The organism is Streptomyces sp. NPDC055749, assembly GCF_053617235.1.
Genome location: NZ_JBSHFH010000008.1, coordinates 112724 through 169284, shown reverse-complemented (window position 1 = coordinate 169284; position 56561 = coordinate 112724). Strand labels below are relative to the sequence as shown.

Here is a 56561-nt window from a genome sequence, read left to right as displayed (position 1 = left end):
CAGGCGTTCGCCGTGTGGGGCTCGACCATCGGCGCGGCCGCCGCACTCGGCCCGCTGCTGGGTGGCTGGCTCGCCGAGCACGTCTCCTGGCGCTGGGCCTTCGGTATCAACGTGCCGCTGTCCGTGCTCGTCGGGGCCGGTGTGCTTCTGTACACGGCCCCGTCGCCCCGGACCCGGGGCCGTATCGACGTACCGGGCGCGCTGCTCTCGGTGGCCGGTCTCGGGCTGCTCGCGTTCGGCCTTGTCGAGGGACGTACGTACGGCTGGATCGCCACCGTGCACCCGCTGGAGGTCCTCGGGCTCACCTGGTCCGGTGGCCCCTCGCCCGTCCTGGTGGCCCTGGTCCTGTCGGCCGCCGCCCTGTTCGCTTTCGTGCGGCGGCAGATCGCCCTGAGCCACACGGGTGACGCGGACCGGGTCCTGATGGACGTGAGCCTGTTCTCCATCGCGTCGTTCCGGAGCGGCAACATCGCCACGCTGATCATCGGTATCGGCGAGTTCGGCGTCGTCGCGATCCTGCCGCTGTGGCTGCAGTTCACTCTCGGCTACAGCGCCTTGCAGGCCGGTCTGGCCCTCGTGCCCGTCGCCATCGGCTCCTTCGTCGCCAGCGGCGCGAGCTTCGGCATGGCCGCCAAGGTCGCCCCGCTCGGCCAGCTGCGCGTCGGTCTCGCGCTGGAGGTCGTCGGGCTCGCCGGGATCGGGCTGATCGCCGCCCCGGACAGCTCCTGGTGGTCCGTCTCCCTGGTGCTCTTCCTGTACGGAATCGGCGTCGGCTTCGCGACCGCCCAGGTCACCAACGTCGTCCTCAACGACATCCCCGAAGCCAGCTCCGGGCAGGCGTCCGGGATCCAGAGCGCCTTCCGCCAGCTCGGCTCTGCGCTCGGCATCGCCGCCCTGACCACGGTGTTCTTCACCACGCTCAGCACCCGTCTGAACGACCGGCTCACGGGCGGCGGCCTGCCCGCGGGCGAGGCGGGCCAGCTCACCGGGGCCGTCACCGACAGCGCGGGAGCGGCGATCGGCCCCCTGGCCGCGAACCCGCAGACGGCCTCCGTCGCGGACGCGGCCCGCGCCGCGATGACGGACGGCGTGGTTCTCGGCGGTTACGTCGCCGCCGGGTTCGTCCTCCTCGGGCTCATCGCGTCCTTCCTCATTCCCGCCTCTCCTGCGGGCGGTGCGATGGAAACCGACACGTCGGCGGTCCCGGAAGCCGTGCCCAGCTGACGGTCCGGGCGACGGCACGATGCCGGCCTCCCGCGGCAGAGGCGGACAGATCCGATCCTTGCCACTCGAAAGAATGCGTCCGCTGAACCGCGAAGCTCGGCACGGCACGACATCGACGCGGCTGGGTCCGGGACATCGACATCGAGTAACCCGCACGGCCTCGTCGCGACCTTCGCCCGTTCATTGGCCTCACCCGATCCGGTGCTGCGCCACCTCTGCCCGTCGACAGTGAGGGCCAGCTCTCTCCCTCCGCCCCACCGTCCCAACTTCCGGCGGCCGGCCCCCTCCGGGGCCGGCCGCTTCACTTGCAGCCGGCGTAGTTTGCACATGCACGGGCAGACCTGACGGCACCGGCTCAGGTCGGGGCGGGCAGATGGACCGAGGCGAGTTTGGCCGGGTCGACGACGATGCGGATGCCGGTGATCCGGCCTTCGGCGACTGTGAAGGCGACGATGGAGAGAGGGGTTCCGTCTGGGCGCCAGGACATGTGGCCGGGGATGCCGTTGAGCAGCACGGGTCGGTGGCTGGCGACCTCACCGGAGAACATGCGGGCACCGGCGGCGACCTTGGTGGCGCCGAGGGTGACGACCACCCCGTCGGGGGTGTCGACGGTCAGCTTCACGTTCGGGTCGAGCACACGCAGGAGCGCCTCGAAGTCGCCGCTGACGGCCGCGGCTTGGAAGGCCTGGACGACCTCCCGGTGCTCGCGGCCGGGGCCCGCCGGCCGGTCCCTGGCTTGGACCTTGCGGCGGGCGCGGCTGGCGACCATCTTGGAGGCGTCGGCGGACTTGCCCAGAATCTGGCCGACTTCTTGGAACGGGACCGCGAACATGTCATGCAGGACGAACGCCAGGCGTTCGCTCGGGGTGAGCGCGTCGAGCACGACGAGCAGGGCGAGGCCGACCGAATCGGCCAGCAGTACCTGCTCGTCGGGCGCGGGGCCGTCTGCGGGCGTCACCACGAGGTCCGCAGACTCCTGCCCGTAAGCGGTTTCGGGGTGGGCTCGACGGGATCTCAGGAGGTCGAAGCTGATTCGGCCGACCACAGTGGTCAACCAACCGGCCAGGTTGTCGATGGCCGCCGCGTCTTGGCGGGCGAGGCGCATCCAGGCTTCCTGGACCACGTCCTCGGCGTCGACGTGCGAACCCAGCACTCGGTACGCAACGGCGCGCAGCCGATCGCGCTGGGCTTCGAACGCCTCGGTCACGAGGCCGGACGGGTGGGCGCTCACGACTTTCGCGGCTGACGGAGCGAGATCCGGTTGCCGTCCGGGTCCACCGCCTCGATGCGGACGCCGAACGGATAGTCCACGGGTTCGGACTCTTCGAAGATGACGCCGCGCCTGCGCATGATCTCGAAATCCTTTCGCAAGTCCTCAGATTCGAGGATCAGCGGACCGGGCGCGCCCGCACTGCCGGCCTGTCCCGCGGCCGCCGCATGCGACCACAGGATGATCTGCACCGGGCTGTCGGGAACACCGACGGTGAGGAAACGCCCGTCGGGCCCAGGGAAGTCGAGCCGCTTCTCCAGGCCGAGCCCCTCGGTGTAGAACTCCAGCGCGCGGTCCTGATCGGTGACGTAGAGCGTCACGTACATGATGTTGGTCAGCAAGCCGTTCTCGATTCACTCGTTGGTGCGATGACCGTTCGAATTCGGTCGTCGCACCTATGACGAGTGCCGACGGGAGAAGGTAACAGGACCGGTCCGCCGTAGCGGTGACCAGGCGCATGCGGTGTGGATCGGCAGCACGAGTCCAGGGCCCACGCATGGTTCAGCTGATCAAAACGGTGGCAGGGAGGCCCTATTGGAGGCCCTACTGCCGCGCCGGACGAATTCCATGACGGTCCTTCTCGTCGGGTGGGGCGAAGGGTTACTGGGCGGTGCAGCCGCCGTCGACTGGCTGGGCGACGCCAGTGACACGCAGCTCGCGCCGGGGCTGCACAGCCACGGGACGGCCTGGGCGATCTCCTCGGCGGTGCAAAGGTGGCGCACGGCTCGGCTGCGCCACGATCTCTGGACCGTAGCGCGCGATCACCCGAGCGCGCGTCCGCTCGATCACCAACGTCCGCCCCGGGCCCCTGCCTCATTCACGTCAGCCTCTTCAGCGTGTGGGACGGGCCGAGGGGAGCAGCGAGATCTGTAACCAGCCGGTGGGTCCACAAGAAGTGGAACATGCCCGCCCTGACCTGCGGCTCGGGAAACTGAGGGATAGGTCGCGCCGTTTGTCCAAGCGTTACGCCCTCAAGGTCCGCTCCCCGGATGATGTCGATCAAGTCCGGGTTGAACAGCTGGCTACGTCGGTAGCCCGCCAAGAACCGGAGGTTCGACAGTTCGGCCGGCGGTGGCTGGCTCCAGAGCGCGTAGCGCCAGCCGCGGGCCTCAGCAAGTTCCCGTGTCCAGCCACTCGCCGCCGCACGCGACAGCAGGGATCTCACGTGGCTGTGCGGCTTCACGTCGACAATCACCGGACCGCGGGTAGTCACCAGGAGGAAGTCCGGTACGTGCCTGCGCATCTCGCCGCCGACCACTGCCTTCAGGAGGAAAGGCTGGGCAGCGATGTGCAGCACGAGGTGATCAAAATCGGCGTACAAGAGCCGGGCGAGTTCGAGGCGTGATTCGTAGACCACGTGGCCGCGCATCGTGGAAGACCAGTAAGTACCTGAGTAGTGCTTCTGCCCCTGATACCAGCGGAAGGACCGCCACGGGGCAGCTGCCTGCATGCCTCGAGACGGCCACGGCAGCCCCAGGCTCATCCTGGAAGAGGCTGCCACCCGGAAATCGGATGCTCACAGCCGCATCGGACAAGTCCGTACGGCCCCTACAGCAAGACGCGCGTCTGCAGGCCCAGCCTTCTACGGTGAACGGGTGCGTGTAAGCGCTCAGACCTGGCGGCATTTGCGCAGTTCAGGAACCTTCCCTATGTGCTGTCGGTGGCTCATGAGACAGTCGCCCCCATGTCGGGCACTGTTGGAGGGGATGCATGAAGGCGCTGCTTGAGATTCCAGGGCGTGACGAGTTTGATGCCCTGATCATCCGCACTGACTATAGGGACGAGGTTGCATGGCAGGCAGTGGTCGCGGACCTGGCTCAGCCGTGGGGAGGCGACAGTAAGTTTGAGCCCTCTGTTCACCTCGTCGACGATCCTGCCTGGGCCGATCTCACGCCCGATGAGGTCCTCAAGGAGGCGAGGCAGGACGAAAATCTGAGCGTTGTGTTCCTCGCCGACCGGGTCACGATGCACTCTGCAGATCACGCGCTACTCGCCCTCGACATTGCCGAGGAGGAGGACCTCGACCCGATGTACTACCAGGAGCTCATCGACTCCCGGCTGCCCCGAGAGTTCCGGACCGTCCCGGCCGGCGTCCACGACGTGCACGCAAATTTGTCGATCGCCAACATGGACTTCGCGGAATTCGCCGAGGCGGCCTTCGCTGATCCCGACCGCATCTACCGGCCTTTCTGAAGCAGCTGCTGTCGGTTCTCGTCCCGGATCATCTGACGCAGGCCGGGCGGGCCGCAGCCAGGTCCCGTTCCAGTTCTTTGACGCAGTCGGCGATCGGTGAGGGGTGTGGTTCTCGGAAGCTCGACGTCAAAGTCCCGGACCTGACGGAAATAGGGCAGCTTCCAGAGGTGCACCTGCTGGAGAAGTAGGCAACTGCACCACCCACTGTGCCCCTGCCAGAAACCTCCAAGCGATGGCGTCGATCACCTCTCGGTGGTCCAGCCACCTACCCCCCTGCCTCGGCTCCCGGTCCGGAGGCAACGGCTCGATCCGCGCCCGCTGCGCGTCAGTCGACCTCACACCCGCACAAACGATCAGACGATCCGGAAGGGGCGACTACACGCAGCCGGTGCCATCGCCCTTGCCCGCAGCTGCCCACCAGTAGATCACTCGGGCAGCCATCGCTTCCGGCTCTGATGGCAGAGGGGTAAGACCGAAGTGATCCTCCAGCTCGTGCCGCAGGAACTCACCGATCTGCGCCTGACCGGCGCCACCCCGGAGCTGCTGAAGCAAAGGGGCAAGCATGCAGTCGTACTCGTCCTGTACATCGTCAGCGACACCGATCGGATCCCACGCATTGAGCAGATGCCGCAGGCCGTTCTCGGTGACGTCGGATCCAGGTCGCATCGCTCCGGGGTGCCACCCGTGAACACCCGGCATCACTCGCCCCCTCCGTGGCACAGACGAAACCGCCTAGTTGCGGGTTGAGTTCAGGAGCTGGGCGAACGACTCCGCCTCGAAGAGCCAGCCGTACAGGTCACCCGTGATCTGTGTGCCGTTGATGGCGACCGTGGGGGTGCCAGGGCCGCGTGGGTCGTCACCACCGGCTGCCTCGTACGTCTTTTCAGAGGCGGTGACGAAGTCTTTGTACGCCATCGTTGCCACGGCGGAGTCGAAGGTTTCGCTCCGCAGCCCCTCGACCTGGCCGGCCAGTTCCAGCAGAGAGGCCGTGGTGTAGCCGCCTGCGCGTTCGTTCTCGGCCATGTTCTCGAACAGCACCGCGTGGTACTCGGTGAACTTGCCCACCTCCAGCGCCGCGCGAAGTGCGTTGACCGCCCTCTTCGATCCGTCGCCGCCCACGCGGTCGTCCCTGAAGGACGCCAGAGTGTACTCAGTCCTGGCCTCGCGGCGCAGCGTCATCTCGCGCAGCGCCGGGGCGCCTGTCGCCTCGAACTCCTCGACGACCGGGCAGCGTGGGTCCTCGTACAGCCGGACCGTGGTTGCCGCGGCCGGGTCGCCCACCACGACCGTCGTGCCGTCGGCGGCCAGTTTCTCCGGGAGCTCCTCGACCCCCGCGTAGGGCGCCGACCGAGATGTGTCAGCGCCCTTGTCTTCCGTGGACTGCTCCTTCGGCCCGCAGCTCGCCATCATGAGCACAGCGATTCCGGCCGCGGTTGTGACGGCCAGCCCTCTTACGTTCCTCATCTGCGGATTCCCTCCCCTTGACCGCGCAGACTCTAGGCGCTGCAGGTCACGAATCGCACAGCGATTTCACCGACGCGCTTTCCAGGGCCTGGGAGCAGCAAGAGGCTCCTTCAGCCGGCCGACGACGGCCGCGCAAGGACGCGGGTCGGTGACGTACAGCCTCGCGGGCTTGCGGTGTCCTGCGAGCAGAAGGTCCTGCTCGTCGCCGCCTGTCTCCGCAACAACTCGTCGCGATCAGCCTGGAAGTGGACAGCCGCCACCTGGCGCCATTGTCCGCGACCAACTGCTTGTAGTCGTCCCTGGCCGCGCGGGTGCCCAGGCCGTGATCCAGCACTGCCGAACGGCCTTCCCGCAGGGGCGAGACGAGTTGGCGCCGAACGGCCTCGATCACGGGAGCCTGAACCGCGAGGTGTTCGTACTCGGCGTGTTCCTTGCCGATCCGTCCGTGCAGGGCTGTCATTTGGTCATCCACCGAGAGACGGACGAGACCGCCTCGTGCCAACGCCTTCGCGCAGGTGGTCTTGCCCGAGTCGGGCATGCCGTAAGTAGCCATACGACTGGCTGAAGATCACTCACCCGCCTGACGGTAGCGGTCCCGGCGTCCTGCAACGGACCGGATTCCGGGGCAGCCTGCCAATGGCTTCGAGGAGCCGGCGCTAGGCTGCGCCCGCGATCAACCGACCGGAGCGAGGAGCCGCCGTCGATGCGAGAGAGCGTGGAACAGCGGCATGGCCGGATCCTGCGGCTCGTCCGTGAGCGCGAGAGCGTGCGCGTCAGTGAGCTCGCGGCGGATCTGGGCGTCTCCGTGGAGACCGCCCGGCGCGACGTGGCCGCGCTGGCCGCGGTGGGGCGCCTGCGACGGCTGCACGGCAGCATCACCTGGCCGACCGCGCCGCTCAACGCCCGCGATGCCCGGCTCGCCCGCCGGGCCGCGCCTCAGGCGCCGAGCGGACTGGTGCTGGGCATGGTCGTGCCCGTGTCCGACTACTACTTCCGGGCGGTCATCCAGGGCGCCCGCCAGGCCGCGGCCGACGCGGGGGCCCGCCTGCTCGTGGGCATCACCGACTACGCGGCGGAGCGCGACCTCCAGCACGTCACCACGCTGCTCGGTGCCGGTGTCGACGGTCTGCTCCTCGCTCCGAGCTGGACCGTTGACGGTCCCGACGAGGCGGAGGCGGCGCCTTTCGCGGAGCCCGCGGTCCCCACCGTGCTCGTCGAGCGACGGATACCCCTCGGCGTGCCCGGCTCCCACCTGGACCGTGTGGTGTCGGACCACGCGGGCGGAGCGGCCCTCGCGGTACGGCACCTGGCGCGGCTCGGACACCGGCGCGTCGCGCTGCTGGCCCGGCGCACCCACACGCGACCCGCTGTGCGCGCCGGCTATCTGTCGGCGGTCCGTGCTCTCGGGCTTCCCGACGACGACCTCTCGCCCGGGGCAGACGAACCGAGGGGGCACCTCGACGACGTCGGAGGGGATCGTCTGCTCGAACTCATCGGCGCCGGGGAGGTCCGCGCCGGGCTCGTGCACACCGACATCGACGCGGTGAACCTGCTGCACCGGCTGCTGGCACACGGCGTGCGCGTACCGGAGGACTTCGCGCTCGTGTGCCACAACGACGAGATGGCCGCGCTCGCGGACGTGGCGTTGACGTCCGTCAGCCCGGCGACCTTCGCCGTCGGCGAGGCGGCGGTCCGGTTGCTCGTACGCCGGCTGGAGGAACCCGATGCCCCGCACTCCGCCGTCGAATGGCTGCCGAGGCTGGTGATCCGGGACTCCTGCGGAGCCGGACGGGCAGCTGATGGCCAGGAGGCCGGTGAAGGGCGTCGGCGGTAGGCACCTGCCCGTCGGACACGGCCCGGCCCGCCCGGGCGCTTCCGTGCCCCATGGCTGACCGATTACTGACCGAGTCGCCCTCGTCCCTTGACGTACAGAAAGCGCTTGCGGAAGCTGCCGTTCAAGCAACTCCCCACCGACTCCCCCGCAAAGGCTGGTCCGCCATGTCCCCTTCCTTGCGCCGCCGCACCTTTCTCCAGGTGACCGGAGGCACCGCACTGGCTCTCGGCGTCGTCGGGGCCGCAGCCGCTCCGGTCGCCGCCGTGGCCGTGGGCACGCAGGAGTTCGCCGCCTTGCGCGGCACCTGGCGCGACCTCGTCCTCGGCAGCGGCTTCAGCCCTACCGCCGAGCCGTTCAAGACCCTGCTCGCCGACCTCGGCAGGAACGCTCGGGCCCATCTGTCCACCATGGCCCCCGCCGACGGCTCGCTGTGGCCGGACGCCGTGTGGCGGGACCCCGAGCCGGACACGGACGCCGAGTCGTACGCCTTCTCCGCGAAGATGAACGAGAGCTACAACCGGATCGGCGTTCTCGCGCAGGCCTGGGCCCAGCCCGGCACCGGGCTGACCGACGACCCCGCCGTCCTGCAGGCCGTCCTCACCGGTCTGGACCACCTGCACACCCGGGTCTACAACGAGACCACCTCCCGCTACGGCAACTGGTGGAACTGGCAGATCGGGGCCCCGCAGGCGCTGATGGACACCTGCGTGCTGGTCCACGACCACCTGACGGCCGACCAGATCGCCGCCTACTGCCGTGCCGTCGACCACTTCGTCCCCGACTCCGTCTTCGACTCGTACACCGGTACGTCCACCGGCGCCAACCGCGTCGACCTGTGCCGCAGCGTGATCCTGCGCTCCGTCGTCGGCGAGAACGCCGACCGCCTCGCGCGCGCCGTCGCCGCACTCAACCCCGTCTTCCCCTACGTGACCAGCGGCGACGGCTTCTACGCCGACGGGTCCTTCATCCAGCACCGCAACATCCCGTACATCGGCGGATACGGCTCCGTCCTCCACGACGGCGTCGGACGCCTCATGGCGCTGCTGCGCGAGTCCCCGTGGCCGGTGAACTCCCCGGACGCGCAGCTCTTCCTGGACACCGTCGACAACGCCATCGCGCCGTTCGTCCACAACGGCCTGATCATGGACAACGTCTCCTCGCGAGGCATCAGCCGGGCCGGAACCTCCGAACACAGCCGGGCACACTCACTGCTGGCCACCATCGTGCTCATCGGCCAGGGTGCGAGCGAGACGGAGAACGCCCGCTGGCGCGCCATGGTCAAGGGGTGGATGCAGCGCAACTACTTCTCGCCGCCGCTGAAGAACCCGCAGCTGAGCCTGGTCCGTGCCGCTCTGCTGCAGTCCCTGCTGGACGACACCTCGGTCAAGCCGGCGCCCGAACCGGTCCAGCACCGACTGTTCCACCACATGGACCGGGCCACCCATCGCCGCCGCGGCTGGTGCGCCTCGGTCTCCATGGCATCGAAGCGGATCGCCCACTACGAGTACGGCAACGGCGAACACGCCCGCGGCTACCACACCGGCGCCGGCTGGCTCTCCTGGTGGGGCGACGACTTCGGCCTGGAGCAGCACTCGGACGCGTACTGGCCGACCGTCGATCCGTACCGCCTGCCCGGCATCACCGCCTCCCGCAAGCCGCTCGCCGACGGCGAGGGCGGCAACTGGGGCCAGCCCATGCCGAACGCGGCCTGGGTGGGCGGCACCACGGACGGCGAGTTCGGCGCCACCGGACAGCACCTTGTCGGCCTGTCCTCCACGATGAACGCCAGGAAGTCCTGGTTCTGGCTGGACGACTCCGTCGTCTGCCTGGGCGCCGGCATCGCCTCCGCCGACGGCTACGCCGTTGAGACCACCGTGGACAACCGTGCCCTCGGTACGTCGGGCGCGCCGGCGCTCACCGTCGACGGCCGGGTGCAGCCGGGTGGGCAGGGCCTGCGGCAGACCTTCGAGGACGCGGGCTGGGCGCACATAGCGGGCCACGCCGGCTACGTCTTCCCCCAGGGGCTGGGGCTCAGCACCGTACGCGAGGAACGGACCGGTGCCTGGCGGGACATCAACACCGGCGGGCCCACCACCCCGCTGACCCGCCGCTACCTCACCCTCTTCACCGACCACGGCACCGACCCGACGGACGGCGGCTACGCGTACGTCCTGCTGCCCGGCGCGAGCGCCAGGACAACCGCACTGCGGGCCGCCGACAAGGGCTGGCTGCACATCCTCGCCAACACCGGCTCCCAGCAGGGCATCCGCGTGCCCCGACTCGGCCTGACCGCGGTCAACTTCTGGACCGCGGGCACCGCGGGACACCTCTCCGCCGACGCGCCCGCGTCCGTCCTCGTCCGCGAACACCGCGACGGGACGGCGACCGTCGTGGTCTCCGACCCGGCCCGCCAGGCGACCTCCTTGCAGATCACCTGGGAGAAGCGGGTCTCGTCCGTGATCTCCAAGCCCGCCACCGTCACGGCCGTGAGCACGGGTGCCACACTGAAGCTCACCTTCGGCGACCTCACCCAAGCCTCCGGAGCCCCGCAGCGGGTCCGGGTCCGGCTTACCTGAGAGGGGGGCACCATGCAGGGAAACACCTGGCGGACCGCCGCCCGTCGGCTGTCCGTACCGGTCATCGCGACCGCCACGGCCATGACGCTCCTCACCGCCTCGCCCGCGACCGCCGCCGCCGAATGGGACGGCGACGCCTCGCACGGAACGGGCGTCTTCCAGCACGTCCTGTGCGACGCGCCGTCGTACGTCCACGTCACCGACTGGAACGACGGACACGGCGACATCTTCGGGTTCCACAAGTCTCCCGGCTCCAGCCGCTGCGAAGGCATGGGCATCAACGGCCACACCTTCACCGCAGGCCGCTCGTACTGGTTCGGCTGGTGGTCGATGACCAAGACCGGCAACACCCAGACCGTCTTCCAGTGGAAGTCGTGGGGCACCGACGCCGAGCAGAACCAGAACTACCCGGTGATCATGAAGGTCGAGGACAGCCGGCTCAAGATCTGGTACGTGGCTCCGGGCGAGCAGTGGATCCTGGCCGGCAGCGTGCCGTGGGCCCCGGGCACCTGGAACAAGATCGAACTCGGCATCGACGTCCGGTCGGACACGTCCGGTTCGCTCCAGCTGTACGTGAACGGCCAGTCGGTCGCCGGGATGGCGGGCATACGCACCTGGGATCTCAGGGGCAACGTGCCCCGGTGGGGGTCGTACGGCGTGACGATCACGGACATCGAGTCCATCCACTGGGTCGACGCCCTAGGGATGGGCACGGCCCGCGCAGACGTCGTCTGACACGCAGCGCGACACCCAGGTGGGACCGTGGGCGACGTGGCCGGGCTCCCAGCCATCCAGCAGAGGGCATGCTCGCTCCGGTCGACGGACGGTCGGCGGACTCCGGTTCGTCGACCGAAGCGAGCATGCTCGCGCCCCCTCCCCCGAGGGGCGACACCCCGGTTCCCCGTAGGCCCGCTGGGGTCGGCGGGGGTCGTGCACGAGGGCACCGGCGCACGCCCCACCTCGTGGATCCAACGGCTGGCACAACACCGCCGATACCTACAGTCTTCAGACCGCGATGGGCGTCATCGCCCTGATCTTGCGGAAGTTCGGCGTGTACCAGTCCGAGCGAACCTCGCCGGTGCGCTTGTCGATGAAGATGGCGAGGTTGTCCCACCGGCCGAACGCCTCCCGGCCTTCGATGTGGAACTCCCGCGCGCCCCAGACAGGCAGGTAGTCCACGGCGTCCTCGTACCACTCGGGCGCGATGTACAACTCGCCCGAAATCGCCGGCGGATGCTCGGCGAAATACGCCACGAGCAGTTTCCGGGCTTCGGAGGGAGAAATCATGATGGCGAGTTTCACATATGCATGCCATCGCCCGGTAGCCGTTCAGAGCGCGTCGATGCCTACCGCCTGCGTTCCCGGCTCGCGGGTGGAGTGCTGCGGGAGCTCCACGCCGCGGCCGACAAACGGCTCTACGAGCACGTCGAACTGCCCCGCAGTCAGATTCCCCCGCTTCAGGATCGCTCGGGCCGCCGTGGAGATCGCGGCCCGTGCGTCGGAGTGCAGCCCGGCCAAGTGCGCGTCGAGTTCGGCGGCGCGAGGGAGGAGGGCGGTGCGGATCCGGTGGTCGAGCTCGGAGTTCTCGGCGGCGGACGGCACCGCTGCACGGCTCGCCTCCTTGCCGCCTTCGGTGCGGAGGTCGACCAGCCGGTCGAACGCCGAGGCGAGCGCTTCCGGCGACAGCGCGGTGGCCGTACTGACGAATTGGTTGGTCGCGGTATCCAGCATGGGGCCTCATCACATCGGCGATTCCGCGACGAGCGTACTGCCCACGAGTGACACGCGCGGCGGAGCGGGTCGCTGCGCCGCCGGGCTCGCAGGACGGCCCCGGGGACGGGCACGTCGAGGGGACCGTCCTGCCGAGACCGGAGCGCGAAGGTGTTCTAGCGTAGGAAGGGACAAGCACCGTCAGCGGCGAAGGCTGGGCCTTCAAATCGCTCGGCCGGCCGTCCTCGGGCGATGCGTCCGACCGGCAGGTGAGATCAATGAGCGGCAGGGCCGGCTCAGCCGACGGCCAGAACCACCACTACGACGTGATCGTCGTGGGCGCGCGCTGCGCGGGCGCGCCCACCGCGATGCTGCTGGCCCGCCTCGGTCACCGGGTTCTCCTGGTCGACCGGGCGACATTTCCGAGCGACACGATCTCCACCCATCTGATCCATCCCCCGGGACTGGCCGCACTGGACCGGTGGGGACTACTGGAGCGGGTCGTGGCGACCGGGTGTCCGCCCATCGACACGTATGCGTTCGACCTGGGACCGTTCGCCATCGCCGGGTCCCCGGCCGGAGAGGGCTTCGAGGCCTCCTACGCGCCGCGCCGCACGGTCCTGGACAAGATCCTCGTGGACGCCGCCGCGGAATCCGGCGCCCAGGTGCGCGAGGGGTTCACGGTCGGGGAAGTCCTGTTCGACGGGACGACGGTGACCGGGATCAAGGGGCATGGCAAGGACGGCAGTTCCGCAACCGAGCACGCGCGTTTCGTCGTGGGCGCGGACGGGCTCCATTCGTCCGTCGCGAGGGCGACGGGCGCCGTCGGATACGCGGAGAAGCCGAAGATCAACGCCTACTACTACACGTACTGGGCCGGGCTGCCCATGAGCGGAATCTTCGAGGCGTACGACCGAGAAGACTGCGCTTTCGCCGCGTGGCCCACCAACGACGACCTGACGATGGTCATATGCGGCTGGTCCATGCGGGACTTCGAGGCCCGCCGCGGGGACGTCGAAGACAACTACCACGCCACGCTGGCCCGGGCGCCCGCCTTCGCCGAACGGGTCGCGAAGGCGACCCGGGCCGAGCGGTTCGTCGGCATGGCCGTTCCCAACTACTTCCGCAAGCCATACGGTCCCGGCTGGGCTCTGGTCGGCGACGCCGGATACCTGAAGGACCCCATCACCGCGCAGGGCATCCAGGACGCGTTCCGGGACGCGGAGCGGTGCGCCGGCGCGCTCGACGACGTGCTCACCGGCCGTCGGTCCTTCGACGAGGCGATGCGGGCCGCCCAGGAAGCCAGGGACGCCCAGGTCACGAGCATGTACGAGTTCACGGCCGAGTTCGCGGCCATGGAGCCGCCGCCTCCTGAGATGCGGCAACTGCTCCTCGCCGTGTCGCAGAGCCCCTCGGCACGCGATGAGTTCGTGAGAGTCACGGCGGGGATGACACCGCCCGAGGAGTTCTTCGGGCACATGCAGGAACGGATGAGCCGCCATCAGTCACCCGACGCAGCCTGATCCCCTTGGAGGGGTGGTCGTCATCAATGAAGGGCGGGGGGATCCAGTGCGCTCACCGCCGATCACCGCCGTTCGCCCGGTGCGGGGGGAGAATGAGCGGCATGGCCATGGTGAAAGACATCGATGTCCGCGGTATGCAGCACTGCGAGACGACGGCGCTGGGCGTGCTGCTGCGGCATGAGGGACTCGACCTGTCCGAACCCATGCTGTTCGGGCTCGGCTCCGGGCTGTCCTTCATCTACTGGGACAGCAAAGCCATGGGTTTCCCTTTCCTGGGAGGCCGGGTCAAGCCGTTCGAGCTCACCAGGAACCTGGCCGCCGCACTCGGGCTTGAACTGCTGGTCGAGGAGACCACCTCTCCACGCAAGGCGTGGCAGAACGTGGCGGCACCCATCGACGCCGGCCGGCCGGTCGGGCTTCAGCTCGACAGCTACCACCTGGACTACTTCAGCACCAAGGTGCACTTCGGCGGACACGTCGTGGCCATGTACGGGTACGACGAACACGACGCCTACCTGGTGGACACCGCCCCGCAGGGCGGAGCCGTCACGACCGGCCTAGCCGCCCTGGCCAGGGCCAGGGCCGAGCGCGGCCCGATGACCGCCAAGCACCGCTCCTTCACCGTCACAGTGCCCAGCGGCCCGACGTCACCGCAGGACCGGATCATCCCCGCGATCAAGACCTGCGCCGACGCCTTCCTGAACCCGCCCATCGCGAACCTGGGCCACCGGGGCATCGAGAAGTCCGCGGAGCAAGTGCCGAAGTGGCTGCAGCGCAGCGACAATCCGAGCGAGGACCTGACACGAACCGCCGGCCTCATGGAGAGGGCCGGTACCGGCGGCGCCCTGTTCCGCAATCTCTACCGGGACTTCCTCGCCGAGTGTTCCCAGCTGATCGACAGCAGCCATCTGCGTACCGGCCACAGCCTGTACGCCGAGGCGGCCATCCTCTGGACACAGGTGGCCGCACTCCTCGCGGCGGCAGGTGAATCCGGCGACGCGAAGAACCTCATCCAGGCCGGCGCCGTCCTCCACGAGCTCTCGCGCATCGAGCGCGACGCGATGCGGGCACTCACCAAGCTCTAGAGGGCTGGTCCGGCGGGTGGCGAGATCGTGCGGGTGAAGTGCATGCACACCACAGGCGTGGTCTCGTCGACACTGCGGCCCTCGACGTCCCGCCAGAAGTCGAAATGGGCTCGGCGCCAATGGGAGAGGTCGGTGTAGCCCTCGCCTTCGGCCTCGGCGAAACCCCAGGGCACCTCGCCGAAGGGCACCGTCATCACGTCGGTGACCTGGAGTTCCGCGAGGACAGCGCCGTCGTTGTCCAGGAGAGCGAGGCGTTCTCCGGGAAACTCACGCTCCTCACCCTCCTCCGCGTACTCGGCCAGCAGGGTGGCGGTGGCGGTTTTGGCTCCCTCCAGCACGAGGGCGTTGAGCTCGTCTCGAAGGCGGCCGGGGCTGCCCAGTTCAAGCGTTCGCATTCCGTTCACCCGAGGCCACATGCCGCCGAGCCTACCCAGACCATCGATGCGCCCGGCTCGCCGACCGCGCTCCGCCGGGCGACCATGGGAGTACGGGACCGGTTCGGGACCAGGTACTGGGAGGCACCCGTGGGGCACACCCGGACAACCGACGTACTGATCGTGGGTGCCGGCCCGGTCGGACTGAGCGCAGCCGCCGAACTCCGCCGCCACTCGGTGCGCTGCCGTCTCGTCGACCGGCTGCCGGCCCGTCTCCCGTACGCCAAGGCGGTGGGCATCCAACCTCGCACCCTGGAGATCTGGGACCGGATGGGCCTGGCCCGCACCGTCCTGGAAGCCGCCGTTCCGATGCGCGGCCAACTGATCTATGTCAACGGCCGGGAGCAGGCCCGGATCAACCTCGCGCTACCGCCAGAAGTGCCCTACGGGTTCGCCGCGCTGCCCCAGTACGAGACCGAGCGCCTTCTGGAGGAGTACGTGGCGGCCCTGGGCACGCCCATCGAACGCGGCACCGAGCTGCTGTCGTTCACCCAGGACGCGGACGGGGTCACCGCCCGGCTGGGCACCGCATCCGGCGCCGCCGAGGAGGTCCGTGCCCGCTACCTGATCGGCTGCGACGGCGCGCACAGCAACGTCCGCAAGGGGCTGGGACTCGCCTTCGAGGGCGGAGCCTTCCCCGAGGAGTACATGCTGGCCGACGTCGAGGCCGACTGGGACCTGCCGCACGGATACGGCGTACGCTCCAGCCACCGCAGCGACGACGGCTCCACCGACGACCTGCTGGTCTGCATCCCGCTGCCCGGCGCCGGCCGCTACCGCATGTCGATGCTGGTCCCGCCCGAACTCTCCACCGGGGCAACGGACCAGGCGCCCGGGAGGGCAGGCGAGGTCGCGCACGGCCTGGAGGGCGGCCGTGCCCCGGAGCTGTCACACATCCAGGCCGTCGTCGACCGCCTGGCACCCCGGCAGGCAGCCCTCTCGCGAATGCGCTGGTCCTCCGTCTTCCGCATCAGCCACCGGATCGTCGACCGCTACGCCGACGGCCGCGTCTTCGTCGCGGGCGACGCCGCCCACATCCACCCGCCCACCGGGGCCCAAGGCATGAACACCGGCATCCAGGACGCCTGCAACCTGGCCTGGAAGGTCGCCCTCGTCATCCGCGGGGAGGCCGGGCCCGCCCTGCTCGCCAGTTACGACGCCGAACGCCGCCCGGTCGGCGAGGAGGTCGTCGGCCGGACCGTCCGGCACGCCACCCACGGCATCGAGACCGATCCCGACAACCCGCGGACCCTGATGCTCCGCGAGGCCCAACTGCTCGTCGACTACCGGAGCGGACCCCTCGCAGGCAGCCCGTACGGGCCGGCCGACGCACCCCAGCCCGGCGACCGGGCCCCGGATTGCGGCGGTCTGACCGTCCCCGTCGCCACGTACCCGCTGCGCCTGCTCGACATCCTGCGTGGCCGCACGAGGCATGTGCTGATTCTGTACGCGGCCGGGGCCGCCGACCTGGCTGTAGCAGGCGAAGCGGCCGGCGCCGCCGGGGGGCGACGGATGTCCGACGGCGGCCCGGACCACGAAACCGGCGTGCAGACCGTCGCCGTCATCGCCCGCGAAGCGGCGCCGACTCCCGACGCCCCGGCCGTCCCTCAATACCGTGACGCCTCTGGAGAGTTCGCCCGGCTCTACCGCCCCGACGGCGCGACCGGCTTCATCGTCCGCCCGGACGGGCAGCTCGGCGCCCGCTTCCCACTCGCCGGTACTGCGGCGGCCCTGTCCGGCTATCTCGCGGCCTTGTCCGCACCCGGGTGAACAGGGAACGCGCATTCGACTGACAGTAAGTCACCGGAGTCCGCCTCACCGGCCGTCTACTGTACGGACGTGTCGTGCTGCTCATCGCAGTTACCTGAGGAGGAACTCTGTGTCATCACCTTGCGACCCCAAGTACGCTCCCGCCGGCGATGTGGGCGCAGCGCTCCTGATGATCGATTCCAGGCTCAAAGGTATCTACGACGGCAAAACCGAAACCGACCCCGAACAACAGGTGCTGATCGACCAGTTCACCGCGTCGCTGGGTCCCGAGGGAGCCAATGACTTACTGGACGGCGCGTGCACGCTCATCTTCATGTTCATGACCTGGCTGCGGAAGGCCCACGAAGAACACGACAAGGACGTCATCGAGTACGTGGTGCCCACTCTCGTGGCCTCGCTGCGCATGATGCCCAAGAGCATCCGCCCCGAGGCCATCCCCACCATGGCCGGTCTGGTCATCGCCGCGGGCACCCATCTGAGCCCCAGCCTGTGGCGCAAACAGTACGGAGACTGGACCGACGAGGAGATGAATCCCCTCGAAGCCACCGCCTTCCTGCTCGCGGAGCACATCAACCGCATCACCGACGACCGCGACTTCGCCACCCGCCTGATCACCGACGCCCTGTCGAGCGCGGACGAACGCTGACGTACCGCATCCTCGGTCGCGGGGCCGCTCAGTCCCCTTCCGGTCCGCCCCGCGCCCCCGGCTTGCCGCCGTCCGTGGGAGCGGCGCGGCGCAGGTTGCGGATCGCCGGGGTCGCGAACAGTGCCACGCAGCCTGCCAGGCAGGCGCCCGCCGACACCAGCAGCAGCCGCTCCGGGGAGGCCAGCGCGAGGGCAGGGCCGGCCAGTATCTGGCCGAGCGCGATCCCGGACACCGAGCCGGCCAGCTCGTACGCGGAGACCCGGTTGAGCACCGCGGGCGGGGTGTGGGTCTGCACGCTGGTCGCCCACATCACCGACCAGAACGCCAAGGCGCCGCCGCCGAGGACGTGGCCCGTCAGGAGTACCGGCAGGCCCGCGTCCAGCGCCACGCAGAGCGGCAGCACGGTGTACAGCGTCATCGCCACCGTCCCGGCGGCCAGCGGCCGGGACGGGCGAAGTCGCAGGGCCAGCAGGCCGCCGAGCACCGTTCCGGCTCCGAGGAAGGAGACGGCGAGGCCGAAGGCGTTCGGGCCGAGCCGGTCGCCGATCAGCTCCGAGCTGAGCGGGACCAGCGGGCCGAAGAGCAGCACGCCGTAGACCATCCAGATCAGGATCACCGCCCACATCCAGGTGCGTGCGCGGAACTCCTGCCAGCCCTGGCGCAGGTCACGGCGGAGTGAACTGCCGGTCCGGGCGGAGGAGTCGGCGCCGGCCGGGGTCTCCTTGGGCGGACCGGCCGGGGCGAGCCGGATGAGTGCCAGGCACAGGGCACTGAGCAGGAAGGTGCCGGCGTCGATCGCGTACACGGTCCCGGCGCCGGTCAGCACGATGAGCAGCCCCGCCAGGGCCGGGCCGACCAGGTGGGCGAGCGCGTCGGCCACCTTGAGTGTGGCGTTGGCCCGCTGCGGCTCGCGGGCGACCAGCGGGACCATCCCGTTGCTCCCCGGCAGGAACATCGCAACGGCCGCACCGGCCAGTGCCGCCATTGTCACCAGCAGCCAGAAGGGCGGTGGCCCGGCGAAGAACGCGGCTGCCAGCACCCCCTGGGTGAGCACCCTGACGAGGTCCGCGCCGACCATCATCCGGCGCGCGCCGAACCGGTCGGCGAACACTCCGCCGAACAGGACCAGGAGGACGAACGTCCCGGTCCAGATGCCGAGGACGGCGCCGACCCCGGAGACCCCGTACAGGGGGCCGACCGCGAGCGCGGTGGCCACCGGCATCATCGCGTCGCCGAGCAGCGAGACGGCACGGGCGGTGAAGTAGAGCGTGAAGCCCCGGTCCCACAACGGGGGCCTGGCGGGCGGCCGGCCCTTCGGCGGATCGGCCTCGGCGGTCTGGGTCTGCGTCTGCGTGGTGGTCACAGGACAGAATATTGGACTGGACCAATTGATTACCCCAGTGTCCTGAACGACATGATGAGGTACTTTCGCGCCATGACGCTTCGTTCGCTGCCGAAGTCTCCGGCGCCGCACCGGGTCGTGGCCCTGTTGCAGCCCCCGCAGTCGACGTTCCTGCTGGCCTGCGCGACCGAGGTGTTCGGCGACCACGGCCCGGCGATCCCCGCTCGCTACGCGTTGGAGGTCTGCACCGAGCACCCCGGCCCGGTGCGCACGCAGGTCGGCTACGAGCTGCTGGTCACGACGGGCCTGGACGCGTTGGAGCGCGCGGACACCGTGCTGGTCCCCGGCTGGCAGCAGCCGGACGGCACCGAGGTGCCGCCGGCTGTGGTCGCGGCGGTCCGGCGCGCGCACCGGCGCGGCGCGCGGATCGTCGGCATCTGCTCGGGCGCCTTCGTGCTCGCCGCGGCCGGACTGCTGGACGGCCGGCGGGCCGCCACCCACTGGGCCCGGGCCGACGAACTGGCCGCCCGCTTCCCGCAGGTCCATATCGACCCCGCCGTGCTGTACGTGGACCACGACGACGTCGCCACCAGCGCCGGATCGGCGGCCGGCGTGGATCTCTGCCTGCATCTGGTGAGCGCCGACCACGGCGCCGCGTACGCGATGCGGATCGCCCGGCAGATGGTGATGCCGCCGCACCGCGAGGGCTGCCAGCTGCAGTACGCCGAACTGCCCACCTCAGGACCGGTCGCCGACACGCTGGCGCCGCTGCTGGAGTGGGTGTCCGGGCGGCTGGACCAGCCGGTCAGCGTCGCCGAGATGGCGGTCCGCTCGCAGGTCTCGGCCCGCACGCTGACCCGGCGTTTCACCGAGCAGTTGGGCATCAGTCCCGGACGCTGGCTGCTGGACCGCCGGATCGCCGCAACCCGGGCGCTGCTGGAAGAGACCGACCTGCCCGTGGAGACCATCGCGCGCAGGGTCGGCCTCTCCTCGGCCGTCAACCTGCGCCGGCGCTTCCACGAGGCCCTGCGCACCACGCCCGCCGCCTACCGGCGCGCCTTCCGTGCGGACGAGGCCGGGTAGGCGGAGCCGGTCGTCACCGGGCTGCACTCCAGCCGGTACCCCAGCCCACGGACCGCGTCGATGGTGCAGGAGCTGCCGGACTCGCTGCGCAGCCGGTTCCGCACCCGTCTGACGTGGACCGTCAGCGTGTTGCTGTCCAGCACCTCGGCGCCCCACAGCGCCTGCGTCAGCTCGCCGCGGCTGATGACGCGGTCGTGGTGCTGCATCAGATAGTGCAGCAGCATGAACTCTCGTACCGGCAACTGCACTGGGCGACCGCGCACATGAACGTGGAATCCGGCCGGATCGAGTTCGATGTCTCCGACGACCAGCGTGCCGGCCGAGCCGTCGCCCGCGTGCCGCCTGCCGGCCGTCAGGAAGGGCAGTATCTCCTCGATGCGGTAGGGGCGGGCCACGAGGGCCACCGCACCGGCGGACAGCGCGGCTGTGGCCTCATCCACCCCGTCGGGGCCCGCACCCACGAGGACGGGGACCGGGTGCAGGCGTGCGATCAGCTCGGTGACCTGGGCGGCGCCCACGATCGGGAGCGGGGCGCCCAGCAGGACGACCGCCGGATGGTGAGCACCGACCTGGAGAAGGGCTTCCGCACCGTCGTGGCAAACGGTCACCGGGACGCCCGCCCGTTCGAGGCGGGCCATGACCTGGGCGGCGAGCTCGGTGTCGGGCTCGGCCAGGAGCAGACCCGGCCGTGTGCCGGCGTCCTGGGCACCTGCGCGGCGCTGCTGGACGTCTACTGGTTGTGGTGCTTGGGGTGTCACCCGTGGTTCTCCTTCACGGTGGCGGGCCGCAAAGGCCGGCCTGGCTGGGGCGGACCGCCGGACGGTGGACTCAGCCGAAGCGACCGGAGATGTAGTCCTCGGTGCGCTGGTCGGAGGGGTTGGAGAAGAGCCGGGCGGTCTCGTCGTACTCGACGAGTCGGCCGTGGCGTACGTCCTTGTCGTCGACGTCCGCCGTGAAGAAGGCCGTTCGGTGCGAAACGCGCGCCGCCTGCTGCATGTTGTGTGTGACGACGATGATCGTGAACTCCTCGGCGAGATGCTCCATGAGGTCCTCGATCTTGGCCGTGGCGATCGGGTCCAGGGCCGAGCACGGTTCGTCCATGAGGATCACCTCCGGCTTCACGGCGATCGTGCGCGCGATGCACAGCCGCTGCTGCTGACCGCCGGAGAGGGCGAGCGCGGAGGTCTTGAGCTTGCCCTTGACCTCGTCCCACAGGGCCGCGTGGGTGAGCGTCTCCTCGACGAGGTCGTCCAGGTTTCCCTTGAAGCCGCCGACCCGGGGCCCGTACGCGATGTTGTCGTAGATCGACTTGGGGAACGGGTTCGGCTTCTGGAAGACCATGCCGATACGACGGCGGACCTCGATCGGATCCACCTCACGGCCGTACAGATCCTCGTTGTGGTACCGGACCTTGCCTGCCACGCGTGCGCCGGGGACCAGGTCGTTCATGCGGTTGAAGCAGCGCAGGACGGTGGACTTGCCACAGCCGGACGGTCCGATCATGGCCGTGATCTGACGGTGGCCGACATCCATGTTCACGTCGCGTACGGCTTCGTGGTCGCCGTAGAAGACCGACAGGCCGCCCACCTCGAAGACCGGACTGGCCAGAGAAGGGGCCTCGCGGAAGGCGACCTGGGGGGTCCGGGTGCCACCGGTGGCATCGGAGGGAGGGGTCATGGCGGTCTCCTGCGGAGAGTCTGCGGAAGGTTCGAGCCGGCCGGTCCCGGAAGTCGTGGAGCTCACAGCGGTCACCAGGTACGGGAGAAGCGGTTGCGGAGCCAGATGGCGAGGGAGTTCATCGCCAGCAGGATCACCAGGAGGACGACGATCGCGGCGGATGCGAGCGAGACGAACTCGGCCCTGGACTGGCTGATCCAGTTGAAGATCTGGATCGGCAGAACCGTGAACTGGCTCTGCACACCTGTGGGGTTGAACGAGATGTACGTCAGGCCGCCGAGCAGCAGGAGCGGTGCGGCCTCACCGATCGCGCGCGACAGGGCCAGGATCGAACCGGTCGCCATGCCGGGCACGGCCGCGGGCAGGACCTGTCGCCGAATGGTCTGCCACTGCGTCGCGCCCAGGGCCAGGGAAGCCTGACGGATGGACTGCGGTACGGCGCGGATCGCCTCGCGGGAGGAGATGATCACGACGGGCAGGACCAGCAGCGACAGTGTCAGCGACGCTGTCAGGACGGTCTGGCCGAAGCCCAGGCCGCGGGAGATGACTCCCAGGCCGAGGATGCCGTAGACGATCGATGGCACGGCGGCCAGGTTCTGGATGTTGATCTCGATGGCCTTGTTCCACCACCGGTTCGAATCGGCGTACTCCTCCAGGTAGATCGCGGTGAGAATGCCCGTCGGCAGGCAGTACACGGCGGTGAAGGCGATGACCCAGAGCGTGCCCATGATCGCCGACTGGGCTCCGCCGTTCTCCGGCGTGATGACGTCCGGGAAGTTCGACCAGAGCCGCGGGTCCAGACGGGGCCAGCCCTCTGCGAGCACGTACCCGAGGAGCGAGACGAGGAAGACGACGGCGATGGCGAGCGAGGCCCACAGGCTCAGCTGGAAGAAGCGTTCGCGCAGCGGTGTGCCACGGCCCTTCAGCCGGGGCGCGCGATGCGCCTCCGGGACCGCCGTGTCGCGGTCGATGACGTCGGTCATTCGTACACCTCGCGGTACTTGCGCACCAGACGGATGCTGAGCAGGTTCATCAGCAGGGTCAGCACGAACAGCAGGGAGCCCACCGCGAAGATCGTCTGGTAGCCGGTCGAGCCCGTGGGCAGGTCGCCGATGCCCGCCGCGGCGATGAACGCGGTCATCGTCTGCATGCCCTCAAGGGGGTTGAAGGACAGGTTCGGCCGCCCGCCTGCGGCGATGGCGACGATCATCGTCTCGCCCAGCGCACGGGAGATGCCGAGCACGACGGCGGCGACGATGCCGGACAGCGCGGCGGGGAACACCACACGGGTCGAGACCTGCATGCGGGAGGAGCCCAGGGCGAACGCGCCGTCGCGCAGGGCGCGGGGCACGGCGTTCATGGAGTCCTCAGCCAACGAGGCGATCGTGGGGATGATCATGATGCCCATGACGAAGCCGGCGGCGAGTGCGTTGAAGATCTGCGGTCCGTCGCCTGCCGGCCAGATCTGCTGGAGCAGCGGCGTGATGGCCTTCAGCGCGAAGAAGCCGTAGACGACGGTGGGGATGCCCGCGAGCACTTCCAGCAGCGGTTTGAAGACGGTCCGTACGCGACGGTTCGCGTACTCGCTCAGATACACCGCCGCACCGAGGCCGAGGGGTACCGCCACGAGCAGCGCGATGAGAGTGACCATCAGGGTGCCGCCGATGAGCGGCAGTACGCCGAAGTGCGGCGGCTCGAAGAGGGGCGCCCAGTTGGTGCCGGTGAGGAACTCGCCGATGCTCACCTCGCCGAAGAACTCGGCGGCGGGTGGGATCAGGGCGACGACGATGCCGATCGTGGTCAGCACCGAGACCAGCGAGGCGGCCACCAGGAGGACCTTGATGGCCTTCTCGCCGTAACGCGGCTTGGACCGCTTCAGGAAGCCGGGGCTTCCTGAAGCGGCCTGCCGTCCGGTGAAGGAGGAACTCATGCGGTGTGCGCGGCCTTCAGCTGCTCGAGTGCCTTCTTCAGTTCCGCTTCCTGCGTCGGGTTCAGCGGCACGAACTGAGCCTTCTCGGCTATGTCGGCGCTGTTCTCGACGTAGTACTCGACGAACGCCTCGACTTCCTTCTTCTCCAGCGAGGAAGCCTTCGGGTAGATGAACAGCGGCCGGGACAGCGGCTTGTAGCTGGCGTCCTGCACGGTGGTCTGCGTGGGCTCGACACAGCCGCTGCCACCGTCGATCTTCAGGACCTTCAGCTTGTCCTTGTTCTCCTCGTAGTACGAGAGTCCGAAGTAGCCCATTCCGCCCTTGGAGCCCGACACACCCTGGACGGTGACGTTGTCGTCCTCGCTCGGGTTGTAGTCGGTGCGCGAGGCGCCTTCCTCACCATTGATCGCATCGGTGAAGTAGTCGAAAGTACCCGAGTCGGTTCCCGCCCCGAACAGTTCGAGCTTGACGTCCGGGAACTTCGGGTCGATCTGCTTCCAGTTGTTCACCTTGGAGCCGGGCTCCCAGACCTTCTTCAGCTGCTCGACGGTCAGGCAGTCCGCGAAGTCGTTGTCCTTGCTCACCACGACGGACAGACCGTCGTTGGCGACCGTGAACTCCTCGTACTTGATGCCCTTCTTCTCGCAGGCCGCCTTCTCCTCGTCCTTGATCGGACGTGAAGCGTTGGAGATGTCGGTCTCGCCCGCACAGAACTTCTCGAAGCCGCCGCCCGTGCCGGACGTACCGACCGTGACCTTGACGCCCGAGTTCTTGTCCTGGAACAGCTGCGCCGCAGCGGTGGAGAGCGGAGCCACCGTGCTGGATCCGTCGACCTTCACCGTCCCGGCCAACTTGTCGCCGTCCCCACCGCCGGAGCCCGCCTCGGCACCGCCGCACGCGCTCACGGCCAGCAGGACAACTGCCGTCAAGGCCAACGGAGTCTTGGTCCGGCGCAACGAAGTGGCAATGTTCACGACTGTCGACCCTCGTGTCTGCCGGTTTACCCGGCGGTCTGGATCCGGTGCGCTGTGCGCCCAGTTCGGAGACTTCGATCGAAGGCCGTCCATGCGAGATCCCGGTGTACGGACACCCCTTCCGGGATGAACGGCAGCCGCCCATCTCCATACTTGGATCACGAAGAGACCACACGAACCACACCAACTCGTGATCAGACAACCCGTGCCGCCGGCTGCGTGGCGACGATCGCCTGCGCGGCCCTCGCCGCTTGCGCCGCTATGCCCGCGATGCTCGACGTAATGAACGAACCGCCCCCGGCGAGGTCTCCCACCACGTGGAGACGCGGATCGGCCGGTACGAGCCCACCGGCCGGGTGCAGTTCGGCCGAGCCGTCGGCCAGCAGGGCCGCTACCAGCTGACCGGCCGCCCGAGGGATCGCCCGCGGCGGTGGATTCACCGCGTTGACGACGACGTCGAAGGTGCGCTCGCCGTCGTCGGCGTGCACCCGGAACACGCCGTCCGCGACCTCGATCCTGCGGACGCCCGCGGAAAGAGTGACTTGCCCGGAGTCCAACTCCCGCATCATGGTGGCGGCGTTCACCGGAACCATCGGTGAGGCCACGCTCGTAGCCGTACGGAAGTGACGCACCAGGCGCAGCCGGTCGGGCTCGGGCAGCCACCGCCAGGCGTACGGGCCGACGCTGTGCGCTGTCTCCTGAAGGACCCGGCGGCCGATCCGGAAGTCCTCGACAGCGGCCAGTTGCGCCCGCAGGCGCCGTACCGGATCCTCGGCCCCGGACGCCGCCAGATCGGCCATCAAGGCTTCGAAGTCCTCGCCCTTCTCCGCCAGTTCGGCGCGCATGAGCCCGCTGAGGTCCTGAAGGGTGACGACCCCGTGCCGCCGGTGCAGCGCCGCCACCCGCTCGGCGGTCACGTGCTGCGGCCGGTGGCCGACCGGGCGCTGCCCGACGTGCGGGAGCACACCGCTGCGGGACAGCAGCGTGATCGGGCCGGTGTGCCCGCGCGCGGCGAGCGATACGACGATGTCGACGGCGGTCAGGCCGCTCCCGATGACCGCGATGCTGCTGCCGGGCGGGACCCGGTCGAGGGTGCGAGCCAGCGGGTACGGATCGTCCACGAAACCGGGGGCGCCGGCGAGACCGTAGTGGTCTTGCGGCGTCCCCCCGCCCACACACAGGGCAACGTGGCCGGCCTCGTGTCCGTGTCCGTTCTCGGTACGGAGCGACCAGGTGGCTCCGGACCGGGCCACCTCGGTGACGCGGGCGGGGACGATGCGTACCTTCCAGCCGTCTTCGCGCAGGGCGGCCGACGCCGTCTCGGCGGTGTGCGCCAGGTACTCGCCGTACAGGGCGCGCGGAACCAGCGGCTGTCCCAGCCGTTCGTCGATGTGGGCGGTGCCTCGCGTGCCGAGCCAGGCCGCGTAGTGCCCGAAGTCCAGGTGGCGGATCGACATGATGGCGGGTGGCGCGTTGACCAGCACCGTGTCCAGGTCGGGGCCGTAAGGGCGGCCTCGCCAAAGATGCGGGGACGGTTCGAACACGGTGATGGTCCCTGGGCTGTCGGCGGTGGCCGCCAGCGTGTCCAGCAGGCCGACGGCTGCAGCGCCCGCTCCGACGATTGCGATGTCCATGTACGTCCCTTCACGTCCGGGCCGCCGCCGAAGGAGCCGCGGCCTCGTCGAGCCTCGCCTCCGGCGGTGCCGAGCCCCATCCCCCGCGAGCGGTGACCTGCCGGGAATGCCCCCCTCGAACGGGGGGTTGGCGAAGGGCAGCAGGGCGGGCAGGCTGGCCTGCATCCAGTCCACGGGAGGGATATCTCCATGTCCGATGCGCGCCGCCACGCCGAGGTGCTGTCAGGTCACACCAAGGTGCTGTCGGGCGCGGAGCGGGCCGCCGACGCACGCGAGCTCTTCAGCCGGACGTCCGCCGAGCTGCGACGGTTCATGCCGTTCGACTCGGCCGTGTGGGCGGCCACCGACCCGGAGACCGGCATCGTCACGGCGCCCATGCTGGTGGAGAACCTCGGCTCCGGCGAAGGCTGCGCCGCGTACTGGGAAAGCGAACTCCTGGAGGAGAACGTCCTCCCGTTTCGGGACCTTGCCCGCGCCACCGTCCCGGCGGCCGGTCTGCGCGCGGCCACCGGCGGCCTGCCCGCACGCAGCGCACGCTTCCGCCGGCTGCTCGGGAGCCAGGGCGTGGACGACGAGCTACGGGCCGTACTGCGGGTCGGCGACCGGCCTTGGGCCGTGGTGAGCCTGTTCCGTATGCGCGGTGGCGCCGCGTTCGGCGCGGCCGAGACCACACTGCTCGCCGGTCTGTCCGGTCCGCTGGCCTCGCGGTTACGCAGGTTCGCCCGCCCGTCCGCGTCCGTCGGCGGAACCGACGCACCCGCGCCCGGACTGGTGCTCTTCGATCCCTCCGGCGAGCCGACGTCGATCAACGAGGAGGCGCGGCACCATCTCTCGCAGCTCCCTCAAGGCCCCTCCATCCCGTCGCAGTTGGGGCTTCGGCTACCGATCTGGGTGGTTGCCACCGCGCTGCAGGCCCGGGCGATCGCCCGGGGCCGCGACCGGGCGGGCCGCGCGAGGGTGCGTATCCGAACCGTTGACGGCCGCTGGTTGACCTGCCACGCGTCCTGCCTCAGCGGACCCGCAGGTCGACCCGGTCCGGTGGCGCTCGTCATCGAGCCGTCGGCCGCGGCCGACCGGGCGGTCCTCATCGCCGAGGCGTACGGCCTCACCCCGCGCGAGCTGGAGATCACTCAGCTCATCACGCGCGGGCTGCCCACGACCGAGATCGCCGCGGCGCTGTTCATCTCCCCACACACCGTGCGCGACCATGTCAAGGCCGTCTTCGGCAAGGCGGAGGTCTCCAGCCGAGGCGAACTCGTCGCGCGGCTGTTCGCCGAGCACTACCGGCCTGCGGCCCCAAGGACGGCCCGGTTCACCGGGCAAGTGGTCCGGTGAGGCCGGCCGACCTCATTCGCTTCAGTCGGTTCAGCCGATGCAGAGAATGAGGACGCACACTTCCTTCGGTGCCGAATCGGCCGGTGATGTCGCGGGGGGCGGCGGCGGGTTCACAGCCGAAGTGTCCTCGGCGGGACGTTCGGTGGAGGCGGGTGCGGCCGTCTCGGGTGCCGGGGCCGGAGCCTTGGAGTCGTCGGCGTACGTCTCCTCGGCCGGCTCGGGGGCGGAGTGCGTCGCCGCGCGCGAGGGCGAGGAGGGCTGGGTCGTGGCGGCGGACTGCGGCTGCCGGTTCGCCGTCCGGGCGGGAGGCGTGGCGTCGGCGGGGTTCTGCGGCCGGTTTTCCGCTGCGGACGTACGCGTGTCGGACTGCCGCGGAACCACGGTGTCCGGCTGCTCCGACGACGTGTCGGCCGTGGCCGCCCGCGGCGTGACCTCGGTCAGCCTCTCCGGTGGTGCGCCCGCGTGTGTCTGGCTGGTGGAGGGCCTGGTGGTCGGCATCGCGGCAATGGTCAGACCGCCACCGACCAGGGCAACAGCCGTTGCGGCCAAGGCCCGGCGCCGGTTCTTCTTCCAGCGCGCCAGCTGCCGCCGCCGAGCCGCCCGGCCCTGCATGGCGGGGTCGGCGCTTTCGGGAACGCCCCTGGACGTACTGCTGCTCGGCGCGGGTTCGAAGCGAAGGATGTCGACGTCGGATCCCGGCACGGGGACCTCCTCCGCGCGCCATGTCTCCTGCGTCGTTGCCGTCGTGGCGACCTCACTGTGGAGGTGCTGGGCAGGCGGGGCTATGTCCGGAGCGTATGCGCCGCACCCCGGACACACGAAAACCCCATTGAGATTCCGGCGGCAAAAGGAGCAGTAGTCCATCTGCGATCTTTCTGTGCTGGCTGCGCCGCCAGGGACGCCGGCGTCGTATTTTCACGTTCGAACGCGGGATCGAGCGGAACGTAACGCTAACGGCACGCGTCGAAGGCCATGCGCAGCCCTTGTGAAGCTGCTGCACAGATCCGCGGGCGGCGGCGCCTGGGCACAGAACCTGCTCAATGCACGCACTTACCGCATTCGGCAGGGAACAGCGTCGCACCTTGCGGCAGTTCGTACGCACGCCGGCCGATGACCCGCAGACACGCTTCAGAGCTGCCCGCCGCCGACGGGTACTCGATGGCAACCTCCTCCAGTCCGATGACTGAACCGGCGACGTGAAGTTCCGCCGCGTGCACGACACCGCCCGGAAGGTGGCCCGCCAGAATCCCGAAAGCCGCTGTGCTGTCGCCGTCGGCAACGCACTCCCGGATCTCGAAACGCCAGTGCTCAGCCGCGTCGGCGAGCAGGTTCCTACCCTCCCGGCCCTGCCCGGCAAGGAAGTCGGCCCGGGATCGCAGATGGTGGGCGATGGCGCAGCAGACCGGAACGGCCCGGCCATGGGACGTCGCCACCCGTGCGTACCCGGCTTGAGGAGAGAACGACAGGGCTTCATCGAGCAGCCCCAGTGCCGCGTCCCGCGCCGCGGGGTGCCCCTGTTGCGCAATGTCCAGCAGAAACGGGGTCGCCACGGCAGCCGCCGGGAACACCGCTCCGCTGTGATCATGAACGATTCCGCCACAGCCCAGAAGCGAGCCGGCCGCGGCTGCCTGAACCAGGTTCGTCGCGCTGGCCAGGGCACGCAGACCGGTGGCGACGCGATCTGGCTCGTACCAGTCGCTATGGCCAGGTACGGCAGCCCAGTCGACAGCGTCGATCGCATCCAGCACAACTGCATCCTCGCACCCCGGGCACCATCCACCCGCACCAACGGGCAGTGGTACGAAGGCAGATGAACGCACCCTTGGTCTATACCAACGACCCCTGTCCCAGTATCCTCACCCGTGGCCAATAGCACACTCTCCCCCCACCCAGGTTGCGTGCTGGCGCGGGCAACACCCACCTGACTCCACCTCGAGCAAACGGGTGACCTCGCCGTTCGCCGCCTCTAGGAGGTCACGGTGAAAGTTCGCACCAGAAGCTCGGCGATCATCGGCGCCATCTGTCTCGTCGCCTCCCTCGCCTTGACCACGGCGTCCGCCGACGAGCCCGCAGCCCCACGTGCGACGGCGAAGGTCGCGCTCAAGAAAGTCGCCACGGCCCAGAATCCATCGGCCGGCACCGCCGGTCCCGGTGGCACGGTCTGGATAGCCGAACGCGCTGGCACCGTAAGGGTTCTGGGCGACAAGGGGCTCGGCAGGCCCGTCCTCGACATATCCGGCGAGACCACCACCGACGGCGAACGCGGCCTGCTGGGCGTCGCGTTCGACAAGAGGTTCGCGCACTTCTACATCTCGTACACGAACCTCGAAGGCACCAGCACCGTGGACGAGTTCGCCATGCGGGGCGGCAAGATCCAGCCGAACACCCGCCGCACCGTCCTCACCCAGACGCAGCCGTACTCGAACCACAACGGCGGCGACATCAAGTTCGGCCCCGACGGCTACCTCTACATCGCGTTCGGCGACGGCGGCGCGGGCGGCGATCCGCACGGCAACGGGCAGAACCTCGACACGCTGCTCGGCAAGCTTGTGCGCATCGACCCGAGAGGCGGCAAGCCGTACGCAATCCCGTCGGACAACCCGTTCGTCAACGACCCGAACGCCAGGGACGAGATCTGGGCGTACGGGCTCCGCAACCCGTGGCGGTTCTCCTTCGACGCGGGCACGGGCGACCTGCTGATCGGTGACGTCGGCCAGAGCGACTGGGAGGAAATCGACTGGGCCCCGGCCCGCAGCAAGGGCGGTGAGAACTACGGCTGGTCCCAGATGGAGGGAACCCATCCCTTCCGGGGCGGCACGGAGCCCGCGAACCACGTGCCACCGATCCACGAGTACGACCGCAACGGGCTGGGCTGCTCGGTGATCGGCGGATACGTCTATCGAGGCAACGCGATCCCGAACCTCAAGGGTCAGTACGTGTTCAGCGACTACTGCGACGGCACCGTCCGCGCTCTGGAGATGCACAACGGCAAGGTGACCGGCGTGAGCGACCTCGGAGTCAACGGCGGCGAGACCGTCTCGTTCGTGCAGGACTGCGATGGCGAGCTGTACGTGCTCGGCATAGGCGGCAGCATCTCCCGCATCGACCCGGCGTAACGACGGCTGTCGCGGCGGTCAGGGTGAAACCGGCCGTCGCCACGGCGGCGAAGCCCCGACGGCGAGCAGGGCGCAGGCGAACAGAACCACTGAACGAGGGTAGCCACAGAGGTTCACACGGTGGTCTACTCCACTCGGTGTTCGTTTGGTTGCTCGCATCTGACTGAAGATGCGGGCAACCGAACAAGTAAGCGCAACCGCTCGTCGCCCCCGGAGGACGCATGTCCCGACTTGTGAGAGCCCTCGCTACCCTGCTGACGATCACAGCGATATCCACAACACCCCAAGCTTTCGGCGCGCCCGCGGCACCCGTCGACCGTCAATCCGGTCCGACAGCCGCCCAATCCCTCCCGACGGTGTCTCCGACACCGCAGCACATGACCCGTGTGAGCGAAGGCGTGAAGCTGACCGGCAGGGCGGAGGTCGTCGTCGGTGACGGCACCGACGACGCCGCGCGCACACTGCTCCTCGCCACCCTGCGCGCGCACGGCGTCGAGCGGATCGACGTACGCGACCGCGCGTCGGGCCGGTCCCCGCTGACCTTCCTGCTCGGTCCCGCCACCCGTCCCGACCTGGGCAAGGCCCTTGCGGGCACCGCGATCCCCGACCACGGCGAGGGCTACGCGCTGCGTGTCGGCCGGAGCGCCGGGGGCCTGCCCACGGTGGCCCTGGGCGGCACCGATGGAACCGGCCAGTACTACGCCGTTCAGACACTGCGTCAGCTGTTCGTCGCCACCGATGAGGACGACGAAGGCCGGATCGCCGGAGCCGGCATCTCCGACTACCCCTCGATGCCGTTGCGCGGCAGCATCGAGGGCTTCTACGGACCTCCGTGGACCAATGCCGAGCGCCTGGACCAGATGGACTTCCTCGGTGACGTGAAGTCCAACACCTATGTCTACGCCCCGAAGGACGACCCGTACCACCGCGAGAAGTGGCGCGAGCCCTACCCGGCGGACAAGCTCGCAGAGTTGCGTGCACTGGTCGAGCGCGCGACAGCGAACCATGTGCGCTTCACGTTCGCCGTCTCGCCCGGCGCCTCCGTCTGTTACTCCGACCCGGAGGACACGAAGGCTCTGACGGCGAAGCTGCAGGCGATGTACGACGTGGGCGTGCGGTCCTTCTCCGTTCCCCTGGACGACATCAGCTACACCCGCTGGAACTGCGACGGCGACCAGGCGAAGTTCGGGGCACCGGGCCGAGGTCCGGCAGCCACCGCGCAGGTCGGTCTGCTGAACGAGGTCCAGCGTGGTTTCATCGCCGAGCGCGACGGGGCGAACCCGCTGCAGATGGTGCCCACGGAGTACGGCGACCTGACCGACACGGCGTACAAGCAGACGATCCGGTCCACCCTCGACCCGGCGGTCCAGGTGATGTGGACCGGGACGGACGTGGTGCCGCAGGAGATCACCAACGCTCAGGCGTCCGAGGCTGCCGAGCTGTTCGGACGGAAGGTCTTCGTCTGGGACAACTACCCGGTCAACGACTTCGGCCGGACAGCGGGGCGGCTGTTGCTTGCGCCCTACGACAAGCGCGAGAGCGGACTCTCCGACCACCTGAGCGGGATCGTCTCCAACCCGATGAACCAGGAGGCGGCCAGCAAGCTCGCCGTGTTCACGATGTCGGACTTCTCGTGGAACGACCGAGGCTATGACCGGACCCGCTCCGGCCGGCAGGCCGCGCTCTACCTGGCCGGCGGAGACCGTCGTACGGCGGACGCGGTGCAGACGTTCGTCGACCTGAACCACGCGGCGCCGACCTTCGGATCAGAGCCGTGGCAGCCCCAGGCGCCTGTGTTCAGCGCCGAGCTGGACCGCTTCTGGGACGGCTACGGGACCGATGAAGCGCAGGCCATCCGCGAGTTCCGGCCGACTGTGGCTGCGATCACGAAGGCACCGGAGACGATCCGCGCGGGCGTGCCCGACAAGCTGTTCCTGTCCGACGCATCCCGCTGGCTGGACGCCACGAAGCTGTGGGGACAGTCGATGGAGCGCGGACTCGCCACGCTGGCCGCGATCCAGGCCGGTGACGCGTCGACGTCCGCGGCACAGCGCGACGCGATGGATGCCCGTGCCGATGAGGCATCGAAAATCACGGTCGACCCGGTGGAGCACCACCAGCTCGGCCAGGTGAAGATCGGCGATCCGTTCATCACGGACTTCGTGACCCGCGTACAGAACCTGCACGACGAGTCGATGGGGCTGCCTCCGCTGCGCGAGCTCGCCGAGGGCAGGACAGCGACGCAGATCTCCGACTACAACTGGAGCGGGGCGTTCCCGTTCACCGCCGACAAGTCCGTCAACGGTGACCGCTTCGACTTCTCCGCCACCAGCGGCAAGGAGGCGCAGCCCTGGTGGCAGGTGGATCTCGGGGCGAGTGCGGACCTGGAGCAGATCAAGATCTACAACCGGACGGACTGCTGTTCGGGACGGCTCAAGGACTACTACGTGCTGGTGTCCGACCAGCCCTTCTCGGGGACGCTGGCCGACCAGCTCGGCAAGCCGGGAGTCTGGAGCCACCACGAGGCCGACCAGGCGGGAAGCCCGACCACCATCGACACCGCGGCCAAGGGCCGCTACGTGCGGGTATGGCTTGCCACCCAGACGCCCGGGGAGCTCAACATGGCCGAGGTCGAGATCTTCGGCCGCGCGCAGGAGTGACTGACACTCAGCCTGTGAACCGTGTCCGGCCTCCCTTCGGGCAGGCCGGGCGCCGATGCAGGACCTGGGCCCGCACGTGTGCCGCCCGGGTGCCGTCGGCCAACCAGCGGCCGAAGTCACACCGTCGGTGGCCTTCAGCTGCGCGGCGATGTTGTCGACCGTCAGGCAGCACGGCAGAGCGCCGCGGGGCCGGCCGGCGCCGAAGCGCCGGACATGGTCGCGTGTACGGGACGGGCGGTGCGGACGGTGACCGCACCCGGGGCCTGCGAGCGGTTCCGCGCGAAGACGACGAGGCGCAGCACCGCGAACCGTGCGACACCCGTGAGCGCGGAGGCCGACAGGTAGACAACCTGCTCGAGCGCCGCGCTGGGCGCTGCCACCAACTGCTGCAGAACAAGCATCGCCACGCAGGTCACTGAGTACGCGGCCACTGCGGATCCGGCCGACTGCGCGTGCTGGCGCAAGGTCGCGCGCCCGCCCGCGCCGAAGGTGAAGCGGGCATGCAGCTCGGTGGCGAGGAGCGTGGAGACCAGGGTGATCAAGGCGTTGGCCAGGACCCAGGGAATCCAGGACGCGAGGGCCACCACGGCGAAGCTGGAGGCGAGGCCCACCCCGCCGCCGCAGAGCACGAAGCGGGCGAAGGCGGTGAAGGCGCCGGGTGCCGCCTGCTGCCGACTCTGTGCTGCATCCATGATCTGACCCCTTCAATCGCTCACCCCGCGAAACGCGCACCCTTCGGTTTGCGAGACCAAGGAGCGCGCCATCGATGATGCCATCATGGCACATGAATGGCACCACGGTGAGCCATTTATGGCACCGGCGACGCCACCAACGGCACGGCAGCCTGGAAGGGTTCGCGAATGTGCAGGTCAGCGACTCAGCGCAGCCGCAGTACGGGCCAGGGGCGTGGCGACAACGGCCGGATTCGAGGGGCGGCGCGGACTGTCAGGGGTGGCCATAGGCCGCCGAGGGGCGAAGCTCGTGCTGGAGCGCCATGACCGGCCGTGGCCCTCCCGCTCCGCACCCTCCGCAAGCCGGACGGACCTGCTTCCACGACTGGGCGCTCTGGCCGGCCCGACCGGCCAACCAGAGCGCCCAAGAGAAGTTCCGGCCGGCGCGGTCGCCGGAGGCGGGGCACCACCCGGCATTGGGTCAGCGCGCGGCGAGGAGCTCCAGCGTGTCGATCACGCGGTTCGAGAAGCCCCACTCGTTGTCGTACCACGCGACCACCTTGACGTGGCGGCCGTCGACGCGGGTCAGGGCCGAGTCGAAGATCGCCGAGGCGGGATTGCCCGTGATGTCGGACGACACGAGCGGGTCGTCCGAGTACTCGAGTACGCCGGCGAGCGGCCCTTCCGCCGCGGCGCGGTACGCCGCCAGTACGTCGTCGCGCGTCACATCGCGGGCGACGGTCGTGTTGAGTTCGACGATCGAGCCCACCGGCACCGGTACGCGGATCGAGTCGCCCGACAGCTTGCCCTCGAGGTTCGGCAGCACCAGGCCGATCGCCTTGGCGGCGCCGGTCGTGGTCGGCACGATGTTGACGCCGGCGGCCCGGGCACGACGGGCGTCGCGGTGCGGACCGTCCTGCAGGTTCTGCTCCTGCGTGTAGGCGTGCACCGTCGTCATGAACCCGTGCTCGATACCGGCGAGTTCATCGAGGACCACGGCCAGCGGCGCGAGCGCGTTGGTGGTGCAGGAGGCGTTCGAGACGATCGTGTGCACGGCAGGGTCGTAGGCGTCGGTGTTGACCCCGAACGCGAGCGTGACGTCGGCGCCGTCCGACGGCGCGCTGACGAGTACCTTCTTCGCGCCCGCGTCGAGGTGGGCGCGGGCGGCCTTGGCCGAGGTGAAGCGACCGGTGGCTTCCAGGACGATGTCGACGCCGAGTTCGGCCCACGGCAGCTGCGCCGGTTCGCGCTCGGCCAGCACCGTGATCCGACGGCCGTCGACGACGAGGACGTTCCCGTCGACGGTCACCGGGCGCCCGAGCCGGCCGGCCGTGCTGTCGTAGGCGAGCAGCCGGGCGAGAGTGGCGGGCTCCGTAAGGTCGTTGACGGCGACGATCTCAAGGGTGCTGTCGCGCTCCAGCAGTGCGCGCAGCACATTGCGTCCGATGCGGCCGAATCCGTTGATGGCAATGCGAGTCATGAGTGATGTCCCTTTCGTTCGCCACCAGGTTCGCCCGCGGCTCGCGCCGCTGACAGTGGCGGGATCGCCATGGTTCAAAAGGATCCCGCCACAGTCAGGGGTACCGGGCGGGTTACTCGCCCCGGGTGAAGGTGCGCCGGTACTCGCTCGGTGTGGTGCCGAGGATGCGCTGGAAGTGCAGGCGCAGGTTCGCGCCGGTGCCGAGCCCGACGTCGGCGGCGATCTGTTCCACGCTGCGCTGCGAGCGCTCGAGCAGCTCGCGGGCCAGGTCGATGCGGGCGCGCATCACCCACTGCATCGGCGTGTAGCCGGTCTCCTCGACGAAGCGCCGCGAGAACGTGCGCGGCGAGACCTCGGCCTGCCGCGCCAGCGTGTCGAGGGTGAGGGGCTCGCCGAGCCGGTGCAGCGCCCACTCGCGGGTGGCGGCGAACCGCTCGCCGAGCGGCTCGGGGACGCTGCGCGGCACGTACTGGGCCTGGCCGCCGCTGCGGTAGGGGGCGGCAACCAGACGCCGGGCCGCATGGTTGGACGCGGCCACTCCGAGGTCGCCGCGCAGGATGTGCAGGCACAGGTCGATGCCGGAGGCGGCGCCGGCGGAGGTGAGCACGCTGCCCTCGTCGACGAACAGCACGTTCTCGTCGACCTGGACGAGCGGATGCCTGGCCACCAGTGCCCGCGTGTAGTGCCAGTGTGTCGTGGCGCGCCTGCCGTCGAGCAGGCCCGTGGCGGCGAGCGCGAAGGCGCCCGTCGAGATGGCGGCGAGCCGCGCGCCCCGGTCGTGGGCGGCGATCAGCGCGTCGACGACCGCCTGCGGCGGGTCGTCGCGGTCCGGGAACCGGTAGCCGGGAACGAAGACGATGTCGGCCCACGCAAGCGCGTCGAGGCCGTGGGCGACGTAGTACGCGAGACCATCGCCGCCGGCCACGAGACCGGGTGCCGCCCCGCACACCCGCACCTCGTACGGCATGCTCGCGCGGGTCGTGAACACCTGCGCGGGAATTCCGACATCGAGAGGCTTCGCACCCTCGAGCACAAGGACGGCGACGCGATGCAGGCGGGAGGCTGACACAGGAAGAGGTTACGCGGGCGTGACTTCGATACGCCCACCGCGCAGACCGGGCATCGAGGTGGAGCTGCCCGAACCGGAGGTCGGCCTCTCCTGCTGGCTGCCGATCCATACCAGCCGCCGCTCCCGCACCGCGTCGGCGACCGGAATGGGAGCGGACTCCGTGACCCTTGCCCACGGTGTGGCGAACGGAGCGGGCACTCCTGCAAGCAGCGCCGGCCACAGGGTGGTCCCGGCCGGCGGCAGCGGGTAGACCATGGCGACGGACGCGCCGGTCTCCCGTACGGCATGAGCAACGATGGGATCCAGGAGCTTCAGGTTCGAGCCTGCTGCGGCGTCGAAGCCGATCCTGGACCGCCCATTTCCCATAGACGGACTATGCGCCCATGGGTGTCGGGAGGCTCAGCGCTACCGGCGGGCCGTCCGGGCAGCTCAGTCCTCGGTCGGCACACAGAGCACCGGCACCGTCGACAGGTGCAGCAGCTTGTGCGGGGTCGAGCCGAGCAGCGCCCCGCGTATCGGGCTCTCGCCCCAGCTGCCCACCACGATGACCCTGGCTCCGTGGCGTGCGGCGGCGTCGATCAGCGCCTGTGCCGGATTCTTGTCGATGACCTCGACGGTGGCCGGTACGCCGGCCGCGTCGGCCGCGGCGACGGCGTGCTCCAGTCCCGTACGCCCGGCCTGGCGGATGGCCTCGTAGTGGGACCTGTACTCCTCGCCGGAGGGGCCGGGGGGCGCCGCTCCGTAGACCAGGACGAGCCGCTCACCGAACGCGTTGGCCACCTCGACCGCGATGCGCAGGGCGCGTGCGGCGCCGGGTGACTCGTCGTAACCGAGGACCACCGACATCTCAGGACTCCTTGCCGTGTACGAGGTCGGGGTCGACCACACTCCGGCGCTCGGCCCAGAAGGCGGCCGACCGCAGTCGCCGCACCACCATGAGCACCACACCCACGACGCTGATGCAGATGCCGATCACGAGCGGGGGGCCGAGGCCGAACCACGACGTCCCGCTGTAGGAGTTCGCCGGGTCCGACATGTCCATCACCGAGCGCACGAGCAGCCAGGTGAGCAGCCCGGCGCCGACCAGCGGGCCGAGGCCGATGAGGACGAAGTTGCGGACGCTCTCGGTCAGATGGCGGCGGTAGTAGACCGCGCAGGCCACACCCGTGAGCGCGTAGTAGAAGGCGATGAGCAAGGAGAGTGCCGTCAGCGAGTCGAAGAGGGCGTTCTCGCTGATCTGGTTCACGACCAGGTACCAGGCGATGGCGATACCGGCCACCCACCACGTACTCACGTCGGGGGTCCGGAACCGCGGGTGGATTCGTGCGAAGTGCTCCGGCAGCGCGTGGCGGCGGGCCATCGACAGTGCCGTGCGCGACGCCGGGATGATGGTGGTCTGGGTCGAGGCCAGCGCGGACGTCGAGACCGCGAGCAGCACGATCCAGTCCCAGCCGCCCATGACCTCACCGGCGAGCAGGGCGAAGATGAACTCCTCCTCGTCGGCGTTGTCGGCCAGGTACGCCGTTCCGGCGAAGGCGACGACCGCGAAGCCGATGGACAGATAGGTCACCAGCAGGATGACCGTCGACCACAACCCGGCCTTACCGGGGGCGGTGGCGGAGTTCTCGACCTCTTCGGTGAGATTGACGGCCGACTCCCAGCCCCAGTAGATGAACACGCCGAGCAGCAGCCCACCCGTGAGCGCCGCGCCGCCGGCCCCGAAGGGGTTGAGCCACTCGGCCGAGGGTTTGATGGAGTCGAACGACGTCGTACCGGCGTACACGCGGTAGAGCGCCACGATCACGAAGGTCAGGAGCAAGCCCACCTGCGCCAGGATGAGAACGTTCTGCACCTTGGCCGAAAGCTCCGTCCCGATGACGCACAGGCCAGTCATCACCAGGATCAGGAGCACAGTGAGGAGCTGGCGGACGAATGCGTTCTCGGCCCAGCTGTCGAGGCCGACGGCCAGCAGGCCGAAGCTGACGGCGACGTCCGCCAGCGACCCCACGACCAGAACCCCGGTCATCGCGATGGCCCAGCCGCCGAGCCATCCTGTCCACGGGCCCAGCGCGCGGGTCACCCACGAGAACGTCGTGCCGCAGTCCTGATCGACCTTGTTCAGGTAGTAGAACGCCGAGGCGATCAGCAGCATCGGTACGAAGGCGGCGAAGAGCACTCCGGGGGCGTAGATGCCGACGAGCGCCACGATCGGGCCGATGACGGCTGCCACGGAGTAGGCCGGGGACGTGGAGTTCAATCCGATGACGAGGGCGTCGAGGAAGCCGATCGCGTTCGGCTTCAAGCTCGCCTGTGGTGCCGGTCGGGCGGGTGGTGCCGGTCGCGGAAGGTCGTCCTCTGCCTCTGCCATGCTCCCTCGCTCCGATCACGCTCGCTCCGGTCATGGGCCTGAAGAAACGAGCGGAATATATCCACTCCATGCTATTTGGGCACATTCGGGCGCGCATGTCAGCCGGAGGCACCCGGATGCCGTCCGGGCGCGGTCCGGTCACTGCTCGCGCATGCCCCACGGTGCGCCGTACTCCGTCAGCAGATCGAGGAAGGGCCGGGGCGGCATTGCCTCGGGGCCAAGGACTCCGCTGCCGCTCCAGGTCCCACACGCCATGAGTTCGAGGGCGATGACGGGGTTGATCGCGGTCTGCCACACCACGGCCTGGGAGCTGTACTCCCGCATGGACCACTGGTTGTCGACCACGTGGTACAGGTAGACCTCTCTGGGCCTGCCGTCCTTGACGCCTTTCACCCAGGTGCCCGCACACGTCTTCCCGTGCATCCGGTCGCCGAGTCCGGCCGGGTCGGGCAGACAGGCGGCGACGACGTCGCGGGGGGAGACCGCGACCCGGCCCGACCCACTGTTCACATGGACGGGGTCCGTCCGGTCGAGGCCCAGCTTGTGGAGCGTTTGGAGCACCCCGATGAACTCGTCGCCGAGACCGTATTTGAACGTGACCCGCCGGGCCTTCAGCCATCGAGGCACCAGAAGCACTTCCTCGTGCTCGACATTCACGCACTCCACCGGCCCGATGCCTTCGGGGAAGTCGAAGACCTCCGGCTCGCTGAAGGGGGCGGTGGTGAACCAGCCCTGCCCCTCCTCGTAGACGACAGGCGGGTTCAGGCACTCCTCGATGGTCGTCCAGATGCTGAAGGACGGGGCGAACCCGTAGCCATCCACGACGAGATCGGCGCCGTCGCGGATGCCGATCTCCTCGATCTCGTCGAAGAGTTCATCGGAGGCGTACCGCGCGAACACGTCCGAGAGGCCCGGTTCCACCCCCATACCCACCAGCGCGAGCCGGCCCGCCGCCTCCCACTCGGCGGCCCGTTCGAACTGCGCGTCCCCGAGCTTGACTCCGCACTCCTCGTACGGACGGGTCGGATGCGGGCGGGACAGGGACATCGCCATGTCGAGATAGTGCGCACCGTGCGCCAGTGCCGCCTCGAACAGGGGCAGTACGAAACGGGGGTCGGTGGCGTTGAGCAGTACGTCGCAGTGGTGCTCGCCGAGAGCGGCGCGTACCGCCGCCGGGTCCGAGGCGTCCAGCCGGACGGCGGTGAACCGGTGCCCGTGCTCCCCGAGAGCCTCGACGGCGGCCTCCGCCCGCCCGAGGTCGTAGTCGGCGACCGTCATGTGCTCGAAGAACTGCCGACGGGCAGCGATCCTGGTGATCGCCGTGCCCACGCCTCCCGCTCCGATCAAGAGGACACGCATGGGTGCACCACTCCTTCGCCCTGCTGCTGCGGCAGTGGGCGCACGCGCCAGTGCCGTCCGGTGGGGCGAGGACGGTAACAGCCGGACGGCCCGGCGGCGGGCAACCGTTCGGGCGATGTCCCCGGTCCGAGGCTCCCCGTTCCGCAGAACCTTCGGGTCGGGTGGACGTGCCGCAACTGGTGACGGTGACGGACCGGTGGGCAGTGATCCGGCTCAGCACATCGTCGCCGTCCGTGTCGTACCCGACTGTCAGTGTCATCTGGTGTGACAGGACGACAATGCGGGCCTGTCCCCTTGGCCGGCTGCTTCAGCACCGCCGTGCGCGCCTCCGCAGTGCCCCAAGGGGCCGACTCCTAACTCCTGACTCCAGTAGCGGCACCAGGCCCAGCAGCCGTTCGGCCTCTTCCTCCCCCGTCGTGAATTTCAGAGCATGATGAGCAGACGCGTCTTCGGCTTGAGCTTTCTGTTCACCGAACGACTCTGCACGTAAACCTCCAACTTGGGATTGCGGCCTGCCTTCACAGATACGGTCCCCTGAATTCCCGTGCCGAACAGAAGGTTGCGCGCCGCGTCGCCCGTGTATGCGCGGTCAGTGTCCTTCTCGACCACGATGACTTCCTTGTCGGGCTGAACCTGAACCCGGGTACCCAGCTGGTAATAACACGACCCGCGTTCGTACGTCACGCCCGGATGCGAATCGACGAAGGATCGAATCTCGACCTCCGTGTCGACCTTCAGGAGTCGGTATTTGTCGGCCGGAACCGGTTCGAGATTCGCCCGCACATCGTCGACCGATATGTCCTGGCCAACCGCGAACAGGTTCTTCGTGCCGCGCACACCCTGCTCCCGGCCACGGAGGAAGCTGGTGGCGGCGGCGCGCACGGTACCTATCGCCTCCTCGACCCCCTCCTGGGAATCCGCGTCCCAGATGGCGATGTTCCCTGCCGGGAAGCCGTAGTTCTGGGCGGTTCGCTTCGCCAGGGAGTTCGGAACGAGGATCGCGGAAGTCCAGTGGCCCGGAAGCGCACCCATCTTCGCCGCGATCTTGTCGAGCCAGGGGCCGAGGATGGCCATGTCGCCGTCGTGCCGTCTGTCGCCGCCGGAGGCGTTCTCCTCGCCGTCCGTCACGACGATCTGGAGGAAGCTGTGCTCGCCGTACGCCTCCCAGATGTGGCCCAGATCGTCCAAGGACTTCAAAGAAGCCTCGATGAGGGCCGTAGCGCCATTGTTGACCTTGTACAGGCCCCGCATGGACGGCAGATGCTTCACGTCCATGTCCCAGACCAGATTCTCCACCTTGTGGTCGAAGGAATAGAGACTTATCCGGGTCTCATGACCAAGGCTGTCCGACTCGGCTTTCAAGCCCGCTACGAACTCGTCCACAACACGGATGAGTTGACTCTGGTGCTGGTACATGGAACCCGAACAGTCCACTACCAGCGCGACGTGGTTCACCTTGTGCTGGATCTTATTGGCGGACACGATTCTGCTCCTTCTCCGAGGCTCCCGAAGTGATGTCTCCACACTATGGGGAGGCACTGACAACGGAGCTTGACGGACGATCACCCGCCCGCCGCGCAGCGGCCCCGGGCGAGCAGCAGCGGTGAGAGCCGGACCCGCAAAGGCGCTGCCCGGCAGCCGCTACGAGGACGGCCCCGGCGTTCTGGCGTCCGCGCCATGCAGCCGCAATTCGTCTCGGTCTTCACGATCTCAGGCCTGCACTGACCGCGCCGTCGTCCAGCGCGGCTGCCGCCTGAGCCGCCAGGTCCGCGGCAACCAACCGCGCCTCAAGCGGCGGCGGTACGGAGCCGGGCTCGGGTGTCAGTAGGAAGCGGCCCTGGTACCGCCCGTGGACGATGGCGCGCAGTTCGATCTCGCCGTCCGGCCAGCCCTGTCGCTCCAGGTCCCAGATCCAGCCGGCCACCTTCACCGTCCCGTCCGGGTCCAGTCGCGGCAGACGCCCGATGAGCGTGCCGTACTCGAAACGGCACTCCCGCAGTTCGAGCACGTCGATCAGTTCACGCCGCACCCCTCGGACGACGACGTCGGAAGACGTACTGACGCGGGCCAGGCGGGTCGTGCCGTGCAGCCGCTCCAGATGCGTGGCGTCCGTTACCGCCACCCGCTTCAGCGTCCGGGTGCGAGCGGCCAGCTGGGACACGATCAGGCCGACAACCAGGAGCAGGACAGCGGTCTCGATGTCGGCCCGGTCCTGGATGTGGAAGCTTTGGTACGGCTCGGTGTGGAAGAAGTCGAACCATGCGGCGGCAGACAGTGCGGCGAGCGCGCCGGCGAACCGGTTGCCGAATGCCGACACGGCCACGACCACGACGACGAGCAGCAGCGCGAGATTGGTGTGGGTGACGGACGTCCGCAGCGGCATCAGCACAAGAGCCGTCGTGAACGGTGCCAGGGCTCCGGCTGCCACGGCCACTGCGTCCCGAAGCGGAAGCTTCATGATCCACCTCGCAGGATCCAGTCCCCCACCATCCCTCTGACACGTCCAGCCTGCGCCCGGTGCAGCGTGGGTGGCACCGGCCGGAGGCGGCTTTGACGGATCCCTGACGGGCAACAGCAGAAGGATGAGGATGGTGACCCGGTTGCCCGGTTCGGTCGTCCGCAGATCTCGTACGTCGGGTGAAGAGGACGCCGGGATTCCCCTGTGACCAGTCGCGCCCACCGAGGCGAACGAGCCCGCTGCGGCCCCCCGTCCCGCATCACGGTCGGCACCAGCCGACAGCATTTGAACATGAGACCCGTTTTCATATAGCGTCTGGAGTCCCCCGCCTCGCCTACTCAGGAGATCCACCATGGCCGTTCCCAAGCGGAAGATGTCCCGCAGCAACACCCGTCACCGGCGCGCCCAATGGAAGGCCACCACCCCGACGCTGGTGCCCTTCAGCGTGGACGGCTCCGTCTACCTCGTACCGCAGCGACTGCTGAAGGCGTACGAGCGCGGCCTGCTGCGGCCCGAGGGCTGACAGCCATGACGCACGACCGGCTGCCCGTCACCGTCCTGTCCGGATTCCTCGGCGCGGGCAAAACCACCCTCCTCAACCACGTTCTGAGCAACCGCGAAGGCCTGCGTGTCGCGGTCATCGTCAACGACATGAGCGAGGTCAACATCGACGCCGCACTCGTGCGCGGCGGCGAGGCAGCTCTGTCGCGGACCGAGGAGCGCCTCGTCGAGATGACCAACGGGTGCATCTGCTGCACCCTGCGCGACGACCTGCTGGAGGAAGTCGACCGCCTCGCCCGCGAGGGCCGCTTCGACTACCTCCTCATCGAGTCCAGTGGCATCTCCGAACCCATGCCCGTCGCTGCCACCTTCGCCTTCCCCCGGGACGACGGCGCCACCCTCGGCGATCTCGCCCGGCTCGACACCATGGTCACCGTCGTCGACGCGGCGAACTTCCTCCCCGAACTCACCGCCGGGGACGGCCTCGCCGAGCGCGGCCTCGATCAGTACGAGGACGACGAGCGCACCGTCAGCGACCTGCTGATGGACCAGATCGAGTTCGCCGACGTCATCGTGCTCAACAAACTCGACCGCGTGGACACGCAGAGCGCACTCCGGCTCCGGGCGGCCCTGACCCGCCTCAACCCCGTCGCCAGGATCGTGTCCGCCACCCACGGACGCGTGGCGCTTCGCGAAGTGCTGGGCACCGGACTGTTCGATCTGGAGCGCGCGCAGCAGGCCCCGGGCTGGGTCATGGAGCTCAACGGCGACCACGTCCCGGAGACCGAGGAGTACGGCATCTCCTCGACGGTCTTCCGATCCGAACTCCCCTTCCACCCCGACCGGTTGTGGACCTTCGTCACGCAGGGCCTCGACAGCGGAGCCTACGGACAGGTCCTGCGCTCCAAGGGCTTCTTCCGGCTGGGCAGCCGCCCGCACGTGACGGGCCTCTGGTCGCAGGCCGGTTCCGTGGCTCGCTTCGAGCCGTCGGGCGCCCGCGATGCGGACTCCGCCCAGGGCCAGGAACTGGTGTTCATCGGCACCGGACTGCGCACCGCAGCCCTGCAAGCCGCCTTGACCACCTGTCTGATGACCGACGGAGAACCCCTGCCACGGGGGGACCCGTTCCCGACTTGGGACACGTTCGGCATCGATGACACCTGCGAGCACGAACACCTGGAACCGGCGCCGCAGATCTGAAGACTCCGGGCTGGGCGGTGGTCGCAGCCACGGCATCGCCCAGCCCGGTATCCGTTCCTCTCGGCACCCAGCACATGTTTCCGGGCGCGGAGCCGTCTACCTCGTACGCGGGGTGTGGTCTGCGGACGGACTGCCCCCCTGGTCCTCGGAACGGCAGGGCCGGACGCCTTCGCGAGTGACGGGCCGTCCGAGCCCGGCCCGGGTTCGATCCCGGTCAACCGCCCGCCGGCGGCTGGTGCAGCCCGAAGGGCGTGCCCTGGTCGTCATGGCAGAGCTGGAAGCGGCCGAACCGGGCGATCGACTCGTCGTCGCCGCCCAGGTCGACGTCGTCGGCCGAGCCACCGAGCTCACGGACCCTTTCGAGCGCCGTCCGCATGTCGTCGACCTTGAAGAACAGGTATGGGCTCGCGCCGGAGTCGCCGCCATGCAGCCCGCCCAAGACGTTGGGCGTCCGGATCGCGAACCCACCACCTTCGGTCGTGCCCGGTTCGAAGGCCCAGCCGAACAGTCCGCCGAAGAAAGCGCGACCCCGCTCGGCATCGCCCACACCCAGCTCGAAGAAGGAAACCTCACCGGTCATGGCCTTCTCCCGTCACCCTGCGGACACGGACACCGTTTTCCCACCGTACGTCCGGCTCCGCCCCGCGGCACCTGGCCATGATCCCGGAGGCCGGAGGGCCCCGTAAGTGCCCGTACACGTGTACAGGAGACATCGACTCCACTGTGGCGAGAGCCGGAGGACGCACGCGACGGAGGCCCTCTGCCCCTGACAGACGGACCTCGTCGCCTACGGATCGGTGACCACACGCGGCAGATCCACACCCTGTCGGGCGAGCCGGTCGACCATGCCCTTCCCTCGGACGCTCCCGCCGGGACCGGCGGACACCCCTAGCGCGGTGCAACCCCGCCGTCGTAGACGTTGTTGGGGGTTACGACCTGGGTGATCGCCCGGGCGAGCAGTGTGGACGGCTCCTGGCCCCCGCGGCGGACGTCCGTGTTGATCATGATGACCAGGGTGGCCTTCTGCGAGGGCAGGTAGACGGTCACGGTCTCGTACCCCGGCAGGGAGCCGTTGTGGCCGATCCATCCGCCGGTCTCGAAGATGCCGAGGCCGTAGCTGGTACCGGGGAAGCCGGTCGGCAGCGTCTTGAGCCGCTGCGCCTGGGTCTCGGGGCTGAGCAGTCTTCCGGTGGCGACGATCTCGGCCCAGCGGCGCAGGTCGTGCAGATCGGAGATCATTGCCCCGGCGGCCCATGCCCAGCTGGGATTCCAGTCCGTGGAGTCCTCGATCTTGCCGCTCAGTGTCTGGTCGGTGTAGCCGCGCGAGTGCGGCTCGGGGAACCCGGGCCCCGTCGGGAACAGCGTGTGGCGCAGGTGGGACGGGCGGAGCACCCGATTGTGGATGAAGTCCTCGATCCTCTGACCGCTCATCTTCTCGACCACCAGGCCGAGCAGGATGAGGTTGGAGTTGGAGTACTGGAACGTCGCCCCCGGCTTGAAGGTGTTCTTGTGCTTCATGCCGTACGCGAGCAGTTCCTGCGGGGTGAAATCACGCTGCGGGTCGCTCAGCAGGTCGCGGAGGAAGTCCGCGTCGGAGGTGTACGGGTACAGGCCGCTGCGCATCTCGGCGAGATGGCGGAGCGTGATCTGGTTGCCCTTGCGCACACCGGGGACGTACGCGGAGATCGGGTCGTCCAGCTTGATCCGACCGTCGTCCACGAGTTCGAGCAGTGCGGTGACCGTGAAGGTCTTGGTCTCGCTGCCGATCCGGATGTAGGAGTCGGCAGCCATCGGCTCGCGGGTAACGGTGTCGGCGACGCCGGTCGCGCGGACGTAACTCCCCTTGCCCGGCATCCACACCCCGACGACAACGCCGGGAATGCCGGCCTGCTTGCGAACGTCCTCGATGACCTTGTCCAGCCGGGCGTTCACCTCGGAACCGAGGCCGCCGGGCGGGCAGTTGTCCTTGTCGTACCGGTCCACGCCCGCGGCATGGACCACCGGAGCGGGAGCCACTGCCATCGGGGCCAGCACGGACGCCACGAGCAGCGCTGCGGCGAACAGTCTTCGGGCAGGGGTACGTCGCATGTGGCCCTCTTCCAGGTCCGGGGAGCGGACAGCAACATCACCATCCGAACCCCGGGCGAAAGACCCTCTCCGATCGGCGCACCGGCAAGTCCACTCGTTCGGAGCCCCACGAACCACCGGGGCGGCGTGCCCCGGACGCACGAGCAGGCCGCCCCGAGCGGGGTCGAAGGCATCCCCCCTTGCGCCGTGGCACCCGTGGTACGCCCCTTTTGGCGTGGGCGCCAGGGCCCTTACACGGCACCGTGAGGGCCCGGTCGGCGTACTGAGCGATCACGGCGAGGCGTGAGCACCTGCTCAGTCGATGATCGCGGTGGCTTCCACCTCGACCAGGAGATCGGGCCCCGCCAGGGCAGCGACGCCCACGCCTGTGAGCGGCGAGGCCGGGGTAACCCCCAGTTTCGCGGCTGCCCGAGCTACGCCCTCCACGAACAGGGGCATCTTGTCGGGGGTCCAGTCGACGAGGTAGACGGTCAGTTTCGCCACGTTGTCGAAGGAAGCACCGACCTCGGCCAGGGCCGTTCCGACGTTGAGGTAGCACTGCTCGACCTGAGCGGCGAGGTCACCTTCGCCGACCGTGACCCCATCGGCATCCCAGGCGACCTGTCCGGCGATGAAGACCAGCTTCGATCCGGTGGCGACCGACACCTGCCGGTACAGGTCGACCTTCGCCAGCCCTTCAGGGTTCGTCAGGGTAATGGCCATGCTGACTCCTTGTCATGAGAGCTCGTGGGCTCATTTCCACCGGACCGAGGCGCTCGCGGTCTCTTGTGGTTACTTAGGAACCGTAGGAGAGTCTGCCCTGACATGGAAGAACGCACTTTTCGGTGACTGGGGAACCTCAAGGTGACTAAGCAGCTCAAAGGCTCACTCGATGAAGCAGACCTGACACGCGCGGACTCCCTGGCGAGGGAGATCTTCTCGGACGTCGCCAACAAGTGGGCGCTCCTGATCATCGAGGCCCTCGGTGAGCGCACCATCCGCTTCACCGAAGTGCGGAACAAGGTCGAGGGCATCAGCCACAAGATGCTCACTCAAAACCTGCGCATGCTGGAACGCAACGGCCTGGTCGAGCGGAACGTGCACCCCACCGTGCCGCCACGGGTCGAATACACCCTCACCGAGCCGGGCCAGGCCCTCCGGGCGACCGTCGACGGAATGTGCGACTGGACCCACCGCTACTTCGGTCACATCGAAGCCTCCCGCGACCGATTCGACACCTGACGGCTGAAGCGGTGGCGGGAGGCATAGGCCGACGCTCACTCGGCGGGATCGACAGGCCGGTACGGGCGCGAAAGCGGAAGGCTCCGCCTTCCAGGCGCCGTCTACGTACCCGCTGGTGGCGTCCGTTTGGGGGGACCACGGCCAGACGGCTGGGGTGTTGACGCGGCGGCGGACGCGACGGGTGAGATCGACTGGCACATCTCAGTGAACTCCACCATCGTCCGTGCCCCGTCAGCACGCAGCCGGCGCCCGCGCCGAACCGCCGCCAGCGCCCGCCTCAAAGCAGGCCAAAGCGGCAGAACACCAGGACGAGACGCCGTGGCAGAGTCTTGTTATACGTGGCGGCCAGGAGCCAGACGCTGTTACCCAGGGCCAGCATGGCGAAGCCAGGGTGGCTGGCACGAATACCGAGGAACGTAGCCGCGCCGGCCGGCCCCCATAATGTCCCGCCGGTCCTGCTGACGGACCCGGTGCCGCTCAGGCGGGAACCGCGCGTCGGGTATCACCTCAGCGCGGCTCGTAGCAGCGGTCTCAGCACCTTGCGATACCTCTCCTGCCGACCCGATCCGATACCCCCATCGCCCATGACCTGTTCGGCTTGATCGTTCCGCCCCGGCCTATGGCCAAGATCGACCGGACAGGTCCCAGCCTCCACCCGGACGCGAGCTGAGGAAGCCGCCAGCGCCGGCTGACGGCCCGCCTCAGGTCGACCCTGAGTGCCGTTTACTTTCGCCAGAACAGGTGGTGTGTCACTCCGCTCGGGCTGGGGACGACGTCCAGGTTGAAGCGGTCGAGCAGTTCATCGGGGGACTCCCAGAGTCGTACTCCGGACCCGAGCTTCACCGGTGAGACCGCCACATGCATGGTGTCGACGAGGTCGGCGTCGAGGAACTCCCGGATGGTGGTGGCCCCGCCGCCGAGTCGGACGTCCTTGCCCTGCGCCGCCTCCCGGGCCTGCGCGAGGACCGTGGCAGGGTCTGCGTCGACGAAGTGGAACGTGGTGTCGGAGAGCGTGAGCGAAGGACGCTTGTGGTGGGTCATGACGAACACCGGCGTACGGAACGGAGGTTCGTCACCCCACCAGCCCTGCCACTCATGGTCCTGCCACGGCCCGCGCTGGGGGCCGAACTTGTTGCGGCCCATGATCTCGGCGCCGATGTTGCGGGCGTAGTCACGCGTGAGGTAGTCGTCCAGGCCCCGGCTGCCACCGGGGTCGGTGCGCATGGGCCAGCTCGCCGTGGCACCGGCCCAGGCGAACAGCCTCTCGGGATCGACATGACCGAACGGCCTCTCAAGGGTCTGGTCCTCACCGGCACCGATGCCGTCACTCGAGACATTGAAGTTCTGGACCCTCAGTAACTGAGCCACGCGTTCCTCCTGTGATGGGGCAATGACAAGGGTGAGACTCTCCGGACCGCGAAAACTCATCGCTGCGTCCGCGACCGCTCAGAAACTGGGCTACCTAGCAGGCTCCTGCAGTAAGGGCGCCCGCCCTCCTCCTGAGACTTTCACGATCTGCTCGGCTGCCGGTCGACGTGAAGAACGACGCGGCACGCATCGAGGCTCCGAGCGATCAGCCTGATGCAGATGGCCGCTGACCGAACCCTGGCGGCCTGGCACCGTCCTTCGGAAGACCGATTGGTTCAACTGGGCCAGAACGCGCTGCTGGCCGGGGTCGAGGCTCCTTCGCTCTCGCTGTTGGCGGGCTCGGGCGCAATGAATACGGTCAGTCGCGGGAGCTGTTCGACCTTGTACTTGAAGAGCTGAGCCTGCTGCCGCTACGGCCGGAAGACCTCGTCGACGCGCGCTGAACGGCGGCATACTGGTGGGCGCGCCAAATCGTGGCTTGCGACCTTGATCGGGCCCACGGGGCCAAGCTCATCTGGCTGGACGCAGCAGCTGAGCTCGACTACCCCGAAGCGCTCCAACAACTCGTGGACCTGTCGAGAGGGATCGAGACACAGGACGACCCGCCCGGGCCTGGTTGTCGCTTGAGCCGACCAAGGATTGCGGGCGGCAGCGCACACCTCGCCTGCCACACTGGTCCCGCAGCGCGCACCGCGGTGGTCGGCGCCAAGGGGAGGGGACTGATCGCAGGATGTCACGATGGATAGTGCTGGCCGTCCCAGTTGAAGGCGTCGCAGATTCGGACCGTGACGCGCGCACCATCGCGGAATTGGAGGGGAGCCCGGACGAGGCAGCCGCGGCCCTCATGCGGGCGGTGCATACGTACGAACACAGCCGCTGGAAGGCGCGTCGTCGAGAAATCTTCAAGTGCTCCGACCGTTCCTACTTCCTTCGCCTCCGAGGGCGCATGTCGACTTACGGATTCTTCATCCAGCTTGCTGAACTGGTGCACGACTCCGACGCGCCGCCGGTGACCCAACCCTTCGCCTGATACCTCGTCGCGTAACGCTGGAGAGATACGCAGGCGGCACTGGTCCCAACTATGGCGCTCATGCAGAGCTGTTGCGGGTGAGCAGCACAGTTGACCTGTGAGCTTCCATAGGCCTGAGTGACCGCGGGAAACGGCCAGCAATGGCCGCCGGTAGGCGCGGCACCGTACGCGAGTTCACCTTCTCATCAGAATGGAGCGCTCCGACTGGAGCCGCGTGACCCGGGGCTGTCCGGCGGATCATGCCGGGGGCCCGCCGGGCAAAGGAGCCAGGTGGAGCGGGGTGAGCCGTAGATAATTGCCTCGACATCGGCCGTGGTGATCGGGGAGGCTTTGCGCGATGACCAGAATCGACGACACGCCTCCCGCGTGGGACGAGCGCACCCAGCTCACCACGTTTCTCGACTACACACGTGACACCGCCCGCGCCAAGTGCGAAGGCGTCTCCGCCGAGAACGCTCGCAAGGCGCTCCTGCCGGGCTCACCGCTGATGACCATGAGTGGGGTGATCAACCACCTCCGCTGGGTCGAGTACTACTGGTTCCAGGTGGTCTTCCTCGGCGAGGAAGACCAGGGCCCCTGGACCGACGAGGACCCCGACCGCGAGATGCGCATCGCCGTCGACTTCCCGCTCACGCAGTTGCTCGACGAGTACGCCGAACAGAGCGCCCGCTACCGCGACCTGATCGCCGGGAACGGCCTGGCCGACCAGGCCCAGCGAGCCGTCCGCAACGGCCTCCACGTCGACCTGCGCTGGATCCTCCTCCACCTCACCGAGGAGACAGCCCGCCATAACGGCCACCTGGACATCCTGCGCGAGATGCTTGACGGAACGACCGGCGACTAGGCACTTTCGTTGCTGTTTGGATCAGGCGGCCGTTGAGCCAGGTATGCCGTTGACTGACACGCAGTGGGCGCGGATCCGGGCCCTTACTCCCGGACCGGACGCGGATGTGGGCCGTCGACCGCATCCGGCAGCGGGTGTTTACCACGCTGATGGCCAGGCCGACGCAGACGAAGCCCTCGACTGGGCGGTCTGCGGTGGGCTTCCACGACTGTGCGTGCTCACCCGCACGCGGCAGGGGCCCGTGAAATGGAGCTCCTGCCGGCGGGTGCCGACCCCTGGCGATCGTCCTGACCGCCGGCCAGGCCGGAAGCCGGAGACGTGCCCGCCTGCACCGATGTCACGGCCCGCCTGCGCGTTCCCCGACGCCGTAGACGGCCCCGGACCAGGCCGGACGTGGTCATGGCCGACGAGGCGTACTCGTCGCACGCGATCCGCATCACCCGCGCAAGGGCGGCGGCCAGGCAGTGATCCCCGATCCCGCGGATCAGCACAGTCATCGGTTGCATCGCGGGCAGCCGGGTCGGCAGATCACCAGCGACTGGGGCGTGTTACGAAAGTGGACTTTGAGACGGGCGAGATCGCTGCGTGGGCACTTCGGAGTGCATGTGAGCGCTAGTGCTCTGACCACATAGGTTCGCCGGGTTGGTGGTTGGGGCGGTTGGATGTGCGGTGATGCCCGATTCCGTCCGGTGGAGGTGCGGTGGCCGAGCCTGTCCGTGTGCGCAGACTGACCGACCAGGAGGGGCAGAGGCTGCAGCAGATTGTGCGCCGGGGCAGCACCAGTTCGGTGCGTTACCGGCGCGCGATGATGCCGCTGGCCGCAGCCGGCGGCAACCGTGTCCCGGTCATCGCCGAGTTAGTGCGGGCGGACGAGAACACTGTCCGGGGCCTGATCCACCGGTTCAACGAGATCGGGCTGGGGTGCCTGGACCCTCGCTGGGCGGGAGGCCGTCCCCGCCTGCTCAGCCCTGACGACGAGGACTTCGTCGTCCAGACGGCCACCACCCGACCGACCAAGCTCGGACAGCCCTTCACCCGCTGGTCGATCCGCAAGCTCGTCACCTACCTGCACCGCGTCCACAGCCGGGCCATCCACATCGGCCGCGAGTCGTTACGGTGCCTGCTCGCCCGCCGCGGCGTTACCTTCCAGCGCACCAAAACCTGGAAGGAGTCCCCAGACCCTCAGTACGACGCCAAGCTCGACCGAATCGAGCACGTCCTGGACCGCTTCCCGGACCGGATCTTCGCGTTCGACGAGTTCGGCCCGCTCGGGATCCGGCCCATCGGCGGATCAGCCTGGGCCGCCTCCGGCCACCCCGAAAGACACCCCGCGACCTACCACCGCACCCACGGCGTGCGGTACTTCCACGGCTGCTACTCGATCGGCGACGACACCCTGTGGGGCGTCAACCATCACAAGAAGGGCACCGCGAACACCCTGGCCGCGCTTCGGTCGATCCGCGCGGCCCGCCCCGACGGCGCCCCGATCTACGTGATCCTGGACAACCTGTCCGCCCACAAGAGCACCCGAATCCGGGACTGGGCCAAGAAACACCGGGTCGAACTGTGCTTCACCCCGACCTACGCCTCCTGGGCCAATCCCATCGAAGCCCACTTCGGACCGCTGCGGCAGTTCACCATCGCCAACTCGAACCACCCCAACCACCCGGTGCAGACCCGAGCCCTGCACGCCTACCTGCGCTGGCGCAACGCCAACACCCGCCACCGTGATGTCCTGGCCGCCGAACGCCGCGAGCGCGCCCGCATCCGCATCCGCATCCGCAGTGAGAAGGGCATCCACTGGGGCGGCAGACCAGCCCTCGCCGCCTGATCAGACAGCCGGATCTGAACTCTTCTCCGCGAGGCTAATTCCTGCCCGCCGTGTCAGAGCGCGCCGCAACTCCCGAACCTGGTCTTCCGTGCGCGCAGCACCTCGCACCGCCTGCTGCAACGTGCGCTCCGACTCTTCGAGGGACCTCTGAAGCCTGGCAGCTTCCTCTCGGACGCCAGCGCTCCAATCCTTGACGGGACCGCTGGACCTGACGAAGTCGGCCAGCGCACTCCGCTCCCTGTAAACCGATACCTGAAGAACTACGAGAGCATCCGACACCTGCATGGCGACATCCTGACACGCGACAGAACGACAGCCCCGCCCGTCCCTCGATCAGGCAACCCGGCGAACCTATGCGGTCACTGCACTAGGTGCTTTCCTCGTGCGGGTTGGCTCCCGCTGCGAGGAGGAGCGCCGCTGTTTCTGGATAGGGTCCGCTGATCGCCCAGTTGAGAGGAGAGCGGCCCGAGCCGTGGTCTTCGTGGAGGTCCGGGTCTGCGCCGTGAGCCAGCAGCTCGCGCACCACTTCGGCATGCCCCCAGCATGCAGCTGCGCACAGGGGCGTGCCTTCCGCGCCGTATCCACTTTCAGTGTTGGGCGAGGCGCCGGCTGCCAAGAGCAGGCGGGCAACCTCGGTGGCTCCTTGCACGGATGCCGCGTACAAAGGGGTGGTGCCCTCAACGTTCGCTGCCTCTGGGTGGGCTCCAGCTCGTAGAAGCGCTTTGACCCTCGAGGTGTCACCCCACGTGGCAGCCACGACGAGGTGTTTGGAGAGCCTTTTCCGCCGACGCTGGTTCACGAGTGTTGAGGTTACCTGCCCGACATGCGGTGGCGCGGTCATAGCCCTTCGTTGAAGGCGGCCACCAGCACAAGCAACCGGCGCCGGCGACCTCTTGATCCCGTCGCTTAGCGACCGAGTGAGGCGGGTCAGCAACTCTGTCACAGCATCACGGGCTACGTGTCGCGTGTCAGAGCGACCATAGCGTCCAGGCCCCGGCGGTATGGGCACTCCGATGCGGGCACGTCGAGCAGCGACGGACCGCGTCCGCTATGTGTTCCCAGGAGACTCGCAGGTCCTCAGCGGACACCTGATCAGCAGGTACTCCGAAGACGACGCTGGGTGGCCAAGCAGGCGCCCGCGTCACCCGAGCACCCAGGGCCCGGCGCTCCTTCACCGCTTAGCCATGCGATCCGGTGGCGCTCGGCACTCAGAACGGCTGCATCCGCAGCGGGTGCGCACTTGGCATACCGGGTGGCGCCCGCACTACGAAAGACGGAGGCGCCTGACTCACCTGAGGTGTCAGGCAACCGGTCGCCCCCCAAAACCGAGCAGCGTCGGCGAAACGGCTTGCGGTCCCGAGTGATCGCTCATAGGGGCAACTCCAGCCAGCCCGGCATTCCCAACTCGGGGTCGTAGGATCAGCGCCTCTGCCACGGCACCGGCGTGCGGCGGCATTGCGTGATGCGCACGAAAATGGCCTAGGACCTTCCATCAGATTCGTCTGTGAGATCGTCGTGCCCATGATCGAGTCCTGGGTGATCGGCGACGGCAGCACTGTGCACGTGCTGATGGAGACCCTTCGGGCGAGGATCAGCGGAGGACAACTCGACACATGGCTGACCAGTTCGTCCGGCCGCAGGTTGGCCTTCGTGACCAACTCCCAGCGCGCAATGCTGGTGTTGATGGATGGTGAAGGAGATGCCGGTCGGCATGCCGTCGACCCTGGAGCCGAGGGATCGAGCGACGGCTTCGTTCTCTCCAACGGGCAGAACGACGAATACCTGGATGTGGACACCGTGCCACTCGAGGAAGCGTTCAGGATCGTCAACCACATCGTCAGCAGGGGGTCCTGGCCTGCGGACGCGCACTGCGTGGTCGATCGGTGACCGAGCTTGGGTGCTGTAGTGGATGGTCGCAGCGCCATGCTTGTCGTCGTCGTACGCGCTCGCGATCAGATCGGCCTCCGTGCCGTCCTCGCCCAGACCGGAGACTACCCGGACTGTGAGGAGGCGCTCGGCCGCGCCTACGCAGTGACCGGCCTCGGCTTGGCCGACGAGAAGGACGAGAAGTCCGTCGTCCAGAGTCGGTTCGCCATCACCGCACTTCAGCTGTTGCGCGTCGACCTCACACTCGCCATCGCCGAACCACTTCCGCGCACAACCGGCTGGGCTGGTAGAGCAAGGAGGGTGTGGGGCGATCGGGATCGTGAAGTGGTCATGCCGTGGCCTTCAATTCGGCGACCCGGGCGAGTAGTTCGTCGTGGCCGATGGATTCGGCCCGCGTGGCCGGGACAGTGCAGGCATGGGCTCCGGCGATCGCGCCGTAGAGGGCGCACCGCCGGGGCGGCTCGCCGGTCAGGTGGCCGAAGAGGAAACCAGCCGCGAAGGCGTCTCCGGCACCGTTGGAGTCCACGACCGGCCCGGGGGGCGTGACGGCCGGAATGTGGATCAGGTTCCCCTCGTGGAGCAAATACGATCCTTCGGCTCCTGCCGTTGCGACGACTACGTCGGCCCGGCCGCGCTCCACGACCTGCCGCATGGTCCGTTCCGTGTCCGCCAGGGCTGTGGTGGACAGGAAGACGATGTCCGCCCCGTACGCGAAGGGCTCGTGGTAAGCGTTGACGCCGTCCCAGTTGTGCAGGTCGGTCGAGACCGTCACGCCGGACTCCCGCAGCTCGGGGAGGGCGAAAGCGCAGGGGTACGTGATGGAGACATGGGCGTGGCGGCTCGACGTTGCCAACGCCCGGACCGTTGCCGGGGGCAGCCGGTCTTCCTCACGGGAGCGGCTGGCGTCGTACAGAGACAGTCGCCGTCCGTCGGGGCCGACAAGATTGACAGCCCTCTTGGTTCCACCGGGCAGAGGGACCTCGGTCAGCGCGATGCCCCGTTCGCGATGCAGCGCGCGGACCAGATCTCCCGCATCGTCGTCGCCGATCATGTCGAAGTGATGGGTCCGCAGGCCCAGCGCGCTCACTCCCAGGGCGACGAAGTCCCCGGTCTGGCCCGCCCTTGTCTCGATTCCGGGCCGCACCATGTAGCTGTCTGCGTAGGGCAGCGGCAGCTCTGGAACGTACACGATCGTATCCACGCCTGCGCCTCCCAGGACGAGGACGTCGGTCTCGATGCTCATGGGTGTACCTCTCGAACGAGGGCCAGGAGGCATGGTCGCCGCCATGCGGTCAATGGAACGGGCCGTCACCTGTGTCTACCGGCAGGTGAGTCAAGCAGGCCGTCATCACCTTGGCAATAATTTGCAGATCTTTGCCGAAATTTCTTGCGAACCATTCGCGTGCGACATCTCGGATCGTCGGCTACGTGCACCCCGTCGCAGAGTGAGTCCCGGGCGCCCAGGTGGTCGGACTGCCGCCCTGCGCGCGTTACCCGGGCGCTCGATGGTCCGCGTGCAGGGACCCTGCTCTCACTGGCTGCGCAGGGGGGCGCGGGGGGCGTGGAAAGGCGGCTGGCGGCCGGGCCCCTCCCCCATGGTCGTGCCCGTTGCCCGACGGGCCGCACTCGGCGCCGCACGGACCACACGCCCGGCAGCGTGACTGCAATGTTCAAGTACCGCTCAGGCGTGAGAACTTCGTCTGGAG

The 56561-nt window shown here is 68.7% G+C and carries 55 protein-coding genes and 1 pseudogene (2 of these 56 running past the window's edge); 20 read left to right on the top strand and 36 right to left on the bottom strand.

The window, feature by feature from the left end:
* Window positions 1-1224 carry the 3' portion of a DHA2 family efflux MFS transporter permease subunit gene (locus ACWGO0_RS08730; RefSeq protein ID WP_453530148.1) on the top strand. It extends 402 nt beyond the left edge of the window, so the window shows 1224 of its 1626 coding nt (coding positions 403-1626); its start codon lies beyond the left edge, outside the window; its stop codon occupies window positions 1222-1224.
* Between the two features lie 355 nt (window positions 1225-1579).
* Here the strand turns inward: ACWGO0_RS08730 and ACWGO0_RS08725 are convergent, their stop codons facing one another.
* The 3 genes from ACWGO0_RS08725 to ACWGO0_RS08715 all read right to left on the bottom strand — a co-directional run bounded on the left by ACWGO0_RS08725 (window position 1580) and on the right by ACWGO0_RS08715 (window position 3944).
* Window positions 1580-2455, bottom strand: coding sequence for a sigma-70 family RNA polymerase sigma factor (locus ACWGO0_RS08725; RefSeq protein WP_453530145.1), 876 nt, complete (start codon window positions 2453-2455; stop codon window positions 1580-1582).
* Window positions 2452-2835 (bottom strand): VOC family protein, encoded by a 384-nt coding sequence (locus tag ACWGO0_RS08720; protein ID WP_453530142.1) that lies wholly within the window; start codon window positions 2833-2835, stop codon window positions 2452-2454. Before ACWGO0_RS08720 ends, ACWGO0_RS08725 begins: the two co-directional genes overlap by 4 nt.
* Before the next feature lie 476 nt (window positions 2836-3311).
* On the bottom strand, window positions 3312-3944 hold the full coding sequence (locus ACWGO0_RS08715; protein WP_453530139.1) for a TnsA-like heteromeric transposase endonuclease subunit: 633 nt from the start codon (window positions 3942-3944) through the stop codon (window positions 3312-3314).
* Between the two features lie 260 nt (window positions 3945-4204).
* On the opposite strand from ACWGO0_RS08715, the gene ACWGO0_RS08710 reads away from it, so the two are divergent.
* Complete coding sequence (locus tag ACWGO0_RS08710) at window positions 4205-4687, top strand: DUF6924 domain-containing protein (RefSeq protein ID WP_453530136.1); 483 nt, start codon at window positions 4205-4207, stop codon at window positions 4685-4687.
* 126 nt (window positions 4688-4813) lie between these two features.
* On the opposite strand, the gene ACWGO0_RS08705 is transcribed toward ACWGO0_RS08710, so the two are convergent.
* The 4 genes from ACWGO0_RS08705 to ACWGO0_RS08690 form a co-directional block, all read right to left on the bottom strand.
* The gene (locus tag ACWGO0_RS08705) at window positions 4814-5026 is read right to left on the bottom strand and encodes a transposase (RefSeq protein WP_453530133.1); all 213 of its coding nucleotides are present in this window, start codon (window positions 5024-5026) and stop codon (window positions 4814-4816) included.
* A gap of 36 nt (window positions 5027-5062) precedes the next feature.
* Window positions 5063-5353 carry a hypothetical protein gene (locus tag ACWGO0_RS08700; RefSeq protein WP_453530130.1) on the bottom strand — a complete coding sequence of 97 codons (291 nt, stop codon included), beginning with the start codon at window positions 5351-5353 and terminating at the stop codon, window positions 5063-5065.
* Between the two features lie 66 nt (window positions 5354-5419).
* Window positions 5420-6151: a DsbA family protein gene (locus ACWGO0_RS08695; protein WP_453530127.1), complete on the bottom strand. Its 732-nt coding sequence runs from the start codon at window positions 6149-6151 to the stop codon at window positions 5420-5422.
* A 46-nt stretch (window positions 6152-6197) separates the two neighbouring features.
* A complete protein-coding gene (locus ACWGO0_RS08690) occupies window positions 6198-6689 on the bottom strand; it encodes an AAA family ATPase (protein WP_453530124.1) in 492 nt (163 codons plus the stop codon).
* A 165-nt stretch (window positions 6690-6854) separates the two neighbouring features.
* On the opposite strand from ACWGO0_RS08690, the gene ACWGO0_RS08685 reads away from it, so the two are divergent.
* From ACWGO0_RS08685 to ACWGO0_RS08675, 3 genes are all read left to right on the top strand, one after another.
* A complete protein-coding gene (locus ACWGO0_RS08685) occupies window positions 6855-7985 on the top strand; it encodes a substrate-binding domain-containing protein (RefSeq protein ID WP_453530121.1) in 1131 nt (376 codons plus the stop codon).
* Between the two features lie 164 nt (window positions 7986-8149).
* A complete protein-coding gene (locus tag ACWGO0_RS08680) occupies window positions 8150-10561 on the top strand; it encodes a polysaccharide lyase 8 family protein (RefSeq protein ID WP_453530118.1) in 2412 nt (803 codons plus the stop codon).
* Between the two features lie 12 nt (window positions 10562-10573).
* Entirely contained in the window at window positions 10574-11296 is a 723-nt protein-coding gene (locus ACWGO0_RS08675) for a hypothetical protein (protein WP_453530115.1), read from the top strand.
* Window positions 11297-11566: 270 nt separating this feature from the next.
* Here ACWGO0_RS08675 and ACWGO0_RS08670 read toward each other — a convergent pair whose 3' ends face one another.
* Both ACWGO0_RS08670 and ACWGO0_RS08665 read right to left on the bottom strand, forming a co-directional pair.
* Window positions 11567-11863, bottom strand: a complete 297-nt coding sequence (locus ACWGO0_RS08670; RefSeq protein WP_453530113.1) for a hypothetical protein — start codon at window positions 11861-11863, stop codon at window positions 11567-11569.
* A gap of 27 nt (window positions 11864-11890) precedes the next feature.
* The gene (locus ACWGO0_RS08665) at window positions 11891-12292 is read right to left on the bottom strand and encodes a hypothetical protein (protein ID WP_453530110.1); all 402 of its coding nucleotides are present in this window, start codon (window positions 12290-12292) and stop codon (window positions 11891-11893) included.
* A 257-nt stretch (window positions 12293-12549) separates the two neighbouring features.
* Here ACWGO0_RS08665 and ACWGO0_RS08660 point away from each other — a divergent pair, with 257 nt between their 5' ends.
* Complete coding sequence (locus ACWGO0_RS08660; RefSeq protein WP_453530107.1) at window positions 12550-13794, top strand: NAD(P)/FAD-dependent oxidoreductase; 1245 nt, start codon at window positions 12550-12552, stop codon at window positions 13792-13794.
* Window positions 13795-13895: 101 nt separating this feature from the next.
* Window positions 13896-14879 (top strand): BtrH N-terminal domain-containing protein, encoded by a 984-nt coding sequence (locus ACWGO0_RS08655; RefSeq protein WP_453530104.1) that lies wholly within the window; start codon window positions 13896-13898, stop codon window positions 14877-14879.
* On the opposite strand, the gene ACWGO0_RS08650 is transcribed toward ACWGO0_RS08655, so the two are convergent.
* Entirely contained in the window at window positions 14876-15274 is a 399-nt protein-coding gene (locus ACWGO0_RS08650; protein WP_453530101.1) for an ASCH domain-containing protein, read from the bottom strand. The two genes, ACWGO0_RS08655 and ACWGO0_RS08650, sit on opposite strands and share 4 nt — an antisense overlap.
* A gap of 129 nt (window positions 15275-15403) precedes the next feature.
* On the opposite strand from ACWGO0_RS08650, the gene ACWGO0_RS08645 reads away from it, so the two are divergent.
* Both ACWGO0_RS08645 and ACWGO0_RS08640 read left to right on the top strand, forming a co-directional pair.
* Window positions 15404-17083 (top strand): FAD-dependent monooxygenase, encoded by a 1680-nt coding sequence (locus ACWGO0_RS08645; RefSeq protein ID WP_453530099.1) that lies wholly within the window; start codon window positions 15404-15406, stop codon window positions 17081-17083.
* Window positions 17084-17192: 109 nt separating this feature from the next.
* Window positions 17193-17729: a hypothetical protein gene (locus tag ACWGO0_RS08640; RefSeq protein ID WP_453530096.1), complete on the top strand. Its 537-nt coding sequence runs from the start codon at window positions 17193-17195 to the stop codon at window positions 17727-17729.
* Window positions 17730-17757: 28 nt separating this feature from the next.
* Here the strand turns inward: ACWGO0_RS08640 and ACWGO0_RS08635 are convergent, their stop codons facing one another.
* Window positions 17758-19092 carry an MFS transporter gene (locus ACWGO0_RS08635; RefSeq protein ID WP_453530093.1) on the bottom strand — a complete coding sequence of 445 codons (1335 nt, stop codon included), beginning with the start codon at window positions 19090-19092 and terminating at the stop codon, window positions 17758-17760.
* 72 nt (window positions 19093-19164) lie between these two features.
* Here ACWGO0_RS08635 and ACWGO0_RS08630 point away from each other — a divergent pair, with 72 nt between their 5' ends.
* A complete protein-coding gene (locus ACWGO0_RS08630) occupies window positions 19165-20154 on the top strand; it encodes a GlxA family transcriptional regulator (protein WP_453530090.1) in 990 nt (329 codons plus the stop codon).
* Here ACWGO0_RS08630 and ACWGO0_RS08625 read toward each other — a convergent pair.
* The 6 genes from ACWGO0_RS08625 to ACWGO0_RS08600 form a co-directional block, all read right to left on the bottom strand.
* Window positions 20118-20912 (bottom strand): response regulator transcription factor, encoded by a 795-nt coding sequence (locus ACWGO0_RS08625; protein WP_453530087.1) that lies wholly within the window; start codon window positions 20910-20912, stop codon window positions 20118-20120. The genes ACWGO0_RS08630 and ACWGO0_RS08625 overlap by 37 nt on opposite strands.
* 70 nt (window positions 20913-20982) lie before the next feature.
* Window positions 20983-21831 carry a phosphate ABC transporter ATP-binding protein PstB gene (gene pstB / locus ACWGO0_RS08620; protein ID WP_453530084.1) on the bottom strand — a complete coding sequence of 283 codons (849 nt, stop codon included), beginning with the start codon at window positions 21829-21831 and terminating at the stop codon, window positions 20983-20985.
* Window positions 21832-21902: 71 nt separating this feature from the next.
* Window positions 21903-22814: a phosphate ABC transporter permease PstA gene (gene pstA / locus ACWGO0_RS08615; RefSeq protein ID WP_453530081.1), complete on the bottom strand. Its 912-nt coding sequence runs from the start codon at window positions 22812-22814 to the stop codon at window positions 21903-21905.
* Window positions 22811-23761 (bottom strand): phosphate ABC transporter permease subunit PstC, encoded by a 951-nt coding sequence (gene pstC / locus ACWGO0_RS08610; RefSeq protein ID WP_453530078.1) that lies wholly within the window; start codon window positions 23759-23761, stop codon window positions 22811-22813. Before pstC ends, pstA begins: the two co-directional genes overlap by 4 nt.
* On the bottom strand, window positions 23758-24690 hold the full coding sequence (locus tag ACWGO0_RS08605; RefSeq protein WP_453530075.1) for a PstS family phosphate ABC transporter substrate-binding protein: 933 nt from the start codon (window positions 24688-24690) through the stop codon (window positions 23758-23760). Before ACWGO0_RS08605 ends, pstC begins: the two co-directional genes overlap by 4 nt.
* 239 nt (window positions 24691-24929) lie before the next feature.
* Window positions 24930-26369, bottom strand: a complete 1440-nt coding sequence (locus ACWGO0_RS08600; protein ID WP_453530072.1) for an FAD/NAD(P)-binding protein — start codon at window positions 26367-26369, stop codon at window positions 24930-24932.
* A gap of 189 nt (window positions 26370-26558) precedes the next feature.
* Here ACWGO0_RS08600 and ACWGO0_RS08595 point away from each other — a divergent pair, with 189 nt between their 5' ends.
* Window positions 26559-27704 (top strand): LuxR C-terminal-related transcriptional regulator, encoded by a 1146-nt coding sequence (locus ACWGO0_RS08595; protein WP_453530069.1) that lies wholly within the window; start codon window positions 26559-26561, stop codon window positions 27702-27704.
* A 30-nt stretch (window positions 27705-27734) separates the two neighbouring features.
* Here the strand turns inward: ACWGO0_RS08595 and ACWGO0_RS08590 are convergent, their stop codons facing one another.
* Window positions 27735-28568: an SCO2400 family protein gene (locus ACWGO0_RS08590; protein WP_453530066.1), complete on the bottom strand. Its 834-nt coding sequence runs from the start codon at window positions 28566-28568 to the stop codon at window positions 27735-27737.
* A 173-nt stretch (window positions 28569-28741) separates the two neighbouring features.
* The gene (locus tag ACWGO0_RS08585) at window positions 28742-29452 is read right to left on the bottom strand and encodes a hypothetical protein (protein ID WP_453530063.1); all 711 of its coding nucleotides are present in this window, start codon (window positions 29450-29452) and stop codon (window positions 28742-28744) included.
* Window positions 29453-29683: 231 nt separating this feature from the next.
* Here ACWGO0_RS08585 and ACWGO0_RS08580 point away from each other — a divergent pair, with 231 nt between their 5' ends.
* Both ACWGO0_RS08580 and ACWGO0_RS08575 read left to right on the top strand, forming a co-directional pair.
* Window positions 29684-30820 carry a PQQ-dependent sugar dehydrogenase gene (locus ACWGO0_RS08580; protein ID WP_453530060.1) on the top strand — a complete coding sequence of 379 codons (1137 nt, stop codon included), beginning with the start codon at window positions 29684-29686 and terminating at the stop codon, window positions 30818-30820.
* Window positions 30821-31041: 221 nt separating this feature from the next.
* Window positions 31042-33480: a beta-N-acetylglucosaminidase domain-containing protein gene (locus tag ACWGO0_RS08575; protein WP_453530057.1), complete on the top strand. Its 2439-nt coding sequence runs from the start codon at window positions 31042-31044 to the stop codon at window positions 33478-33480.
* A gap of 161 nt (window positions 33481-33641) precedes the next feature.
* On the opposite strand, the gene ACWGO0_RS08570 is transcribed toward ACWGO0_RS08575, so the two are convergent.
* The 9 genes from ACWGO0_RS08570 to ACWGO0_RS08530 form a co-directional block, all read right to left on the bottom strand.
* Window positions 33642-34172, bottom strand: a complete 531-nt coding sequence (locus tag ACWGO0_RS08570; RefSeq protein ID WP_453530055.1) for a hypothetical protein — start codon at window positions 34170-34172, stop codon at window positions 33642-33644.
* A 460-nt stretch (window positions 34173-34632) separates the two neighbouring features.
* On the bottom strand, window positions 34633-35631 hold the full coding sequence (gene gap, locus ACWGO0_RS08565) for a type I glyceraldehyde-3-phosphate dehydrogenase (protein WP_453530052.1): 999 nt from the start codon (window positions 35629-35631) through the stop codon (window positions 34633-34635).
* A gap of 112 nt (window positions 35632-35743) precedes the next feature.
* A complete protein-coding gene (locus ACWGO0_RS08560; RefSeq protein ID WP_375991709.1) occupies window positions 35744-36700 on the bottom strand; it encodes a GlxA family transcriptional regulator in 957 nt (318 codons plus the stop codon).
* 9 nt (window positions 36701-36709) lie between these two features.
* Window positions 36710-37066, bottom strand: coding sequence for a hypothetical protein (locus ACWGO0_RS08555; protein ID WP_453530048.1), 357 nt, complete (start codon window positions 37064-37066; stop codon window positions 36710-36712).
* A gap of 63 nt (window positions 37067-37129) precedes the next feature.
* Window positions 37130-37546, bottom strand: a complete 417-nt coding sequence (locus tag ACWGO0_RS08550) for a universal stress protein (protein ID WP_453530045.1) — start codon at window positions 37544-37546, stop codon at window positions 37130-37132.
* Between the two features lies 1 nt (window position 37547).
* Entirely contained in the window at window positions 37548-39068 is a 1521-nt protein-coding gene (locus ACWGO0_RS08545; RefSeq protein ID WP_453530042.1) for an APC family permease, read from the bottom strand.
* Between the two features lie 138 nt (window positions 39069-39206).
* Window positions 39207-40427, bottom strand: a complete 1221-nt coding sequence (locus ACWGO0_RS08540) for a saccharopine dehydrogenase family protein (RefSeq protein WP_453530040.1) — start codon at window positions 40425-40427, stop codon at window positions 39207-39209.
* Window positions 40428-40850: 423 nt separating this feature from the next.
* Window positions 40851-41909 carry a VWA domain-containing protein gene (locus ACWGO0_RS08535; protein ID WP_453530037.1) on the bottom strand — a complete coding sequence of 353 codons (1059 nt, stop codon included), beginning with the start codon at window positions 41907-41909 and terminating at the stop codon, window positions 40851-40853.
* Window positions 41910-42129: 220 nt separating this feature from the next.
* A complete protein-coding gene (locus ACWGO0_RS08530; RefSeq protein WP_453530034.1) occupies window positions 42130-42885 on the bottom strand; it encodes a DUF4118 domain-containing protein in 756 nt (251 codons plus the stop codon).
* A 352-nt stretch (window positions 42886-43237) separates the two neighbouring features.
* Between ACWGO0_RS08530 and rpmF the strand changes: the two genes are divergently transcribed.
* Both rpmF and ACWGO0_RS08520 read left to right on the top strand, forming a co-directional pair.
* Entirely contained in the window at window positions 43238-43408 is a 171-nt protein-coding gene (gene rpmF / locus ACWGO0_RS08525) for a 50S ribosomal protein L32 (protein WP_453530031.1), read from the top strand.
* Window positions 43409-43413: 5 nt separating this feature from the next.
* Window positions 43414-44586 carry a GTP-binding protein gene (locus ACWGO0_RS08520; RefSeq protein ID WP_453530028.1) on the top strand — a complete coding sequence of 391 codons (1173 nt, stop codon included), beginning with the start codon at window positions 43414-43416 and terminating at the stop codon, window positions 44584-44586.
* Between the two features lie 214 nt (window positions 44587-44800).
* Here ACWGO0_RS08520 and ACWGO0_RS08515 read toward each other — a convergent pair whose 3' ends face one another.
* The 3 genes from ACWGO0_RS08515 to ACWGO0_RS08505 all read right to left on the bottom strand — a co-directional run bounded on the left by ACWGO0_RS08515 (window position 44801) and on the right by ACWGO0_RS08505 (window position 47376).
* Window positions 44801-45166 (bottom strand): VOC family protein, encoded by a 366-nt coding sequence (locus ACWGO0_RS08515; RefSeq protein WP_453530025.1) that lies wholly within the window; start codon window positions 45164-45166, stop codon window positions 44801-44803.
* A gap of 308 nt (window positions 45167-45474) precedes the next feature.
* Entirely contained in the window at window positions 45475-46674 is a 1200-nt protein-coding gene (locus ACWGO0_RS08510) for a serine hydrolase domain-containing protein (protein ID WP_453530022.1), read from the bottom strand.
* Window positions 46675-46968: 294 nt separating this feature from the next.
* On the bottom strand, window positions 46969-47376 hold the full coding sequence (locus tag ACWGO0_RS08505; protein WP_453530019.1) for a RidA family protein: 408 nt from the start codon (window positions 47374-47376) through the stop codon (window positions 46969-46971).
* A gap of 141 nt (window positions 47377-47517) precedes the next feature.
* Here ACWGO0_RS08505 and ACWGO0_RS08500 point away from each other — a divergent pair, with 141 nt between their 5' ends.
* Window positions 47518-47895, top strand: a complete 378-nt coding sequence (locus ACWGO0_RS08500; protein WP_453530016.1) for a winged helix-turn-helix transcriptional regulator — start codon at window positions 47518-47520, stop codon at window positions 47893-47895.
* A 723-nt stretch (window positions 47896-48618) separates the two neighbouring features.
* On the opposite strand, the gene ACWGO0_RS08495 is transcribed toward ACWGO0_RS08500, so the two are convergent.
* Window positions 48619-49263, bottom strand: a complete 645-nt coding sequence (locus ACWGO0_RS08495; protein ID WP_453530013.1) for a dihydrofolate reductase family protein — start codon at window positions 49261-49263, stop codon at window positions 48619-48621.
* A gap of 745 nt (window positions 49264-50008) precedes the next feature.
* Between ACWGO0_RS08495 and ACWGO0_RS08490 the strand changes: the two genes are divergently transcribed.
* From ACWGO0_RS08490 to ACWGO0_RS08480, 3 genes are all read left to right on the top strand, one after another.
* Entirely contained in the window at window positions 50009-50293 is a 285-nt protein-coding gene (locus ACWGO0_RS08490) for a hypothetical protein (RefSeq protein ID WP_453530010.1), read from the top strand.
* A 337-nt stretch (window positions 50294-50630) separates the two neighbouring features.
* On the top strand, window positions 50631-51137 hold the full coding sequence (locus ACWGO0_RS08485) for a DinB family protein (RefSeq protein ID WP_453530007.1): 507 nt from the start codon (window positions 50631-50633) through the stop codon (window positions 51135-51137).
* 700 nt (window positions 51138-51837) lie between these two features.
* A complete protein-coding gene (locus ACWGO0_RS08480; RefSeq protein ID WP_453530004.1) occupies window positions 51838-52968 on the top strand; it encodes an IS630 family transposase in 1131 nt (376 codons plus the stop codon).
* Window positions 52969-53335: 367 nt separating this feature from the next.
* On the opposite strand, the gene ACWGO0_RS08475 is transcribed toward ACWGO0_RS08480, so the two are convergent.
* Together ACWGO0_RS08475 and ACWGO0_RS08470 are read right to left on the bottom strand one after the other, a co-directional pair.
* The gene (locus ACWGO0_RS08475; RefSeq protein ID WP_453530239.1) at window positions 53336-53767 is read right to left on the bottom strand and encodes an ankyrin repeat domain-containing protein; all 432 of its coding nucleotides are present in this window, start codon (window positions 53765-53767) and stop codon (window positions 53336-53338) included.
* Between the two features lie 105 nt (window positions 53768-53872).
* Window positions 53873-54340, bottom strand: a pseudogene (locus tag ACWGO0_RS08470) (APH(3'') family aminoglycoside O-phosphotransferase); the annotation flags it as partial.
* Window positions 54341-54489: 149 nt separating this feature from the next.
* On the opposite strand from ACWGO0_RS08470, the gene ACWGO0_RS08465 reads away from it, so the two are divergent.
* Entirely contained in the window at window positions 54490-54855 is a 366-nt protein-coding gene (locus ACWGO0_RS08465; RefSeq protein WP_453530001.1) for a hypothetical protein, read from the top strand.
* 328 nt (window positions 54856-55183) lie between these two features.
* Here the strand turns inward: ACWGO0_RS08465 and ACWGO0_RS08460 are convergent, their stop codons facing one another.
* A complete protein-coding gene (locus ACWGO0_RS08460) occupies window positions 55184-56098 on the bottom strand; it encodes an adenosine kinase (protein ID WP_453529998.1) in 915 nt (304 codons plus the stop codon).
* A gap of 427 nt (window positions 56099-56525) precedes the next feature.
* A protein-coding gene (locus ACWGO0_RS08455) for a serine hydrolase domain-containing protein (protein WP_453529995.1) crosses the window boundary here: on the bottom strand, window positions 56526-56561 show its 3' portion. Its footprint extends 1137 nt past the window's final position; 36 of the gene's 1173 nt are visible here — the last part of the coding sequence; its start codon lies beyond the right edge, outside the window; it ends in the stop codon at window positions 56526-56528.

Excerpts from the sequence above, each read along its gene's own strand:
- ACWGO0_RS08690 (WP_453530124.1), bottom strand. The coding sequence starts at position 6,689 with ATGCCCGACTCGGGCAAGACCACCTGCGCGAAGGCGTTGGCACGAGGC.
- ACWGO0_RS08570 (WP_453530055.1), bottom strand. The coding sequence starts at position 34,172 with ATGGATGCAGCACAGAGTCGGCAGCAGGCGGCACCCGGCGCCTTCACC.
- ACWGO0_RS08715 (WP_453530139.1), bottom strand. The coding sequence starts at position 3,944 with ATGCAGGCAGCTGCCCCGTGGCGGTCCTTCCGCTGGTATCAGGGGCAG.
- ACWGO0_RS08515 (WP_453530025.1), bottom strand. The coding sequence starts at position 45,166 with ATGACCGGTGAGGTTTCCTTCTTCGAGCTGGGTGTGGGCGATGCCGAG.
- ACWGO0_RS08700 (WP_453530130.1), bottom strand. The coding sequence starts at position 5,353 with ATGCGACCTGGATCCGACGTCACCGAGAACGGCCTGCGGCATCTGCTC.
- ACWGO0_RS08555 (WP_453530048.1), bottom strand. The coding sequence starts at position 37,066 with ATGGGAAATGGGCGGTCCAGGATCGGCTTCGACGCCGCAGCAGGCTCG.
- ACWGO0_RS08465 (WP_453530001.1), top strand. The coding sequence starts at position 54,490 with ATGATCGAGTCCTGGGTGATCGGCGACGGCAGCACTGTGCACGTGCTG.
- ACWGO0_RS08600 (WP_453530072.1), bottom strand. The coding sequence starts at position 26,369 with ATGGACATCGCAATCGTCGGAGCGGGCGCTGCAGCCGTCGGCCTGCTG.
- ACWGO0_RS08630 (WP_453530090.1), top strand. The coding sequence starts at position 19,165 with ATGACGCTTCGTTCGCTGCCGAAGTCTCCGGCGCCGCACCGGGTCGTG.
- ACWGO0_RS08655 (WP_453530104.1), top strand. The coding sequence starts at position 13,896 with ATGGCCATGGTGAAAGACATCGATGTCCGCGGTATGCAGCACTGCGAG.
- ACWGO0_RS08650 (WP_453530101.1), bottom strand. The coding sequence starts at position 15,274 with ATGCGAACGCTTGAACTGGGCAGCCCCGGCCGCCTTCGAGACGAGCTC.
- ACWGO0_RS08520 (WP_453530028.1), top strand. The coding sequence starts at position 43,414 with ATGACGCACGACCGGCTGCCCGTCACCGTCCTGTCCGGATTCCTCGGC.
- ACWGO0_RS08685 (WP_453530121.1), top strand. The coding sequence starts at position 6,855 with ATGCGAGAGAGCGTGGAACAGCGGCATGGCCGGATCCTGCGGCTCGTC.
- ACWGO0_RS08665 (WP_453530110.1), bottom strand. The coding sequence starts at position 12,292 with ATGCTGGATACCGCGACCAACCAATTCGTCAGTACGGCCACCGCGCTG.
- pstC (WP_453530078.1), bottom strand. The coding sequence starts at position 23,761 with ATGAGTTCCTCCTTCACCGGACGGCAGGCCGCTTCAGGAAGCCCCGGC.
- pstB (WP_453530084.1), bottom strand. The coding sequence starts at position 21,831 with ATGACCCCTCCCTCCGATGCCACCGGTGGCACCCGGACCCCCCAGGTC.
- ACWGO0_RS08675 (WP_453530115.1), top strand. The coding sequence starts at position 10,574 with ATGCAGGGAAACACCTGGCGGACCGCCGCCCGTCGGCTGTCCGTACCG.
- pstA (WP_453530081.1), bottom strand. The coding sequence starts at position 22,814 with ATGACCGACGTCATCGACCGCGACACGGCGGTCCCGGAGGCGCATCGC.
- gap (WP_453530052.1), bottom strand. The coding sequence starts at position 35,631 with ATGACTCGCATTGCCATCAACGGATTCGGCCGCATCGGACGCAATGTG.
- ACWGO0_RS08575 (WP_453530057.1), top strand. The coding sequence starts at position 31,042 with ATGTCCCGACTTGTGAGAGCCCTCGCTACCCTGCTGACGATCACAGCG.
- ACWGO0_RS08660 (WP_453530107.1), top strand. The coding sequence starts at position 12,550 with ATGAGCGGCAGGGCCGGCTCAGCCGACGGCCAGAACCACCACTACGAC.
- ACWGO0_RS08485 (WP_453530007.1), top strand. The coding sequence starts at position 50,631 with ATGACCAGAATCGACGACACGCCTCCCGCGTGGGACGAGCGCACCCAG.
- ACWGO0_RS08545 (WP_453530042.1), bottom strand. The coding sequence starts at position 39,068 with ATGGCAGAGGCAGAGGACGACCTTCCGCGACCGGCACCACCCGCCCGA.
- ACWGO0_RS08680 (WP_453530118.1), top strand. The coding sequence starts at position 8,150 with ATGTCCCCTTCCTTGCGCCGCCGCACCTTTCTCCAGGTGACCGGAGGC.
- ACWGO0_RS08590 (WP_453530066.1), bottom strand. The coding sequence starts at position 28,568 with ATGGACTACTGCTCCTTTTGCCGCCGGAATCTCAATGGGGTTTTCGTG.
- ACWGO0_RS08530 (WP_453530034.1), bottom strand. The coding sequence starts at position 42,885 with ATGAAGCTTCCGCTTCGGGACGCAGTGGCCGTGGCAGCCGGAGCCCTG.
- rpmF (WP_453530031.1), top strand. The coding sequence starts at position 43,238 with ATGGCCGTTCCCAAGCGGAAGATGTCCCGCAGCAACACCCGTCACCGG.
- ACWGO0_RS08710 (WP_453530136.1), top strand. The coding sequence starts at position 4,205 with ATGAAGGCGCTGCTTGAGATTCCAGGGCGTGACGAGTTTGATGCCCTG.
- ACWGO0_RS08695 (WP_453530127.1), bottom strand. The coding sequence starts at position 6,151 with ATGAGGAACGTAAGAGGGCTGGCCGTCACAACCGCGGCCGGAATCGCT.
- ACWGO0_RS08460 (WP_453529998.1), bottom strand. The coding sequence starts at position 56,098 with ATGAGCATCGAGACCGACGTCCTCGTCCTGGGAGGCGCAGGCGTGGAT.
- ACWGO0_RS08505 (WP_453530019.1), bottom strand. The coding sequence starts at position 47,376 with ATGGCCATTACCCTGACGAACCCTGAAGGGCTGGCGAAGGTCGACCTG.
- ACWGO0_RS08550 (WP_453530045.1), bottom strand. The coding sequence starts at position 37,546 with ATGTCGGTGGTCCTCGGTTACGACGAGTCACCCGGCGCCGCACGCGCC.
- ACWGO0_RS08540 (WP_453530040.1), bottom strand. The coding sequence starts at position 40,427 with ATGCGTGTCCTCTTGATCGGAGCGGGAGGCGTGGGCACGGCGATCACC.
- ACWGO0_RS08510 (WP_453530022.1), bottom strand. The coding sequence starts at position 46,674 with ATGCGACGTACCCCTGCCCGAAGACTGTTCGCCGCAGCGCTGCTCGTG.
- ACWGO0_RS08595 (WP_453530069.1), top strand. The coding sequence starts at position 26,559 with ATGTCCGATGCGCGCCGCCACGCCGAGGTGCTGTCAGGTCACACCAAG.